The following is a 56094-nucleotide window of genomic DNA, read 5'->3' as shown; positions in this document are numbered from 1 at the left end:
GTCTGCCGAACTGTTCGACATGGACGCTGGACTGGCCGGGCCGGAAGAACCCGACGCCCGGGAACCCCGCCGCCTTCCCCGTACCGCTCCCGCTCCCGTGCCCACCGCCACCGCCACCGACCGAGCCACCGCCGCCCCCACCGGCGGAGCCGCCGGGGCGCCCGCCCGCGTCCCCGGCCGGGATGTTCCTGCCCAGGCCCTTCACCAGCAGGTGCCAGGTCCCGGGCCCTGGCCGGCCGTCCGCCTCCGCGCCGCGCCAGCCCTGCGCGAGCTGGAACGCCTGCGTGGCCCGCCGGTCCGCCTCGCCCCACTCGGGTCCCGGGCCCTGGCTGTAGAACCGCTTGCCGCCCCGCTGGATCAGCAGCCGGCCGAGCCGGGCCACGTGCGCGTTGCGGGCGCCCGGCCCGAAGGAGCGCGCCCCCGGGTACGCCATCGACGCCGCGGCCCCGCTGCCCGTGGCCGAGTTCGGCCCCTTGCCTTCCGAGACCTCGGTCAGCCCCTTGTAGCGGTACGGCACATAGCGGTCGGGGTTGCTCCAGTACCCCACCGGCGTGGATTCCGTACGCGCGTGCGGCTTGGTCTGCTCGTAGGCCACGTAGTAGGAGTGCGTGTAGTCGGTCCAGCCGCCGAAGAGCGTGACGTGCGAGCCCTTGTTGGGGTCGGCCGGATTGTGGAAGAGCAGCATGTCCCCGGGCTCCAGCTCGTCCCGCGAGATCCGGACGCCGAAATCCGCCAGGCTGCCCGTCCACTCGTTGTCGGAGAGGTTCCAGGCCATCGACACATAGCCGGAGCAGTCCTGGCGGTACCCGTCCGACCAGTACTTCTCCATGCTGTACGGCACCTGCGCCTGCACCCACCGCTTGGCGCGGTTGATGATGTCGGCCCGGGTGGTCGCGCGCAGTTCGCCCGGCGGCTTGCTCGACTGTGGCCGCCCGTGCAGGGGACCGCTGCCACCCTGAGGAGTGACCGGATGCGGATCGACGGAGGTTCTGGTAACCCGATCGACGGATGTGCCGCCGGCCGTACCGGGCGGCGCCGCGGCCCATGCCGTGCCGGCGCCCGCTCCCGGCAGACCCAGCGCCACGCCCGCGGCGGTCGCCAGCACCAGCGCACGCCGGGCGCCGTGCGCGGCCGGATGACCACCGGCCCGTACCGCCAGCCCTCTGGCCAGATCGCGCCGGCGCTCGGCGCATCCCGCACAGGGGCAGTCGGGAGCGGGCTCGTACTCCTCGAAGACCGGGACGGTCATGCGATCCCCTCCACACTCATCAAGATTTTTTGGGCGCGGCTGCACGAGCGCCAGTGTGTCAACTGTCTGAACAAATCGCATTTTGACGGATCAAAGGTAAGAAAAGACAATCCGACAGGCCGCAACACCCATCAAATGGTCGGGGCCACCCCAGCCGATCGGGTAGAGTTGGCCAGGTCAGCAGGCGCCGCTAGCTCAGTTGGTTAGAGCAGCTGACTCTTAATCAGCGGGTCCGGGGTTCGAGTCCCTGGCGGCGCACGCACAGTCGAGGCCCCCTCACTTCACGTGAGGGGGCCTCGCTCGTTGTGTTTCACCACCCGTTGACGCGCCCGCTCACGCGCCCCCTCATACACCCGCGCACACACCCGCTCGCGCATGGGCGAATTCAGACAGGTGGCCGGTCAACTACACAGCGTCTTCACGTCACGCACCGTTGCGTCTCCATAGCCCCCGGCGCCTCGCGCACCAGTGGAGAAGTCGGTGAAGTACCGCCTGAGCTGCGACGTTTCCCGAAAGAACACGGTGACACCCCGCACCGCGTCGCTCACGATACGATTCCCCCGGGGCGGATGCCCCAAGGTTCTTCACACGATCAGACTGAGCTTGTGAACGCCAATGGGGCGTGCGGTCCGAACAGTTGGACGCGGTACGAGGGGATGCCCCAGCGGTGGATCCGGCGGGGGCGGGGGCCCCGTCCGCGCGGGGTGGCCGTATCCGGCGTCATGCAACCGGACAGCCGCCGTTTCCTCTCTATAGGGACGGGGACCGCACATTCACGCGTCCGGGGCGATGGTCGAGGGGGACCATTCCGGATGAATCGATCGACCGATCACGCCGAGCGAGCGTGCGGGGGGATGACTCATGACGTCGACGCCAGACGGCGGCCAGCGGGACAACGACGTTTCCCGGACCACCCAGCTCCGGATTCCCTCGCATCTCAGAAGGGGCGGGGGCCGGCAACGGCCGAAGCAGGACGTCCTGCCGAAGTACGACTACGAGCACTACAGCCGGCTCGCCGGACCCCTCACCAGGCCCGACCCGGCCAAGCCGTACCGCGTCCAGTACCGTTCGCTGCTCTCCCAGGAGCCGCACCGCATCCGTGCCGCCCTGCTGCTCGGCGCGGCGCCGCTGCTCTCGCTCGGTCTCTTCGTCTGGCTGATGCAGCCGCAGCACTGGACGGAGCGTGACCCGAACCTCAAGAACGATCTCCTGCTCGTCCTCGACATCGTGATGCTCGTCTCGATCGGACTGATCGAGCTGTTCCGTACGATGAATGTCCTCTCGAACGCGCACGCGACGCTGGTGGCGCGCGACCCGGTCCCGGTCGTGCCCGAGCCCCATACCCGCGTGGCCTTCCTCACCTCCTTCGTACCGGGCAAGGAGCCCCTGGAGATGGTGACGAAGACGCTGGAGGCCGCCGTACGGATCCGGCACCGCGGGCCGATGCACGTATGGCTGCTGGACGAGGGCGACGACCCGGCCGTCAAGGAGGTCTGCGCCCGCCTCGGCGTGTACCACTTCTCCCGCAAGGGCGTGGCGAAGTGGAACCAGGCCAAGGGCGCGCACCGCGCGAAGACCAAGCACGGCAACTACAACGCCTGGCTGGACGCGCACGGCGACGACTACGAGTTCTTCGCGTCCGTCGACACCGATCACGTACCGATGCCCAACTATCTGGAGCGGATGCTCGGTTACTTCCGCGACCCGGACGTCGGCTTCGTCATCGGCCCGCAGGTCTACGGCAACTACGACTCGTTCGTCACCAAGGCCGCCGAGTCGCAGCAGTTCCTCTTCCACGCGCTGATCCAGCGCGCGGGCAACCGCTACGGCGCACCCATGTTCGTCGGGACGAGCAACGCCGTCCGGATCAGGGCGCTCAAGCAGATCGGCGGCCTGTACGACTCGATCACCGAGGACATGGCGACGGGCTTCGAGATGCACCGCGCCAGGAATCCGCGGACCGGCAGGAAGTGGCGCTCCGTCTACACCCCGGACGTCCTGGCCGTGGGCGAGGGCCCGACCGCCTGGACCGACTTCTTCACCCAGCAGCTGCGCTGGTCGCGGGGCACGTACGAGACGATCCTCAAGCAGTACTGGCGCGGGTACGGCACGCTGCCGCCCGGCAAGCTCTTCAACTACACGATGATGATCATCTTCTACCCGATGTCGGCGCTCAACTGGATCCTGGCGGCGCTGAGTTGCGCGCTGTTCCTGGGGATGGGCGCCTCGGGTGTGCAGATCGACCCGGCGATCTGGATGATGCTGTACGGCAACGCCTCGGCCCTCCAGATCGGTCTCTACGTCTGGAACCGCCGGCACAATGTCTCGCCGCACGAGCCCGAGGGCTCCGGCGGGCTGGCCGGTATGGCGATGTCCGCGATGTCCGCGCCGCTGTACGCGCGGTCCCTGATGGACGCGGTCCTGCGGCGCAAGAGCAGCTTCGTGGTGACGCCCAAGGGCGACTCGTCCAGCCCGGACACGCTCTTCGGCACGTTCCGGATCCATCTCTTCTTCATCCTGGTCTTCGGCGGATCGCTGGTCTCCTCCTTCTTCTTCGGGCACGACCATCCGGCGATGATCACCTGGGCGACCCTGGCCATGCTGATCACGGCGGCGCCGATCATCGCCTGGCGCTGGGGGATGCGGTCGGCGGGTCAGGCGCCACCGGCCGTGCCGCGGCCCGCCGTTACGTACCCGGCCGCTCCCGGCCCGACGGCCCAGGACCCGGCGCTCCCGCGGACCGCGCCCACCGATCAGACCGTACGGATTTCCCTTGGGGGACATAAGAAATGAGCGCGATTCCCGTCCGGCACAATCACCGCAAGAACCGTGCCCGTCGCATAGCGATAGGCGCCGCGGTGATCGTCGCGGTGGCCGGCTTCAACGGACCCGCGCTCTACCGTTTCGGCTCCGAGCAGTACCACGACTACACGATCAACCGCCCCGCGTACAAGGCGGAGAACGGCCACTGGGACTTCCTGGACGTACCGGCCGACTTCACGATCAACTCGATCCACGCCTCCCTGCTGCACACGGGCAAGGTGCTGCTGATAGCGGGCTCCGGGAACAACCAGAAGAACTTCGACGCGGGCAAGTTCGAGTCGGTGCTCTGGGATCCGGAGACCAACAAGTACACGATGATCCCGACACCCAAGGACATGTTCTGCTCCGGGCACACCCAGCTGCCCGACGGGAACCTGCTGGTGGCGGGCGGCACGAAGCGCTACGAGAAGCTCAAGGGCGATGTCACCAAGGCCGGCGGCCTGATGATCGTCCACAACGAGGACCCGGACAAGCCGATCACGCTGCCCGCCGGCACGGTCTTCACCGGCAAGGGGAACGGCAAGACGTTCGTCTCCAAGGATCCCGTCCTGGTCGAGAAGGCGACGAAGGTCTTCGACAAGGTGACCGGCGCGTTCCTGCGGACCGAGCCGGGTCTGGGCCGTATCTACGTCGAGGCGCGTGAGGCCGGCAAGACGTACGAGACCGGCACCGAGGACAACTACCGCGTGCACGGCATGAAGGGCTCCGACGCCCGCAATGTCTACGGCATCGCGCAGAAGCTCGCGCTCGACAAGAAGGACTTCCAGGGCATCAGGGAGGCATTCGAGTTCGACCCGGTCGCGGAGAAGTACATCAAGGTCGACCCGATGAACGAGGCCCGCTGGTACCCGACGCTGACCACGCTCAGGGACGGCAAGGTCCTGGCGATGTCCGGTCTTGACGAGATCGGCCAGATCGTCCCGGGCAAGGACGAGATCTACGACCCGGAGACCAGGAGCTGGGAGTACACCGGGATCATCAGGAAGTTCCCCACCTACCCCGCGGTCTTCCTGATGGACAACGGCAAGCTCTTCTACAGCGGCTCCAACGCCGGTTACGGTCCGGCCGATGTCGGCCGCGACCCCGGGATCTGGGATCTGGACACGAACACGTTCGAGAAGATCCCCGGGCTGGGCGACCCGGACCGGATGGAGACCTCGGCGACGGTCATGCTGCCGCCCGCGCAGGACCAGAAGTTCATGGTCATCGGCGGCGGCGGGGTCGGTGAGTCCGACAAGTCCAGTGACAAGTCCCGGCTGGTCGATCTGAAGGACCCCGATCCCCGCTTCACGGACGGCCCGACACTGGAGAAGGGCACCCGCTACCCGAGCGCCTCGCTGCTGCCCGACGACAGCGTGCTGGTCACCGGCGGCTCGGAGGACTACCGGGGGCGCGGCGGCTCCGATGTGCTCCAGGCCCGGATGTACGACCCGGTCTCGTCCACGTACAAGCGGGTGGCCGACCCGGCGGTGGGCCGCAACTACCACTCGGGCTCGGTGCTGCTGCCCGACGGCCGCGTCATGATCTTCGGCTCGGACGCGCTCTTCGCCGACAAGGCCAACACCAAGCCGGGCGTCTTCGAGCAGCGGATCGAGATCTACACCCCGCCGTACCTCTTCCGCGACGCACGGCCCACGCTCTCGGGCGGCCCGAAGCGTGTCGAGCGCGGCGGCACGGCGGCCTTCAAGACGAAGGACCCGGCGTCGGTCAGGACGGCGAAGCTGATGCGACCGAGCGCGGTCACCCATGTCACCGACGTCGAACAGCGGTCGGTGGCCCTGGACATGAAGAAGACGGCGGACGGTATCGAGGTCACGGTCCCGAAGAACAGCGCGCTGGTCCCGCCGGGCTGGTACATGCTGTTCGTCACGGACGAGGAGGGAACGCCGTCGGAGGGCGTGTGGGTGGAGATCCCGTAGCGGGAGCGCTGTTGAGGGTCTCCTGTTGAGGGCTCCTGTTGAGGGACTCCCGTAGGGGCGGGTGGAGCCCGCCCCTACGCCTCCGGGATTCCCCGGCTATCCGCCGCTGTCGCGCGCCAGGTCCAGGGCGTAGTCCGGGTACCAGTCCCCCGCCTTGGGGCCGCCCTTGCAGTCGCCGTCCGACTCTCCCGGGCGCTTGATCCAGAGATACGCCTTGACCAGCGGGTCGCCGGTTTTCGTCGTCGGGTGTTCGCCGAGCGCCCGGCCCGGCGGGTTGCACCAGTTCTCGGCCGGATCGCCCTTCGTGTAGGGGCCGTTGCCGTTGCGGCTGGTGTCGATGACGAAGGGCTTGCCGCCGACCTTCGCGGAGAGCCGCTTGCCGAAGTCCGCGCTCGCCGCGGTCGGGTAGAAGTTGGACACGTTGACCGAGAAGCCGTCCGCGTCGGCGATGCCCGCCCGCTGGAGCGGTTCGAAGAGCGCGTCCGGTGTCTGCCAGCCGGCGTTGCCCGCGTCCAGGTAGACCGAGGTCGCCGGCTGCCGCTTGAGCCGCTGGACGGCGCCCTTGAGCAGGTCGTACCGCTCCTCGTGGAACTGGCCGGGCGTGCAGCCGTCCACCAGGTGCAGGACCGCGTCGGGCTCCAGGATCACGGTCGCCCGGCGGTCGCCGATGCCCTTCGCGACCTGGTCGACCCACGCGCGGTACGCGTTGCCGTCCGCGGCGCCGCCCTTGGAGAACTGGCCGCAGTCGCGGTGCGGGATGTTGTAGAGGACGAGCAGCGCGTCGCGGTCGGCCTTCGTCGCCGCTTCCGTGAAGCCCTTGGTCTGCGTCTCGGGGGTGTCGGGGCCGATCCACTCGGCGACCGGCTGTTCGGCGATCTTCCGGATCAGCGCGGCGTTCCCGGAGTCGCCCGCGCTGTCGTACGCCGCGACCTGACGGGCCGCCCTGCCGTCGGGGTTGACCCAGTACGGCGCGTCCGCCTTGGGCCGCTGGCCGATCGGCGCCGACTTCGTACCGCCGCCGTCGCCTCCGTCACCGCCGTCACCGTCGCCGTCGGACGAACAGCCCGCGAGCAGCAGCACCGCCCCGGCCGCCGCCACACCGGCCCGTACGCGTCCGGCCCCGGCGCCACGGCCGCGACCGGAATAACTGCCGTACATCCACTCCCCCTTGGTGCACCGTCACTGCGTCGCCGTCACTGCGTCCGGGATCCGGAGCCCGGAGCCCGAGGTCCTGGGCAGCCCTCCCCCGGCCCCACGGCCGGGCCCGCCCGGTCGTCGCCAATCCTGGCATACCGGTCCCTGGCCGGGCCGGGCCGCATCAGCTGTCACGCGGCTCGCTCACTCCTGTCAGATACGCCGAGACCACCACATTCGCCGTGTAGGAGTCCGTCGCGCGGTCGAAGGTTCCGCCGCAGGTGATCAGCCGCAGCTCCGCGCGGGACTTCTTGTGCGGCCCGTAGACCTTGTGCGCGTCGAAGCGGTCCCTGCCGAAGACCCGCACCTCGTCGATGGTGAACTCGGCGGTCCTCCCGTCGGCCCTGGCCACCCGGATCTTCGCGCCGGGCCGGGCCGCGCTCAGCCCGTGGAACACGGCCGGTTTCGTCTCGGTGTCGGCGTGGCCCACGAACAGCGCGGCGCCCTCCGCGCCCGGCTGGACCCCGCCGCCGTACCAGCCGACGGCGCGCGGTGTCGCGTACGGCGGCGGATCGATCGCCCCGGTGCCATCGAGCCCCCGGGGCACGACCGGCGCGTCGATCCCCATCGACGGCACCTCCACCCGCCGTGGCTCCGCCGGGTCCAGCGGGGCACGGGCCGGTGGCCGCACCACCCCCTGCGGACGGCCGACCGCCGCCACATCGCCGGTGGTGAGCGCGGACCACCCGCCGGGTTCCTCACCGGCGTCGCGGCCCCAGAGCCAGAGCACCAGCAGCAGGACGGCCCAGGTCACTCCGGCCAGCAGTCTGCCGACGCCCGGGGTGGCGCTCCGGCCGGCCATGTCAGTCCGAGTCCCGGTCGGAGTGGCGCGAGCGCCGTGCGCTCCTGAGGGCCACGGCGACCGCCGCGACGCCCGCCAGGACCAGGCCGATCACCGCGTGCGGGGTCCCGGGCCCGGTCGCCTCGGCGGCCGTCCGCGTATCCGTCCGTACGTCCGTCTGTACGTCCGTCCGTACGTCGCCCGCGCCCCGTACCTCGTGTACGTCACGTACGTCACCCACGTCCGTGGCCCTGTCCGCGGCCGCGGACAGGGGCGCCGTACCGCCGCCGCCCGCCCGGACCGGTGCGACGGGACTGGCGTGCTGCTCGGGCCGGTCCTGCCTGGCGTGGGCGACGACCTCGAAGCGGCCCGCGCCCGCGTGACCATGACCGTCGCAGCGCACGTCGATCTCGTATCCGCCCTCCTTGACGGAGGATCCGATCACGGTGGATCCGGTCAGCGCGCCGCCCGCGCGGTCTCTCAGCTCCGCACCGGCGACGAAGACCCGCGACACGGCGGCTGCCGAGCCGCTCCGGCAGCCCTCGGCCCTGATCTCGATCTCGCCGCCCGGGGCGACGGCGGACGGGGTGACCGTGACCCGTACGGAATCATGGGCCTGCGCGGTGGCGGCGCCGAGGACGGGCGTGGCCACCAGCATGGCGACCGCCCCCGCGCCACGGAGAGCGAGCAACCCTGAACGCATCGTGTACCTCCTGGTACACGACAGACTCACGCGCGCCGGGGGTTTTCGCATCCTCAGCGCGCGGTCACTCGCTCATACGCCGCACGGACACACTCAGACGCCCCGCCGACGCGCCCTCAGACGCGGTCGATCAGATCGGCGATCGAGTCGACGATCGTCGACGGGCGGAACGGGTAGCGGTCCACATCGCCGGGGGTCGTCACGCCGGTCAGCACCAGGAAGGTCTCCATCCCGGCCTCCAGTCCGGCCAGCACATCGGTGTCCATCCGGTCACCGATCATCGCGCTGGTCTCGGAGTGCGCGCCGATGGCGTTGAGCCCGGTCCGCATCATCAGGGGATTGGGCTTGCCCGCGAAGTACGGCTCCTTGCCGGTGGCCTTGGTGATCAGCGCGGCGACGGCGCCGGTCGCGGGCAGCGGTCCCTCGGTCGAGGGGCCGGTCTCGTCGGGGTTGGTGCAGATGAACCGCGCTCCGCCGTTGATCAGCCGGATCGCCCTGGTCAGCGCCTCGAAGCTGTAGGTACGGGTCTCGCCGAGCACCACGTAGTCCGGCTCGTGGTCGGTGAGGATATAGCCGATGTCATGCAGGGCCGTGGTCATCCCGGCCTCGCCGATGACATACGCCGTACCGCCGGGCCGCTGGTCCTCCAGGAACTTGGCGGTGGCGAGCGCGGAGGTCCAGATGTTGTCCACGGGCACATCCAGCCCCATCCGGGCCAGCCGGGCCTGGAGATCGCGCGGGGTGTAGATGGAGTTGTTGGTGAGGACGAGGAACGGCCTGCCCGACTCCCGCAGTCGCTTGATGAACTCGGCGGCGCCGGGGATCGGGACGCCCTCATGGATGAGGACGCCGTCCATGTCGGTGAGCCAGGACTCGATCGGCTTGCGCTCTGCCACTGGACTGTTCTCCGCTCTGCGGTGGCCAATAATGCACGGTCCGACACGCCCAGCCTAACCAGGGCGTGCGGTGGACGGCACAGGGTCCCGTCCACCGCACGCGGGCCGCCGCCGGGGCCGGCCGGTCAGCTGCCGGTGGCCGACTTCCAGGCGTCTATGTACACGTCGAGGTTCTTCTCGATGTCCTTCCAGTCCGGCTCGAAGATCTCGACTCCGTCGATCAGTTTCGTGAGCGCGACGGCGTTGGCGTCGGTGGGCTTGATGTCCGTACGGGCCGGGAAGCCGCCGCCGATCTCGCTGACCTGCCGCTGCGCCCGCTCGGCCAGCATGAAGTCGAGGAGCTTCTTGCCGTTGGCGCTGTGCGGGGCCTCGCTGACCAGACCGGCCGCGTAGGGCAGTGCGAAGGTGGTGGGCCCGCCGCCGTCCTTCGCCGGGAACCAGATGCCGAGGTTCGGCATGGACCTGGCCTGCGCGAAGTTCATCTGGACGTCTCCGTTGGCCACCAGGATCTCGCCCTTGTCGACCTTGGGCGCGAGCTTGGAGGTGGAGGACGACGGGCCGACGTTGTTGGCCTGGAGCTTCTTGAGATAGGCCATCGCCGGCTCCTTTCCGCCGAAGTCGTGCATGGCCTTGATGACCACGGCCGTACCGTCGCCCGCGACACCGGGCGTCGAGTACTGGAGCTTGTTCTTGTACGCCGGGTCGAGCAGGTCCTCCCAGGTCGTGGGCGCCTGCTTCAGTTCCTTGGTGTTCCGGATGAAGCCGAAGTAGTTGTTGACGACCGCGGTCCAGGTGGAGTCGGCCGATCTACCGGCCGCGTCGAGGTGCTCGGCGCCGCGCGGATCGTACGACTGGAGCAGCCCCTTGGCGTCGGCCTGCTGGATGAACGGCGGGAGGGTGACGAGGACATCGGCCTGGGTGTTGGACTTCTCGCGGACGGCGCGCTGTACGACCTCGCCGGAGCCGCCCTCGACGTAGTCGACCTTGATGCCGGTCTCCTTCTCGAAGTCCTTGAAGACCTGGTCGTACCAGCCGTCGCCGTTCTCGCCCTTGAGTCCGTCGGCGCTGTAGACGGTCACGGACTTCTCGTCCGAGGCGGTGGAGGAGGAGCCGCAGCCGGTGAGGGAGAGGGCGAGGACGAGACCGCCCGCGAGCAACGGCACGGCGGGGAACGGCACGGCGGGGAACGGCTGGTGGGTGAAGGCGCGCATAACGTGGTCTTCTCCTAGCGGAAAGTGGCTTGGGTGCGGATACGGGACAGGGCGAGCAGCACCAGCAGCGTCGTGCCCATCAGGACAACGGCGACGGCCGAGCCGGTGAAGAGGGAGCCGCGGTCGGTGGCGGTGAAGATCCGCACCGGCAGGGGCATCCAGTCGGGCGGGTAGAGCATCATCGTGGCGCTCAGCTCGCCCATGGAGAGGGCGAAGCAGAGGCCGGCGGCCGCGTTGAGCGACGGCAGCAGGAGCGGGATCCGCACCCGCCACAGCACGTACGCGGGACGGGCGCCGAGCGACGCGGCGGCCTGTTCGTACATCGGGTCGAGCCGCCGGACGGCCGCCGACACCGACTGCTGGGCGAACGCCGTGACCAGCACGGTGTGCGCCAGGATCACGATCCAGCGCGTGCCGTTCAGCAGCAGGGGCGGCCGGCTGAACGCGACCAGTACGGCGAGCCCCACGACGACCGACGGCACGGCGACGGGCAGCATGAACAGCGCGTCGAGGAGGCGGCGTCCGCGCCTTTCGAGCGCGGCTCCGGCCAGCGCGGCCCAGGTTCCGATGGTCAGCGCCAGCAGGCTCGCGGTGACGGCCGTGATCAGGCTGGTCGCCAGGGCCTGGAGGGATTCGCCGCGCACGGCGGCGCTGTAGTGCCCGGCGGTCGGCCCGGAGGGCAGCGCGCCCGACCAGTTGGTGGAGAACGACGCGGCGACCACGACGAGCAGCGGCAGCGCGAAGAGCGGAAGGAAGAGGACGAGGAAGCCGCCCCAGGCGGCCCACCGTCCCGTACGGCTATGCACCAGCACGGCGAGCCACCATTCGGTAGACGGCGTACAGCCCGACGGAGAGCGCGACATTGACGACGGCGACCACGCAGGCGGCCGGATAGTCGGATTCGAGGATCGCCTTGCTGTAGACGAGCGTCGGCAGGGTCGTGACGCCCTTGGCGCCCGTGAAGAGCACGATGCCGAACTCGTTGAGGCAGAGGACGAGGACGAGACTGCCGCCGGCGGCGAGCGCGGGCAGCGCCTCGGGCAGGATGACCCGCCGCACGATCCTGGCCGGCCGGGCACCGAGCGAGGACGCCACTTCGAGCTGCGCGGTGTCGAGTTGGGAGAAGGCGGCGAGCAGCGGGCGTATCACGAAGGGCGTGAAGTACGTGATCTCCGCGAGGAGCACGCCCCAGGGGGTGGTCAGGAACTGGACCGGCCCGGACGCGGCGCCCGTGAGGTCCGTCCAGGCGCCGTTGACCATGCCGACCGTGCCGTAGATGAACAGCAGCGCGAGCGTGATCAGGAAGGACGGGAAGGAGAGGAAGACATCGATGAAGCGGGCGACGGCCCGGCTGCCGGGGAACGGTACGAAGGCGATGACCAGGGCGAGGGCGAAGCCGAGGACCAGACAGCCGGCGGTCGAGCCGACGGCCAGCCAGACCGTGGTGGTGAGCGCCTCCCGGAAGGCCGCTGAGGCGAAGACCTCGGTGTACGGCTCGATGGAGGTGCCGCCCTCGTCGGGGGAGAAGGACTGCCGGACGACCAGGGCGAGCGGATAGAGGAAGAAGAGACCGAGGACGGCGACGGGAGGCAGAACCCAGAGAAGCCTCCGGCCGCGCCGGGCTCCACGGGGCCCACGGGTCTTCGGCGTCTCACGGTCCTTGCGCGCCTCGCGGTCCTTGCGCGCCTCGCGTTCTTTGCGCGTCTCGCGTTCTTTGTACGTCTCGCGTTCTTTGCGCGTCTCGCCTTCTTTGCGCGTCTCGCCTTCTTTGCGCGTCTCGCCTTCTTTGCGCGTCTCGTTACGGTTCTCCCGCGTTTCGTCGCGGTCCTTCCGCGTCCCGGGCCGCCGTACGGACTCCCGCTCCGCCCTCTCCCCGGACACGGCACTAGACATCGGGGCCACCGGTCCCCGCGCCCGCGGGCAGCAGCACCGCGTCCTCGGGCGCGAAGTGCACGGTCACCTCGTCGCCGAGGGCGGGGGGCTCGCGCAGTTCCCGAACGTCCGCCTTGAGCCGGTGGCCGGCCACCTCCACGTACAGCCGGTGGGTGGAGCCGCGCCACTGCACCTCGGCGACCGTGCCGCGCAGGGCGTTGGGCCCGGCGCCGAGCCCGACGAGGTGCGGGCGTACGCAGAGGGTCGCCGTGGCGCCCCGCGCCGCGTCGCCGGTCGCGACCTCGATCTCCGTACCCGCGAAGCCGACCCCGGCCGCGCCGACCGTGACGGGCAGCAGATTCGCGTTGCCGACGAAGGACGCCGTGAACTCGGAACGGGGGTTGCGGTACAGCTCGCGCGGGGTGCCGCAGTCCATCAGCCGCGCCCGGTCCATGACGGCGATCCGGTCCGCCAGGGTGAGCGCCTCGACCTGGTCGTGGGTGACGTACAGGATGGAGACGTCGGGCAACTCGCGGTGCAGCCGGGCCAGTTCGGTGAGCATTCCGGAGCGCAACCGCGCGTCGAGCGCGGAGAGCGGCTCGTCGAGGAGCAGCACCCGGGGGCGGATGGCGAGCGCGCGGGCGATGGCGACGCGCTGCTGCTGACCGCCGGAGAGTTCGCGCGGATAGCGCCGGGCGTACGCGGCCATGCCGGTCAATCCGAGGGCCTCGGCGACCCGGCCGGGGATCTCGCCCCTGGGGACCTTCGGGTCCCGCTGCGCCTTGAGCCCGAAGGCGACGTTCTCCTCGACCCGCAGATGCGGGAAGAGCGCGTACTGCTGGACGACCATGCCGATGCCGCGCCGGTACGGCGGCAGGTCGGTGACGTCCCGGCCGCCGATGAACACCCGCCCGGCGGCGGGACGTACGAATCCGGCGACGGCACGCAGCGCGGTCGTCTTGCCGGAGCCGGAGGGGCCGAGGAGCGCCATGAACTCCCCCGGCTCGACGGTCAGATCGAGGGAGTCGAGGACGGTGGTCCCGCCGTACGCGACGGAGACGCCGTCGAAGCGGATCCCGCCGCGCGAGGAAAGGGACGCGGACGAGGACACGGACGGGGACGCGGGGGTGGGCGAGGGCGTGGGCGTGCGTGTGGGCGTGCGTGTGGGCGTGGGCGAGGGACCGGCATCGGGCGTGGTGTCGAGGACGGCTTCGGAGGTGGCGTCCCCGACCACGGGGTCGGTGGTCATCACTCCGCCTCCGCCGCGGCGAGGGCGGCCGGCAGACCGGCGACCGACGTCAGGACATGCGTCGCGCCGTTCGCCTCCAGCGCGTCCCGGTCATGAGCACCGGTGAGCACGCCCGCGACGATCCGCGCGCCGGACCGTACCCCGCTGAGCATGTCGTACGACGTGTCACCGGCGACCGCGATCTCCCGGACCCCGTCGGCCACGCCGGTGCGCAGGAAGGCCGCCAGCACCATGTCCGGGTACGGGCGCCCGCGCCCGCCCGCGTCGGCCGGGCAGAGGGTGAGCTCCACCAGGTCCCGCCAGCCCAGGGCGTCGAGGATCGCGTCCTGGGTGACGCGGGCGAAGCCCGTGGTCAGCACCACCGTCCGGCCGTCGGCGCGCAGCTCCTCGATGGCCTCGCGCGCACCGGCGACGGGCACGATGTGCCCGGCGGCGACCAGCTCCCCGTACGCCGTCTCGAAGGCGGTGTTGGCCTGCTGGGCCCTCGCCTCGTCGCCGAAGAGATGCCGGAAGACGGAGATCTTGGACTCGCCCATGGTGGCGCGCACATGACCGAGCATCGACTCCGGCTCGGCGCCCATCCGGCGCACCGCCGCCAAGAACGCGCGCTCGACGAGTCCGCCGTCGGCGACCGTGGTGCCCGCCATGTCCAGCACGACGAGCTTGATCGCGCCCTTGGTGCTGTCGGTCGGCTTCCCCGTCCCGTCCGGCCTGTCCTCCTTGTTCGGCCTGTGCTCCTTGTTCGGCCTGTCCTCCTTGTTCGGCCTGTCCACCCTGTTCACCTCGTTCGCCTCACTCACCCTGGTCGCCTCGTTCACGCTGCTCACCTCACTCACGCTGCTCACCTTGCTCACGCTGCTCACCAGTCCAGTTCGTTCGCGGTCGTCTCGGCGATGGCGGGCGAGCACGTCATGCCGCGCCCGCCCGGCCCCGTCACCAGCCACACCCCGTCCCGCACCCGCTGCCGGTGCACGACCCGGCTGGTGTCGGTGCACTGCGCGTACACCCCGGCCCAGCGACGCCGGATCCTCGGCAGCGGCCAGCCGAGGAACGACTCGACGACGGCGGTGAGATGCGCGTACGGGTCGTCCAGCAGATCGAAGGCGAAGGGGTGCGCGTACTCATGGGTGTCGCCGATGGTCAGCCCGCCGTCCTTGCGCTGCACCATCAGCAGTTGCATCCGGTGCTCGGCGGCCACGGGAGCCTGTGCCTGCCCGGAGTTGAGCGCGTCCAGCGCCACGCTCGCGTAGGCCGGGTAGTAGCGGAAGCTGTCGGCGTCGGCGACAGAGGTCGTGAGGTCCTCGCCGAGCGGATCGGTCTGCATCATCTGGAGGCGCACGCGGCGCACGGGCAGATCGGGCACCAGCTCGCAGACGAGCCCGCTCAGCGCGGCGCCCGTACAGAGGATGACGGCGTCGCCGGAGTGCGTCTCGCCGTGGTCGTCACGGACGGCGTGCTCCCCGACGACCTCACGGACCTCCCGCCCGCCGAGGTACGTGTACCGCCCGGAGGCCAGCAGCTCCCGCTTGAGGGCGAGCTGGGCCGTACGCGGCTCGACCGCCGCGTCCCGTTCGCACCACAGCGCGGCCGTGAAGTCACCCCGGAGCGCCGGGTTGATCTCCCGCGCCTCGGCGGCGGTGAGCAGTCGGTAGCCGCGGGCGGCGGCGTCGGGGCGGGAGACCGCCGACTCGGCGACGGCGAACTCCAGTTCGGTACGTACCGGCGTCAGCGAACCATTGGCCCGGAAGCCCAGCTCAGGGACGCGGCGGCCGATGTCCTCCCACAGCTCGCGGGCCCGCAGCGCCGTCTCCAGCTCCTCGCCGCCCGCCCGGCCGCTCACCCAAATCTGTCCGAAATTACGGAGAGAGGCCCCTCGCGCCTCGGTCTCACGCTCGATCTGTACGACCTCGTGGCCGCGGTTCACTGCGTGCCAGGCGTGCATGGTTCCCACCACGCCGGCTCCTACGACGATGACTCTCACGACGGCAACGCTCCTCGCGGGTGGTGGCCCGGAGCCGTCCAGTTGGCGATCGGACGGTGAACGGGCGCTCAAGTTCGGACTAGACCCGTTACCTATCCGTGATCGCGCGAGATATTCACCGCCGCCGTGGCGACTGGTCGCCAGTCAGTCGCGGGCCGTCAGTCACAGGCCGTCAGTCGCGGACCGTCAGTCGCGGACCGCGCCGAGGTGGGTGGTGAAGCTGAAGCGGTCGCCGCGGAAGAGAGTGCGTACGCGCTCCAGCGGGGTGCCCTCCGTATCGCGGGACACCCGGTGGATCAGCAGCATGGGCAGCGCCGGCGGAGTGCCGATCAGCAGCGCCTCGCGCGGGGTGGCGAGGACGGTCTCGATCCGTTCGTCCGCGTCGCCGAAGGAGATACCGAGCCCGTCGCGGAGATACGCGTAGAAGGACGAGTCGGGGTCGAACTCCGTACCCAGGGAAGGCGCTCGGGCGACGGAGACATACGTGCTCTCCAGGCCGACCCGCTCGTCGTCGGCCAGCAGCACCCGTTCCATGTGCCAGACCGGCTCACCACGCTCCACCCCGGTTTCGGCGGCCAGCGCGGGCGGGCAGGGGAAGCGGTCGAGCGAGATGAGGCTACGGCCCGGCCTGCGGCCCTGCCTGCGCACGCCCTCGGTATAGCTGGCGAGCGAGAGCGGCTGCTCCAGCTTGGGGCCCGCGACGACCGTCCCCCGGCCCTGTCTGCGCAGTCGGCCCTCCAGCAGCAGTTCGCGCAGGGCCTGGCGCACGGTCTCGCGGGAGACCTCGTACCGTACGGCGAGATCGCGTTCGGTGGGGAGCAGCCCTCCCTCGCCCAACTCCTCGATCAGGACGGCGACCCGCGCCTTGACCGCGTAGTACTTGGGGATGCGGCCGTGCTCCGGAATACCGGAGCGGACGGGGGCGCCAGGTGCCTGATCGTTCGGGTAGTCCACTGGGGGATGTTCGCATGGGGCGGGCGAGCCCCGCAGGTCAGGGGCGCCCGGCCCGCAGCCGCCGCACGCCGACGACCAGCACGACGCCGGCCGTGAGCAGGGCCGCGGAGGCGGCGATACGGCCGATGAGGTCGCCGCCGGTTCCGGTGCGGGCGAGCGCGGGCGGCTCGGGGGGCGCGGAGGGGCCGGACGGGCGCGTCATGCCGATGTCGGAGTCCGGGACCGAGTCCGGGGCCGGATCCGGGACCGAGTCCGGGACCGAGTCCGGGGCCGTGCTCGCCTCCGTACGCGCTCCCGCGTCCGCGTCCGTCCTCTTCTCCTTGCTCTCGCTCTTCCCCCTGCTCTCCCTGCTGCTCTCCCTGTTCTCCTTGGTCTCCTTGTTCTCCCTGCTCTCCTTGTTCTCCTTGTCGCCGTTCCCTCCGCTCGCGCCGATGGCGAAGTCGTACGCGTTGGACTCCCCCACCCAGTCCCCGTCACGCCCCCGGCGCTGCACGGTCGCGGCGCTCATCAGGACCCTGTTGGGGCGCGTGTCCGCGGCGAACGCGAGCCGCGCGCTGACGGTCACCGTCCGGCCCCCGGGGACGACGAAGCCCGGGAAACCGTCGTTGAGGACACCGACGATCTCGTCCTCGTCGGTCTTCTCCAGCGACAGCGTGCGCCACCGCCCCCCGTCGCCGGACGTCGCCGGCCTGATCTGGAGCGTGACCTGGGAGACGGCGAGCGTCCGGTCCCGGTCGGCGAGGACGACCACGGGATGGATGAACCGGCAGTCCGCGTCGGTGGTGTTCGTCAGATCGAGATACCAGGCCCCGGGACCGGCGCCGGGCCGGAAACCGGCGGGACCGCCATGGATACGGGCCTCGATCGGGAACTCGCGGTCGAACACATCGCCGCAACGGGGCTCACGCGCACCGGCCGTGGCAGCCGGGACGACCGGGACAGCCGGGGCAGCCGGGACGGCCGTAGCCTGCGCTGCCCGTGCTTCCGGTGTGAGCACGGGCAGCACGGGCAGCGTGGACAGGGCGGTGGGCGTGATCGCGGTGGCCGCGGTGACGCCGAGGGTGAGGACGCGCCGGAGCCGCGCGGTTCGGGCGGGACGGCTGGATCGCGAGGAGAACGAGGTGAACGAGGAGAACGAGGATCGTATGGATCGCATGGGTCGCACGGCCTTTGCTGATCGCGTGACGGTCGAGAGGTCCGGGCAGTTGCCTCGCAGGCCGGTCGGCCGCCCTGGGATGGGGCCCGCATCCACGACGCTGTCATGTACCGGAGGCCCGGCCCGAGCGCTGTACCCCCAAATGGATGACCGATCGAACAGATGAACTCGATCAGCCCAGTTCCGCACCTCGGCGGTGCCGGAACACCGGCGCCAGGACCAGCTGCGCGGCCCCCTCCGCGACCGGGTGCGCGCCTCCTTCGGCCGCTGCCACGGGAATGCCCGCGCCCCGGGCACGTTCGGCGACGACGGCGGCCACTCCCCGTACGAAGCGCTCCTCGTGCGCGGCGATCGTCCGGCCGCCGAGCAGGACGCGGTCGATGTCGAGCAGCCCCACCAGGTTCGCCGCCCCGGCGCCGAGCACCCGCGCGGCCTCCGCCAGATCGCCGCGGGCGACCGCCGCCAGACAGAGGGCCTCGATACAGCCGCGGTTTCCGCACTCGCACAGGGGCCCGTCGAGCTGGATGACCTGGTGGCCGAACTCGCCCGCGCCGGTGCGCGCCCCGCGGTGGAGCGTGCCGCCGAGGACGAGTCCGGCCCCCAGGCCCGTACCGAGATGGAGATACACGAACGAGTCGCCGGGCCCGCGCAGCGCGAGTCCGAGGGCGGCGGCGTTGGTGTCCTTGTCGAGGACGACGGGGAGCTGGAGCCGGGCGGCGAGGGCGTCGCGCAGCGGGAAGCCGTCCCACTGCGGAAAGCCGGTGACGCGCCGGGGTACGCCGGTGACGTGATCGAGCGGACCGGGCATCGCGACTCCCACGCCGAGCGGTTCCCCGACGCCGGGCCCGGCGTTGGGGAGTACGGAATCCACGCGCGTGCGCCCGGCCTCGCCCCGTACCGCCTCGCCCCGTACCGTCTCGCCCCCTGCCGTCTCCGCGCGTGCCGCGTCGGCCCGTACCGCCTCCGCGCGTACCGCGTCCACCTGTACCGCCGCCGCCTCGATCACCTGCTCCGCCCCCGCGCCGAGGTCGAGCGGGACCCTCCGTACCGCCACCGGCGTGCCGGCCAGATCGACCAGGACCGCCGTCAGTTCGTCGCGGTCCAGATGCAGGCCGACGGCGTGCGCGGCCGAGGGGACGAGCCGCAGTACGGTCCGGGGCTTGCCGCCCGTGGAGGCCCGGCGCCCGGCCTCCGCCGCCATGCCCTCCGTACGCAGCCTGGCCGTGATCTTGCTGACCGCCTGCGGGGTGAGGCCGGTGCGCTCGGCCAGTTCCAGCCGGCTGATCCCGCCTTCGCCCGCCGTACGCAGCAGGTCGAGGACCAGCGCCGCGTTGTGCCCGCGCAGCACCGGAAGATTGGCTCCCGCGCTCCCTCTGTTCACGGCTGTGTTCCCGCCTGTGTTCACGCCTGTGTTCACGCCTCCGCCCACGCCTCTGTTCACGCCCCTGTTCACATCCGTCACGTCTGCCATTGTCTCTCGTGCTTGCACTTTGGAAACACCGTTGCTTAAGTGGGACGCATGACTGGTACCGGCACCCCTCTGCGCGTCGGGCTCGTGGGCTACGGCCTCGCGGGCTCCGTCTTCCACGCCCCGCTGATCGCCGCCACCGACGGGCTCGTACTCGACACGGTCGTCACCTCCAGCCCGGAGCGCAGGGAGCAGGCGCACGCCGAGTTCCCCGACGTACGGTTCGCGGCCTCGCCGGACGAACTGTGGCAGCGGGCGGACAGCCTCGACCTCATCGTCATCGCCTCCCCCAACAAGACCCATGTCCCGATCGCGACGGCCGCGCTCAAGGCCGGTCTGCCGGTCGTCGTGGACAAGCCGATCGCGGGCAGCGCGGCCGAGGCACGCGAGCTGGCCGCGCTCGCCGAGGAACGCGGACTGCTGCTCTCCGTCTTCCAGAACCGCCGCTGGGACAACGACTTCCTCACGCTCGCCCGTCTCGTCGCCGCCGGCGAGCTGGGCGACGTACAGCGCTTCGAGTCCCGTTTCGAGCGGTGGCGCCCGCAGCTCAAGGGCGGCTGGCGCGAGTCGGGCGCGCCGGAGGAGATCGGAGGTCTGCTGTACGACCTCGGGAGCCATGTCGTCGATCAGGCGCTGGTGCTGTTCGGCCCGGCGGTACGGGTGTACGCGGAGGCGGACGTACGCCGTCCCGGCGCCGAGACCGACGACGACACCTTCATCGCGATCACGCACGCGAACGGCGTGCGCTCGCATCTCTACGCCAGTGCCACCACCGCCCAACTGGGCCCGCGCTTCCGCGTGCTGGGCTCGGTGGCCGGCTACGTGAAGCATGGACTCGACCCCCAGGAGGCGGATCTGCGCGAGGGCAGGCGGCCGGGCAGGGGTCCCGGCTGGGGCCTGGAGCCCGAGTCGCTGTGGGGCCGGATCGGGGCCGGGGAGTCGCCGCTGACGGGCGGCGGCCACCCCGTGGAGACCGAACCGGGCGACTATCCGGCGTACTACGCGGGGATCGCCACCGCGCTGCGCGAGGGCACCGCGCCGCCGGTGACGGCGCACGAGGCCGCGGCGGCGCTCGACGTACTGGAAGCGGCGCGGCGCTCGGCCCGCGAGGGCATCGTGGTCACGCTGGAGGTCCGGTCATGAGCGACGCTGTTCCCGCCACCGACGTTCCCGTACCCACGGCCCCCACCGTGGCCGAACTCGAAGCGCAGGAAGCCCGGTTGGTCCTGCCCCACTTCACCCACGACGACGCGTGGACGCTGGGCGGTCTGCTGGTCGGGCTGGCGCGCGAGCAGAGCGCGCCGGTGGCGATCGACATCCGCCGGGGCACGCAGCAGTTGTTCCACTGCGCGCTGCCGGGCTCGACGGCGGACAACGACGCGTGGATCGACCGCAAGCGCCGGGTCGTGGAGCGGTACGGCGCCAGCTCGTTCCTCGTGGGCACGCGGTTCCGGGCCAAGGGCACGACCTTCGAGGACTCCTCCCGCCTCGACCCGGACCTGTACGCGGCGCACGGCGGCTCGTTCCCGATCGCGGTGGAGGGCGCGGGCGTCATCGGCAGCGTGACGGTCTCGGGTCTGCCGCAGGTGGAGGACCACGCCATGGTGGTGCGGGCGCTGGAGCGACTGCGCGGCTGAGGAGTGGGGCGGGTACGGGGCGAGGGCGGGGCGGCCCGGGGGCACGGGACGGGACGAGGGCGGGGCGGCCCGCGGGTACGGAACGGGCGGACCGCCCCGTACCCCGGACCGCCCCGTACCCCGGGCCGTTCCGTACCCCGGGCCGTTCCGTACCCCGGGCCGTTCCGTACCCCGGGCCGTTCCGTACCCCGGGCCGTTCCGTACCCCGCCCCGCCCCCGGGCCGTTCCGTATCCCGGCCAGGGCTACGCCCGGGGTACGGGGCGACCGCCTCGCGTCACGCGTCCTTGAACTCCTGGCGCTGCCGCCCCAGTCCCTCGATCTCCAGCTCCACCACATCACCCGCGCGCAGATACGGCTTGGGCTCCGGCTTGCCCAGCGCCACCCCGGCCGGCGTCCCGGTGTTGATGACATCGCCCGGGTAGAGCGTCATGAACTGGCTGACGTACCGCACGACTTCGCCCACTCCGAAGATCTGCTCGGCGGTCGTCCCGTCCTGCTTCAGCTCGCCGTTCACCCGGAGCCTGAGCGCCAGCGCCTGCGGATCGGGCACCTCGTCCGCGGTCACCAGCCAGGGGCCCAGCGGATTGAACGTCTCGCAGTTCTTGCCCTTGTCCCAGGTGCCGCCGCGCTCGATCTGGAACTCGCGCTCGGAGACATCGTGCGAGACGGCGTACCCGGCGACATGCGCCAGCCCGTCCGCCGCCGAGTCCAGATAGCGGGCGGTGCGGCCGATGACGACCGCGAGTTCGACCTCCCAGTCGGTCTTGACGCTCCCCCGGGGCACGAGGACGGTGTCGTCGGGACCGACCACGGTGTCCGGCGCCTTGAAGAAGATGATCGGCTCGGCCGGAATCTCCGCTCCGGTCTCCGCCGCATGGTCGTGGTAGTTCAGCCCGATGCACACGATTTTGCCGATCCGGGCGAGCGGCGGTCCGACGCGCGGCCCGGCTCCGTCGAGTACGGGCAGTTCGCCCGACGCGGCGGCGGCCCGGATCCGGTCGAGCGCCGCGTCATCGGCGAGCAGCGCGCCGTCGATGTCCGTGACCAGCCCGGACAGGTCCCTGAGGGTCGTCCCGTCCTGGTCAAGCAGCGCGGGGCGCTCGGCCCCGGCCGTACCGACACGCAGCAGCTTCATGTCTGTCTCCTCTGGTCGAACATGACCCGGCCGATGGATGCGGCCACCGGAGGGGATTGGCCGATCCTCCAAGACATCCGATCACACGGCAAGACCCTGTTCACAGCCTGGACCACGTTCACAGCCTGGAACACATGGAACACATGCACCACCCCGTCAGGCCCGGCCTGTCAGGGGGTGGCGGCGGCCAGTGCGCCCGCCGGATACATGTCCCGGTAGAGGAAGTAGCGTTCCGCCGCCGTCCACGTCGTACTCGTCACCACGTACAGCGCGGCGGCCAGCGGCACGACGGCGACGGTGAACAGCGTCGCGAAGGACAGCAGGGGCATCATCTTCGTCATCGCGCCCATGCCGGGGACCTGCTGCCCGTCCGGCCCCGCGGGCATCGCGGGGGCGTGCGCCATCTGGATCTTCATCCGGCGGAAGTTGAAGGTGGCGACCCCGGCGACGATCGCGAAGAGGCCCAGATACACGAGCCCCGCGCCGCCCAGTACCCCGCCGTGCGCGAGCGCGTCCGTCCAGCGGTCACCGAGCGGCGCGGCGAAGAGGGAGTGGCCGAGCAGTTCGTTCCGCTCGCCGCCGATCGTCCGGTTGGAGAAGAGGTGGTACATGAGGAAGAACGCGGGCATCTGGAGCAGGCTCGGCAGGCAGCCCGAGAGCGGCGAGACCTTCTCCTTGGCGTGCAGCTCCATGAGCGCCTTCTGCATGCGCTCGGGGTTCTTGCCGTGCTTCTTGCGCAGTTCGGCGATCTGCGGAGCGAGTTTGGTACGTGCCTTCTGGCCGCGGGCGGCGGCGCGGGAGAGGGGGTGGATCGCCAGCCGTACGCAGGCGGTGAAGAGGATGATCGCCGCGGCGGCGGCGCCCGCGCTGAAGAGCGGCTGGAGCAGATTGGCGAGATGTCCGACCAGATTGGCGAAAACGGACATGGTGAGCCCTCCGTGGGTCTCGTCGTGCCGGATGAGATGCGACTCGGCATGACGACCCGCGTGGGGGTGTGTGGAGAGGGTGCGTACGTGCGAAGGGTGCCGTACGTACGGGGCTGCTCGCCCGCCGGAGGGCGCATGCCCTGACGGAGCGCTTGCCCTGACGGGGGGCTTAGCCCTGCCCGGAGGCGGTTGCCCTTGCCCGGGGGGCGGTTGCCCTGCCGGGGGCGGTTGCCCTTGCCCGCGGGGCGGTTGCCCCTGCCGGGGGCGGTTGCCCCGCGTATCCGTATCCCTGCTCTGCGTACCCCTGCTACGCGGCCGTCGGGAGAAGACGGCCGGGTGCTCGGGGCCGGGTGCGGCCCGAGGCGTCGGGGTCCCGTTGAGGCAGGAAGGCGGTACGTTGCTCGCGATCGCGGATGGCCGTACGTACCCGGTGTCGCGGGTGGGCGGGCACGGTGCGCGCGCTGATCAGGGCGCAGACGACGAGGGCGGAGCCCGCGGCGGCCGTGGCGGTGGCGGCGAGCGCGACGGCGGCGGAGAGGCCGCCGGCGTCGAGGAGCAGGACTTCGGCGACGAGGAAGAGCAGCAGCCCGGCGGGGCGCAGCAGCCGCAGCGCGCTGCGGACCATGGCCTGCCCCTCTCGTTCGGTCGTGCTTCCGGGTGCCGGAGTGCTTCGTACGACACACACCGCTTCAGCCGTTATACACGATCGGCCGACAGGGGCTGAAGCGGTCGGCGGGGCCGGAGCGGGGTCCGGCGTACCGGCGGCGGCCGGTCAGTCGGCGCTCGCGGCGCCGCGGGGAGCACCGTCCGAAGAGGCGGATATGACATCGACCCCATGAGGGGAATCGCGCGCATCGCCGGATGCGCGGGAGCCGAGGGATTCACCGGAATCACCGGAATCACCGGAATCGGATTCGAGGGAATCCGACTCGCGGGATTCGGACTCGCGGAACTCGGACTCACTGGATTCGAGGGAGTCGCGCGCGAGCACGTCCGCGTCGGCCCGCTGGTCGGCGTCGGGCTTCGTCGCGAAGGTCACCGCCAGCGCGACGGCGAGATTGGCGGCGAGCGCGACGATCCCCGCGTTCACCCCCCACACCGGATCGTGGCCGGTGAAGACCAGCGCGCACACGGTCCCCACCCCCACCGCGAGCCCGCTCAGCCCGCCCGTCAACGTCAGTCGCCGCCACACCAGCCCCAGCAGCACCATGGGAAGCAGCTGCGCCATCCCCTCGTACGAGATGAGGGAGAGCCGTACGAGCGTGTTGGGCGCGGCGTACGTCAGCACCAGCGCGCCCGCGCCCGCCACCACGACGACCACCTGTGCCGCGCCCTTCTGCCTGGCCCGCCAGCGCGGTACGAGCGAGAGCACGCTGCGCCCCCACATCGTCCCGATCACCAGCATGAACACGGCCATCGGCACGATCGAGGAGAGGGCCGCGGCGACTCCGATGATCCCGACCGCCCAGGCGGGCAGCGAGTCGACGACGAGCCGGAAGAGCGCGAGGTTGGAGCCGGCGCCGGTGAGCCCGGGGACGACGAAGAGCGCGGCCATGCCGAGCAGCATCGGGATGAAGAGCAGCACGTTGTAGGCGGGCAGCCAGATCGCGTTGCGCCGCAGCGCGTCGGCGCTGCGGGCGCCCAGATAGCCGGCGACGGTGGTGGGGAAGATGACGACGGTCAGCGCGTTGAGCAGGGAGGTCGTGATGAACCAGGCCGTGCCCAGCCCGCTGCCGCCCGCTCCGCCGCCCCCGTGTCCCGGCAGGGTCAGCCACTCCTCCTTCTGCGCCACCAGCCGGTCGAGGAGTGGCCCGTACCCGTCGAAGTAGTGCAGCGGCACATAGACGGCGAGGAACCCCAGGGTGCCGATCACCAGTACGTCCTTGAGCACCGAGACCCAGGCGCTCCCCCGCAGCCCGCTCACCACCACAAATCCGGTGGTCACCGCGAAGGCGATGAAATAGCCCCAGTCGAGGCTGATCGCCCCGTACGAGATGGTCGAGACGACGACGCCCATGCCGGTGATCTGGAGCTGGATGTACGGCAGGAGGAAGACGGTCGCGAGCACCGCCGTCAGGGCGCCGAGCCAGGGCCGCCCGAAGCGGTGGGCGAGTATGTCCGTGATCCCCACAAGATCATGGCGGCGTGCATAGCCCCACAACATAGGGCCGACGACATAGCCGACCGCGTAGCCGCAGGACATATAGGCGACCACATAGAGGACGGGTGCGCCGTAGTTGTAGCCCCAGCCCGCGGCGCCCAGATAGCTGAAACTCGTATAGCTCTCGCCGGCCATCAGCACCCAGATGAAGACGGCGCCGAGGCTGCGTCCCCCGACGGACCACTCGGCGATCCCGCCGCCCGTACGCCGGCGGACGGCGAGCAGCCCGAGACCGACCGTCCCGACCATGAAGACGGCGAAGATCGTGGTGGCGACGACGGCGTTCACTCCGCCCCCTCCCGGCGGCGAAGCCGCTGATCCCCGCGCCAGGCCAGCGCGACGGCGACGGGCGTCAGCACCGTGGCGCCGAGCAGCCACAGCGACAGGAACGGCAGCCCGAGGATCACGGGCTCCACCCGGTTCACCCAGGGCAGCGCTGCCAGGAACAGCACGAACGGAACCAGCAGCCAGAGCAGATGAGGACGGTGTCGAAGCACGTCAGGACCTTAGACGAGGCACGACCAGCGGCCCCCCTCCGCTCCCGCCCCGCACGGCAGTACGGTGTCCGTCATGCGCCCCGACATGCCTGCCGACCACACCACGGAAGCCGAGCGCCTGCTGCGCACCGCTGCCCAGTACCCCGAGGATCACGAACCTCTGCTCCTCCGGGCCGCGGCCCATCTGGAACTGGCCGGCGACCGCGACCGCGCGACCGGGCTCTACGACACCCTCCTCGCGGCCTCCCCCGACCACCCCCAGCTCGTCAAGGCGCTCCAGGCCGCCAACCTCTGGGAGTACGGCCACGAGGCGGAGGCCCGCGCGATCATCGACGGCCTGCGCACCGCGGCCCCGCTGGACCCGGGCCCCTGGGAGATCGTCGCCGAGACGCTGGAGTCCCACGACGAACTCGAAGCGGCCCACGACACCTTCACGACCGCGCTCAACACACTGCTCACCCCGGGCGAAGAGGTCCCCTACCCGGTCCACAACCTGCTGATCGGCCGCCACCGCGTCCGCCGTCTGCTGGCCCTGGACCACGACGACTGGGACGGCCTCGCGGACCGCGTCAACCCCGCCTCGGTCACCCTCGACGAACTCCACGACCCCAAGCGCCTCTGGTCCCTCGGCTCGGACAACCCCGCCGAACTCCAGGCCGAGATCACCCGCCTCCGCGCCGAACTCGGCTCGTACCGCTCGGCCCTGTCCCGCCCGTTCCCGGTGGCGATGCTCCACTGGCCGGCCCCGGAACTGGCCGAACTCCTCACCGCGTACCCGACCCTGACCACCGAGTACCCCTCGCACGAGACCCACCTGTCCCACCTCGAATCCTCCCTCCGCGACCTCGCCGCCACCGGCACCCCCAACCTGGGCATCGTCACGGCGACGGTCCCGTCGTACGAGGCGTTCGCGGCCTCGGAACAGTCGTCCCCCTCCAACACGGACCTGCTCCCCCAATACGCCACCACCCTCGCGGCCCGAGGCCGAGCCACCCCCTGGCCCCCAGCCCGCAACGCCCCGTGCTGGTGCGGATCAACAAACCCCTACAGGGCCTGCCACGGCGCAAATTAGCGCGAGATGTCAGTGGTTGCTGCCAAAATCAAAGTCGAACGTGCGACTTCGATGAGGGGAACCCTGCATGACGGACGCGCTCGACAGCAGGTCTCCGGCAACCGGACTCTACGAGCAGCTGATTACCTTGCGGCTCGAAGACCGCCTCAAGCAGCTGGACAGCACAGGGTGGCGGACGATCGATGTTGAAGTAGGCACCGAATCCACGCCACATGTCCTCGCTCGATATGTCGCGGAGACCGTCCGGCACGTGCTTCGAGGCTTGCCTGCTGCCGAGCGTGTCCATGCCGCGAACCACATCCTCGAATCGGTCAGCACGTTGGCTGGCGCGCAAGAGTGGGTCGATATGGTCGCCGATGGCCCACGACAGCTCATGTCGATAGCAGAGCAGACAGCTCCCGGTGTCTACGCCATCCGGCCAGCCACGCCGCTGTCCGATACCGCCCTGCTCACCAACTCGCCTGACGACCCCAACCTCGGCTTCGAGCTTCGCGCTGAACTGGCCACAGCCGACCGCGTCGACTTGTTGTGCGCCTTTGTGAAGTGGCACGGACTCCGTGTCCTTGAGGGCGCGCTGAGCGCTGCACGCGAGCGTGGAGTGCCCATCCGAGTCATCACCACGACCTATATCGGCGCGACCGAGCGACGAGCACTGGATCGACTGGTCCGGGAGTTTGGCGCCGAGGTGAAGGTGAACTATGAGCTTCGCTCCACCCGTCTCCATGCGAAGGCGTGGCTCTTTCGACGGAGTTCCGGATACGACACGGCATACGTCGGTAGTTCGAACCTCTCCAAGGCGGCGCTCCTCGATGGCCTTGAGTGGAACGTACGCCTCTCCTCCGTCGCAACCCCGGACGTTATGAAGAAGTTTGAAGCCACCTTTGACTCCTACTGGAGCGAGGCGGCTTTCGAGCCGTACGACCCTGATGTCCACGGGGAGCGCCTGGACGCGGCTCTCCGAGAAGCCAGCGGAGGAAGCAACGGCACCACTGGTCGGAGCATCACTCTCTCCGGGCTGGAAGTACGCCCCTATCCTCACCAACAAGACATGCTGGAGCGCCTTGAGGTGGAACGGGCGGTTCATGATCGGCACCGCAATCTTCTTGTTGCCGCCACGGGTACGGGCAAGACAGTCATGGCTGCTCTCGACTACAAGGCGCTTCGCAGGAAGCTCGGCCGAGATCTGCGGATTCTCTTCATCGCTCACCGCAAGGAAATCCTGGAACAGTCACTCCGTACCTACCAAGGCGTCCTCAACGACGGAAACTTCGGCGAGCTGCTAGTCGGCGGCGAGATCCCGGACGCCTGGAAGCACGTCTTCGCGAGTGTTCAGTCACTCAATGCTCGTGCGTTGGATAGGCTCGCTCCCGATCACTTCGATGTCGTTGTCATCGACGAGTTCCACCACGGCACAGCACCGACCTACCGCAAGATTGTCGACCACTTCACACCGACAGAACTCCTTGGCTTGACAGCGACACCGGAGCGCATGGACGGGCTCAACATCCAAGACGAGTTCTTCGACGGTCGAATCGCCGCAGAGATGCGCTTGTGGGAAGCCTTGGAGAATGATCTCCTCTCCCCCTTCCACTACTTCGGAATCACCGATAGCACCAATCTCACAGCCATCCAGTGGAAGCGTGGATCTTATGACTCTGCCGCACTCAGCAATCTCTTCACTGGCAACGAAGCCCGCGCCCGACTGATCGTCAAAGCCGTAGAGGAAAAGATCACCGATCCGGGGCGCATGCGCGCGCTGGGATTTTGCGTATCCGTAGCACATGCTCACTTTATGGCGAATTTTTTCCAGCAGGCAGGACTCAACGCCACTGCACTGTCTGGTGAGACACCAAGCGAACAACGCAAGGCCGCGCTCGATGCACTGCGGTCCGGAGAGCTGCAAGTCATCTTCTCAGTCGACCTCTTCAATGAAGGTCTCGATATTCCCGACGTAGACACCCTGCTCCTGCTTCGTCCAACGTCAAGTGCCACTGTCTTTCTACAGCAGCTCGGACGAGGTCTGCGCCGCTGCGAAGGAAAGGCTGTCCTCACAGTGTTGGACTTCATCGGTCAGCATCGCAAGGAGTTCCGCTTCGAAGAACAGTTCCGATCGCTCACGAACCTCACGCGGAACCGTCTCGTCTCCGCGATCGAGCATGATTTCCCCCAACTGCCTTCAGGTTGCCAGATCATCCTTGAGTCAAAGGCCAAGGACCTGATCATTAATAATATTCGCCAGCAGATCAGTGTGAACGTCAAGCAACTGGCTGACGAAGTCCGCCACATCGGCGAATCTCGCCTTTCTGCCTATCTAATGGAGAGTGGACGGGAGATCAAGGAGCTCTACCGAGGATCCGATCACTCCTGGACTTCCTTGCTCCGCCGCGCCAAGCTTCTCACTACCCCGGCACCTGATGCGGAAGCAGCCTTGTTGAAGCGAGCGTCTGCCTTCCTCCACGTAGACGACACAGCTCGCGCCTCTGCCTATACCCGCCTTCTAGAAGACGACGCTCCTTCATACGACGAGCTATCCGAACTCGAACGCGCCTACGCACGCATGCTCTTCTTCACCCTTTGGCCATCGGGTGGATTCGAAACCTACCAAACCGGCCTCACATCTCTGCGCCACCAACATTCGGTACGCGGCGAGTTGCGTCAGATCCTTGCGCACGTCCTCAACCACCTGGAACACGTCACACCGACCTTGCCTGGTGCACACAGCAACCTACCCCTACGATTGCATGCTTCATACAGTCGTGAAGAAATCCTCACCGCGCTCGGCCAGTCCACCATCGGCGGCCTATTGCCAGGAAATTTCAGGGAAGGCGTCCGGTGGTGTGAGCAATCGAAGATCGATGCCCTGTTGATCACCCGCGAGAAAGACGAGAAGGACTTCTCTCCCCAAACGCGCTACAAGGACTACGCGATGAGCGACACTCTCTTCCACTGGGAGTCGCAAAACCAGACATCCGAGTCTTCACCGACGGGGATTCGCTATCGATCTCACCGAGACATGGGTACACATGTGATGCTCTTCGTTCGTCGCTACAAGAAGACAGACATCGGCGGCCCCCAACCATGGATGCTGTTGGGCCCGGCAGACTATGTCTCCCACGAAGGCAACAAGCCGATGGGAATCATCTGGAAGCTTCACTTCCCGCTCCCTGCTGACGTCTTCACCTACTCCGCCATCGCCGCGGGCTAAGCGCCTTCGGGACGAGACGCACATTTCCCTGCCCCGATCTTCACTGCCCTGAATGCTGTATCCGCCAGAGACGGCGATGGGCTCGCACAAATCGCTGCTCGATGCGGTGCTGAGCTACAGTCCTCAGTGGCACTGAACGAGGAATGGAGCCTTCTGCGTATCGGTCAACCACCCTTAGGTCATCGGTCAAGTAGAGGGCCCCACGGTCCAGTCGAACGTGGCAGTTGGGGCACAGGCTAAGAACGTTTCCCTCAACGTCAGGCCCACCATCCGACCCTCCCAAAGGCTGGATGTGTGCCCCTTCCACGTAGCTGGCTCCATCGACTCCCACCGTCAGGGACAGCGCGCAGATTTGGCATGTGTATCCGTGCCATTGTTTAACCCTTCGGACAACCTCGGTGTCTCGCACGATGCGCTCAACTGTAGTAGTTCTCCTGCGCGGAGCACCGTGCAGTACTTCCTGTACCTGCTGTTCGAGGGGCGTGAGTTCCTGCGCATCAGCCCTCTGGCGGTGCAGCTTGAATCGGCAGATCTGAAATCCTGCCTTACCCTCCTCAGTCCAGCAGTCCACGATCCTGTATAGCCCGTCGTACCTGTATCCACTGGCAGGTGAGAGGCTTCGCTCGCCGCTGGAGCCGCGAATGACACGCACTAGGTAGCCCTTAACCTGGCTGCGCCGAAGGCCCGAGTTCCCGCGGTTCTCCCACGTCTGATCTTCTACCTGTCGCCCAGTATTCCTGTCCCTGCCTCCGGCCCCCGTGTAAAGAACCTCATCCCATAGATCGCGATCATCCTCGTAGCCATTGTTGAGCACGATCGCGTCAGCTGCCCGTTCCCCCGCGCCATCAAGCCCCCACGAGATACCGGCTTCACGCTCTTTGTGGAGCCTGGCCGCTTTGACCTCTTGTCGAGATGCAAAGAGCGAGCCAGGGAGGATGTCGTCGATGTGTCCGAAGTCAGCTCTATACGCAGCCATGTGAACATGCTGCCCATGGACTGATCGATTTTGATCAGTCCCGGCGCACAGCTAGAGCGAGTGGCTAAAATTGGCCCCTGTTTGACTTGATTAGGCCCAGTTGGCTTCCCCAGACCCTCCCGCTGACGCGACTTGAGGGTTTCGCGGGAACAGTAGAGGGCCAGGAGCCCTTCCGCTTGAGCCGTTCGAGGCCCATGCCCGTGCCGCGGCCGGTCGAGGTCGCCGAGTTGGCCGAGTTGGCCGATGGTTCGGTCGTACGGGACTCGAAGGATCCTGGTGGGGCCTTGATCACCTTCCGGGGTGCGGTGTGGAGGCGGTTCGTTTTGGGGGTGCGGGAGGGGCGGTTGGGGGCTAGAGGTACGGGCGGATGATGATGTTCGGGCGGTCCGGGCGGGATTTGGCCAGGTGGAGTTTGGTGCGGATCGCCGCCACCAGTTCCTGGGGGTGGTCGCGGATCAGGGCTGGGGCCGCGCTCGTGACGTCGATGCCGTGGGACTCCATGAGCAGGCGGCGGCGGAGGGTGGTGCGGTAGTCGGCTGCGCCCAGGTGGTACTCCTCCGAGTCGACCTCCAGGGCCACCCCCGCGAACGGCCAGTAGGCGTCCGGGCGGGCCAGGAAGGTGCCCGTCGATGTGAAGAGGGCCGGGTTCCAGAGGGCGTCCGGGAGGCCGGCGGCGTGGAGGGTGGTGCGCGCCTGGCCCTCGGCGAGGGAGCGGATGCCGGCGCGGAGTTCGTCCAGGGCGGTGCGTACCGCCGGGTTGCGGAGGGCGTGGGAGGCGTGGAGTTCGGCGCGGAGGTCTTCCGGGTGGCAGCTGCACCGCTGGACCGTCGTCGCCAGGATCGCGCGGATCCGTTCCGGCGAGGGCTCGTGGGCCGCGAAGTCGGAGGCCGCGCGGACCGGGCGTACGCAGGGGATGCCGTCGACCAGCAGCGTCGGTGGCCAGCGGCTGGTGCGGCGCAGGTGTACGTACGCGCTGTCGCGCAGGCCGCGGCGCGCGGCGACCAGTACATCGGCGCGGTCCGTGCCCGCGTCCCGTACCCCGTACAGCGCGAGCGCCGCCTCGCCGGTCAGGACGGCCTTCGTGCCCGAGAGGGCGGCCGTCTCCGTGTCCGCGTAGAGAACGGCGGCGAGGAGCCGTTGGCGTACGTCCGGAGCGCCGGTCTGTATCAGGACGACGCCGGGCAGCGGGCGCTGCCAGGGGCCGGACGGTGCGCAGCGGGCGCGGGCGGTGCCGGCGGCGAGGCCGGTGGCGCGGAGTTGGCGGGTGGTCGCCAGGCGCCGCTGCGTACGGGACAGCTGGGCGATGGCCGCGTCGGCGGGGGTGGTTCGAGGCATGGGGGTTCCGTGCCCACACCCGGCCCGGAGTGGACACGCGTCGGCGGACTGTGACGATCTCTTGCGTCCTCCGTAGCGTTCAAGGCAGATGGTCACACCGGCCCACCCTGGCCCAGGAACGCTGCGATCGCCTCGTGCAGCGCTCCCGGCTGGTCCAGATGGACATCGTGGGCCGCGGACGGGATGACGCGTACCTCCGTCCCCGGACGGCGGACCCGCATCTCCGTGGCTTCCGCCTCCGGCATCGAGCCCGACGCGCCGCGTACGACGAGCGTCGGGCAGCGCACCCGGGACCACTCCTCCCAGAAGGAGCGACGGGCGTTCTCCGCGACGCAGGCGACCATCACGTCCCGGTCGACGCGCGGGCGCAGGCCGTCCGGGTGTTCCGCCAGGCCCGCCGCCCACGCCCGGCCGGCCGGACCGCCGCCGAAGAACGCGGTCGCCGCCTCGGTGGACGCGAACGGAACCGGCCAGGAGTCCAGCCAGCCGCCGATCCGCGCGGGCAGTTCAGGACTGGGGCCCTTGGGGCCCGCCTCGATCAGTACCAGGGCACTGAAAAGGTGCGGATGAGCGGCGGCGGCGAGCATGACCGTATGGCCGCCCAGGGACTGGCCGACGAGGACGGGCCGGTTCAGCGCGAGGTGTTCGGCCACCGCCACCACGTCCCGTACGTGCGCCGCGCGCGAGACGTCCGCGGGGCGGAGTTCGCTCGCGCCGTGGCCGCGCGCGTCGTACGCGACCACGCGGTGCGCGGGCCGGAGCAGCCGTACGAGCGGGTCCCATTCGGCGGCGTGGCCCGCCAGGCCGTGGAGCAGGAGTACGGGCCGCCGCCCCGGGCCGGCCCCGTCGTCACCGCCGTCGTCCCTTCGGCGGTCACCGCCGTGGTCCACACATGTCAGCCGTACGCCGTCGTCGCTCCGCACCGTTCTCGTCGTGCGTGCCATGGCGTCGAAGGTCCCGTCGAAGGTTCCATGGAGACGCTTTCCGGTTCCGTTGAACGGTCCTGTCCCGCCCTCCGTACTCAACAGCAACTCCCCCATGGTGGCTGGGCGCGTGAACGGACGACATGGTCCGGATCACGCGCCCAGCGCTTCGTCACGCGCCCAGCGCTTCGTCACGCGCCCAGCGCTTCGTCACGCGCTCAGCGCCCCGTCACGCGCCCAGCGCCCCGTCACGCGCCCAGCAGGTGGGACACCGTATAGATCAGCAGGCCCGCCAGCGCGCCCACCACCGTTCCGTTGATCCGGATGAACTGGAGGTCGCGGCCGATGTGCGCCTCGATCTTCTTCGAGGTGTCGGCGGCGTCCCAGCTCGCGACCGTGTCCGAGATCAGGGAGGTGATCTCACCGCGGTACGTGGAGACGACATACGCCGCCGCGTCCTCGATCCATCCGTCCAGCTTCGCCTGGAGCCGCGCGTCCGTCGCCAGCCGTGACCCCAGGGAGAGCAGCGAGGCGCGCGCCCGCAGGCGCAGTTCGCTCCGGTCGTCCTCCGCCGCCGACATGATCATGGCCCGTACGGAGGCCCAGGCCGAGGCGATGATGTCCTGCACCTCGGGGCGCGCCAGCAGTTCCGACTTCAGCCGCTCGACCCGGGCCCGGGTGTCCGTGTCCGACTGGAGGTCCGCCGCGAAGTCCCGCAGGAAGCGGTCGATGGCGCCGCGCGCCGGGTGGGCCGGCATGTCGCGCATCTCGGTGATGAAGCGCAGCAGTTCCTTGTAGACGCGGTCGCCGATCCTGCGGTCCACGAAGCGCGGCGTCCAGCCCGGCGCCCCGCCCTGGACCGCGTCCATGACCGAGTCCCCGTGCTCCACCAGCCAGTCGTGCGCGCGGGCGCAGATCAGATCGACCGCGCGGTGGTGGGCGCCGTCGGCGACGACCGTGTCGAGGGTCTTGCCGAGCCCCGGCGCGATCTCGACCGCGTCCGCCCGCCGGGTGATCGCCTCGCCGACGACCGCCTGTACGTCGGAGTCCCGCAGGACGGTCAGCGCGCCGCGCAGCGCCGTGGACAGTTCGGCGGTGACCCGGTCGGCGTGGTCCGGTTCCGCGAGCCAGGTGCCGAGCCTGCGGCCGATACCGAGAGCCCTCAGCCGGTTCCGTACGACCTCGGCCGAGAGGAAGTTCTCGCCGACGAACGCGCCGAGCGAGGTGCCCAGTTGGTCCTTCTTGTTCGGGATGATCGCGGTGTGCGGGATGGGCAGACCGAGCGGGTGCCGGAACAGCGCCGTCACCGCGAACCAGTCGGCCAGCGCGCCCACCATGCCCGCCTCGGCCGCCGCGGCGACGTAGCCGGCCCAGCCGCCCATGCCGGAGTTCTTCGCCCACGTGGCGAGCACGTAGACCAGGGCCACCAGCAGCAGCAGACCGGTGGCGGTGGTCTTCATCCGGCGGACGCCGCGCAGCTTCTCCTCGTCGGCGGCCGTATACGTGAAGGCGGGGAGCGCCGAACGCCTCCCGGACCCGGACGGCCGGGGTGCGCCCGGCAGCCCTGACCTGCCGGGGACGCCTGACGTGCCCGACCCACCGGACCTACCCGACCCGCCTGGCTCGTCGAACCCACCAAGCCCACCGGACCCGCCTGGCTCGTCGAACCCACCAGGCCCACCGGCCCCCTCGGACCCACCGGACCCACCGGACCCGCCAGGCCCACCAGGCCCGCCGCTACCGCCGCCGCCCTCCACCGCTCTCTCCGGATCTGTACGTTCCATCCGCTCCACCCGCTCCACCCGTCCGCGCAAGCGCCGTGCTCAGCGCACTCTGCTCAACGCTCCATGCTCCCGTTCTCGTGCCCGGCACAAGGGCCGTGCCCACCGCCACACCCCAGCCCTTACCGCATTGTCCCTGCCTGAGGTACTCCCGGGGCGCACGTCGAGTTCCCGCGCGATGTCGGATGATGTGATTCTGCAGATAGGGATTCGGGGAGACACGGGGGACACGGGGGCTATGACCAGACATCACGGATACGCCCTGCTCGGGGCGCTGGTCGCGGTGGTGGCGATGGTGTGCGGCGTCATCATCACCGGGTACGGGCTACTGGACGGCGCCGGCGGCTCGCGCGCGGACGGCTCGCGCGCGGACACGGACGGCTCCGGGGACCGCCCCCAGGGCCGTACCCCCGTGGGGACGGCCGCGCCCGCCTTCGCCGGCAACTGGACCGGCACCTGGGCCGCCGCTCCGTCGGGCGCCGAGCCGGGGGCGCCGGTCGGCCATCCCGGGCGCTCCATCCGTAACGTCGTGCACACCAGCATCGGCGGCACCAGCGTGCGGATCACCTTCTCCAACCTCTACAGCCCCGCCCCGCTGCTGATAGGCGGCGCCTCGGTCGCGGTCGGCGAGGGCGGTGGCGGCCCCGAGGCGGTCGCCGGGACCATGCGGCAGCTGACCTTCGGCCGCCGGGCGGCCGTGACCGTACCGCCCGGCGGGCAGATCGTCAGCGATCCCGTGGCGCTGCGGGTTCCCTACGCCGGCGATCTGCTGGTCACGCTCCACACCCCGCGCGGCGGCGGGCCCGTCACGTACCACCGGCACGCGCTCCAGACCTCGTATCTCGCCGACGGCGACCGTACGCGGGACCTCGACGCGACCGCGTACACCCCGTCGCGCAGGGTCTGGCGCTATCTCACCGCCGTCGATGTCCTCAATCGCGAGGCGCGGGGCGCGGTCGTCGCCTTCGGTGACTCGATCACCGACGGGGTCGGCTCCGGCTACGACGCGAACCGCCGCTGGCCCGATGTGCTCGCCGCGCGCCTGCGCGACCGGCACATCGGCGTGCTCAACGAGGGCATCGGCGGGAACCGCGTCCTGAGTGACGCGTCGGTGCTGCGCAACGGCGCGAGCGGGCTCGACCGCTTCCAGCGTGACGTACTCGACCGGGCCGGTGCCAAGACCGTCGTCATCGACCTCGGTATCAACGACATCCTGCGGGGCGGCGAGACCGACCCGGCCAGGATCACCGCCGGGCTGCGCGAACTCGCCCAGCGGGCGAAGGCTCGCGGGCTGCGCGTGATCGGATCGACGCTGACACCGTTCGGCGCGCACCGGGGGTACAACGCCACCACCGAGTCCGTACGCGACCGGGTCAACGAGGAGATCCGCTCGGGCCGGGTCTTCGACGAGGTCGTGGACTTCGACAAGGCGGTACGCGATCCGTACGCGCCCGACCGGATCAGGCCGGTGTACGACTCGGGCGACGGGCTGCACCCGAGCGAGGCCGGGTACCGGGTGATGGGCCGTTACCTGAGCGTGCGGCTGCTGGAGGACCGGACCCCGGCCCAGCTATGAGCGTGTGACACAGGAGCGCGGCAGGGCGGCGTGGCGGCGAGGACGGCAGGTGGGCCGGGGCAACGGTGACCGTGGCACCGGCGCCCACCACGGAGGTACGGGCCCGAGCAGCGCAGGACCCAGCAGCGCAGGCCACAGCGGTACGGACCCCAGCAGCGCAGGCCCAGCAGTACGGCCGCAGCGGTACAGACCCCAGCAGTACAGGCCCCAGCAGTACGGGCCGCAGCGGTGACAGTCGCCCCGACCGTCAGTCCAGTTCCTTGCGGTCCGCCTTCTTCTCCAGCTTCTGGCGCCTGCGCTCCTCCTTGAGCCGGCGCTTCTCCGACTCCCGCACCTTGCGCTCCACCCCGACCCCGCCCATCAGCGCGAAGCCCGAGATGATCACCCGGGGCGACCCCGGGCTCGCCTCGCCCTCGCCCGACTCGCCGAAGCCGCCCATCAGCCCGAAGCCCCTGACCTCGACATCCAGATCCGGCGGTACGGTGACATGCACCCCGCCCATGATCGTGAAGCAGCGGATCACCACATCGCGGTCCTCGAACCGCGCCTCGCGCAGGTCGATCTCACCGCCCCCCATGACGACGGCGGTCGTGAACCTGCGGGCCACCGTCCATGTCCCCCTGCGGCGGAAGCCGCCCCAGAACGCGAAGGCGCCCTTCGAGGTGGCCGGCTCCCCGCCGATCCGGCTCTGCCAGTTGCTCACCTCACCGGCACCGCCCGCGCCGCCCGCACCGTCCACACCACCCGCGCCGCTCACACCGCGGGCGCCGACGGACGTGCCGGGTGCGAGTGCCACGTCCGTCGTCGTCCCCGGCACGGGGAGGTCCCGTACCAGCGGCGCCAACTCGCCATGGGTGCGCGCCTTGAAGGCCGCCTCCAGGCGCTCGTCGAACTCCTCCATATCGAGCCGGCCCTCGGCCACGGCCTCGCGCAGCCGCTCCGCGACCCGCTCCCGCTCGGCGTCGGAGGCGCGCGTATCGGGGCTGGGGTAGGGCGGCGTGTCAGGCCGGTCACTCGTCATGCGAGCAGACTAGTCAACGGTGCGGCTCACGTCACACAGCTGATCGATCGGCATACATCTTGGCGATGACCGCCTCGATATCCGGCTCCCGCACCGAAAGATCCACCAGCGGATACTCCGCCGCGATCCGCGCGACGAGCGGCGCCGCGGACTCGGCGGCGGGGAAGGCCAGCCACTGCCGCGGGCCGTCCACCCGCACCGCCCGCGCCCCGGCCACCTCGATCGGCGGAAGCTCGCGCTCCAGGTCCACGACGAGCGTGCGCTCGCTCTCCCCCACTTCGTGCAGTCCGGCCAGCCCGCCGTCATAGAGCAGCCGGCCGTGGTCGATGACCATCACCCGCTTGCAGAGCTGCTCGATATCGGTCAGATCGTGGGTGGTCAGCAGCACGGTGGTACCGCGCTCCGCGTTCAGGTCCCGCAGGAACTCCCTGACCTTGGCCTTGGAGATCACATCGAGACCGATCGTCGGCTCGTCCAGATACAGGACCTCCGGGTCGTGCAGCAGCGCCGCCGCGATGTCGCCGCGCATGCGCTGGCCGAGCGAGAGCTGCCGTACGGGTACGTCGAGCAGTTCGGCCAGATCGAGGAGTTCGACGCAGCGCTCCAGATTCACCCGGAACCGCGCGTCCGGCACCCGGTACATCCGGTGCATCAGCCGGTACGAGTCGATCAGCGGCAGATCCCACCACAGCGTCGTCCGCTGGCCGAAGACCACACCGATGCGCTGCGCCAGCCTCGTACGCTCCCGGGACGGATCGATGCCCGCGACCCGCAGCCGGCCGCCGCTCGGGGTCAGAATGCCCGTCAGCATCTTGATGGTCGTGGACTTGCCGGCGCCGTTCGGGCCGATGTAGCCGACCATCTCGCCGCGCGGCACGCGGAAGCTGATGCCGTCGACCGCCCGCACCTGATGCTTCTCGCGGCGCAGCAGACCGGCCTTGCGGCGTACGTCGAAGACCTTCTCGACGCCGTCCAGCTCGATGAAGCCCGTGTCTTCAGTGCCCATCAGTGCCACCCGTGCGATCCGTGCCACCCGTAGCACCCGTAGCACCCGTGTGATCCGTGCTGTCCGTACTCATGAACGCTCCGCCCCGACTCTCTCTGTACGCCACGTACAACCCGTACGACTTCCCCACCCCGGTACGGCCCCCGCCGACCCCGACCCCGTACGGCCTGTCCACCCCCGCACGACATGCCCCCCGTACGCTCCGACCGGTTCCCCGCCGGCCGCTCAGCTCCCCGTACTCCGGTACGCCCGCAGCCCCGCCCGCCATGCCACCCCCGCCAGCGCACAGCACGCCACCGCCACCAGCGGCGGCAGGAACGCGGCCAGATCCGGCAGCCCCAACGGGTCCTCCCTGCCCAGGACATACAGCGCCGGGATCCAGTTGACGAAGGCCAGCGGCACCACGAACGTCACCCCGCGCACCAGGTCCTTCGCGAAGACCGTCGGCGGGTACTGCAACAGCGTCGTCCCGCCGTACGTGAACGAGTTCTGCACCTCGGAGGCGTCCTGCGCCCAGAACTGGAACGCGCCGCCCGCCACGAACACCGCCGCGAAGATCGCCGCCCCGCTCAGCACCATCATCGGAAGCATCAGCGCCCGCGTCACCGTCCAGTCGATGTCGACCGTCAGCAGGGCGTAGCCCAGTACCAGCAGCCCCTGGGCGACCCGGCCGAGCCGGCGCAGCGCGAACCGGTCGGCCGCCACCTGCGCCAGTACGGGCACGGGCCGCAGCAGCAGCGTGTCGAGCGTGCCGTCCCGCACCCGGCGGCCCAGCCGGTCCATGGAGCCCAGCACCAGGTCCGAGAGGCCGAAGGCCGTGGCGGACGTCCCGTACAGGAAGGCCACCTCGGACAGCGAGTAGCCGCCCAGCGCGTCCACGTGAGTGAACATCAGCAGGATCGTGACGAAGTCGAAGGCGGTCGCCGCGAAGTTCCCGAACGCCGTCATCACGAAGGACGCGCGGTACGCCATCGTGGACCGCACCCACATCGCCACGACCAGGCCGTACACCCGGAGCCCGTCCCGCAGGGCGGCCCGCCGCGACAGCCGCGGAATCCACGCCTCCGCGGAAGCGTCCGCGCCCCCGACCGAACCCCCGGCCGCCTCCGCGAACGTACCCGCCCCCGAATTCGCACCAACCCCCGCACCAACCCCCGCACCCGCACCCACCGTCCCGCTCGCGGCGATCTCCTCAGCCACCCTGGACCACCACCCTCCGCGTCGCGACGCTCTGGAGCAGCCGCCCCGTCGCCAGCAGGGCCAGCGCCCAGCCGGCCTGGAACGCGTACGCCCCGGCCAGGTCCCACCCGGTGTGCTTGCCGAGGAAGACATCCGCCGGGACCTGGAGCAGCGACGACCAGGGCAGCGCCCGCGCCACCTCCCCCAGTACCCCCGGGAAGAGATTGAGCGGCAGCAGCAGCCCGGAGAAGAACATCCCGGCCAGCATCGCCATCTGCGCCGCGCCCGCGCCGTCCATCAGCCAGAACGCGGAGAGCGCGACCAGGAAGCGGATCGCGAAGCTGACGACCACCCCGAGCGCCACGGCGAACAGGAACGCCAGCCAGGTCAGCGGATCCGCCGGCAGCGCCAGTTCGAAGGCGAACGCACCGAGCACCATGGGGACGATCCCGCGCCCCAGCAGATGGAACGCCGCCCGGCCCAGATCCCCGGCCAGCCACCACAGCTGGAGATCGGCCGGCCGGTAGAGGTCGACGGCGATGTCACCCGTGCGGATGCGCTCGACCAGTTCGTCCTCGAAACCGCCGCCCATCATGGCGCAGGTCATCAACAGCGCTTGGCCGAGCCACACATAGGTGACGGCCTGGGAGAGGTCGTAGCCACCGAGGTGCGGTCGCTCGTCCCAGAGGGCCGTATAGGTGTACGCCATGATGAAGCCGAAGACGGTGTTGGTGAACACGCCCGCGAAGGTGGCCACCCGGTACGTCGCATAGCGGCGGAACCCACCTGCGGCCACTACTGCGTACAGCCGCACTACAGCCCCCTCCCCCATGCCATTTCCCCCACACCCTCAGCGCGTCGTCGGCCTCCTGGCACCAAAGCGAACGACCCTAGCCCACGGGACCGGCCACCGCGACCGGTTATCCGGCTGTCGTTACTCCCTCGTTCTGTCCGCGTTTCATAGGAGTAGGCAGCGTTTCCCGGAAATGCACAGCTTTTCCTGGGATTGCACCGCGAATCGCCTGATACGACACCGTGAGGCCGGTAAGTGAACCGCCGGCCGCGGCCGAGGAGTCACCACTGATATGAGCGACGAGCCACGGCAGTACGGCTGGGCCCCCCGGGACCCCTCGGCCCCCCGTTCCCTCCCCGGCCGGCCGGGGAAGCGGGGCGGCCCTCCCGCGCGTCCCCGCACCGGCCGGCGCAGAGCCCTCCCGACCCGGCGCACGCTGTTCGCCGGGCTCCTGATCTTCGCGCTCGTCCTCATGGGCGGCTTCGTCCTGGGCTACAAGCTCGTCAGCATCCCGCCCGCCAACGCCGCCGCCACCGCCCAGTCCAATGTCTACCTGTACGCGGACGGCACCCAGCTCGCCCGTGACGGCGAGGTCAACCGAGAGAACGTCAGGCTCACGCAGGTGCCCAAGCACGTGCGGCTGGCCGTACTGGCGGCCGAGGACCGGGGCTTCTACAACGAGCCCGCCGTCGACCCGCAGGGCATGGTCCGCGCCGCCTGGAACACCCTCACCGGCAAGGGCACCCAGGGCGGCTCCACCATCACCCAGCAGTACGTCAAGAACTACTACCTCGGCCAGGAACAGACGATCGTCCGCAAGGCCAAGGAGTTCTTCATCGCGATCAAGCTCAACCGCGAGGCGACCAAGGCACAGATCCTCCGGGGCTATCTCAACACCAGCTACTTCGGCCGCAACGCGTACGGCGTCCAGGCCGCGGCCCAGGCGTACTACGGCAAGGACGTGGAGGACATCAACACGGCGGAGGGCGCCTATCTGGCCTCCCTGCTCAACGCCCCCAGCGAGTTCGACGTCGTCGTCCACCCCGAGAACAAACCGGCCGCGCTCGCCCGCTGGAACTATGTCCTCGACGGCATGGTCAAGGAGGACTGGCTCAGCCCCGCCGACCGCCGCGCGATGAAGTTCCCGAAGCCCGGCCAGGTCAGACACTCCAGCAGCGGGCTCGCCGGACAGCGCGGCTATACCGTCCAGGCCGTCGAGGAGCATCTCACCAGCAACAAGATCATCGACGAGAAGACCCTGGCCGCCGGCGGCTACCGGATCACCACGACGCTCGACCGCGAGAAGCAGGACGTCTTCGTCGCCACCGTCAGGAAGCAGGTCACCTCGCGGCTCGACGCCGACCGCAAGCCCGACCGCAACGTCCGGGTCGGCGGTGTCTCCATCGACCCGCGGACCGGCAAGGTCGTCGCCATGTACGGCGGCATCGACTACACCAAGCAGTACGTCAACAACGCGACCCGCCGCGACTACCAGGTCGGCTCCACCTTCAAGCCGTTCGTCTTCGCCGCCGCCGTCGAGAACGGCTCCGAGACCCTGTACGGCGAGCCGATCACCCCGTACACCGTCTACGACGGCGACAACCAGCACATGGTCGAGGGCCCCGACGGCTCCACCGGCTACTCCCCGGCGAACGAGGACGACACCGACTACGGGCCCGTCTCCGTGCGGACCGCCACCGGCTACTCCGTCAACGCCGTCTACGCGCAGATGGCCCAGGACGTCGGCCCCGGCACGGTCAGGAAGACCGCCGTCGCCCTCGGCCTCCCCGAGCACACCCCCGACCTGACCGCGACCCCCTCCATCGCGCTCGGCCCGGCCACCGCCTCCGTACTGGACATGGCGAAGGCGTACGCGACCCTCGCGAACCACGGCAAGCGCGGCATGTACACGCTGGTCGACAAGATCACGAAGAACGGTACGGAGGTCACCCTGCCGAAGCCCGACATCAAACAGGTCATCAGCCGCCAGGCGGCCGACACCACCACCTCCGTGCTCCAGAGCGTCGTCGACGAAGGCACCGGCACCGCCGCCCAGTCCGCGGGCCGCCCCGCCGCGGGCAAGACCGGCACGGCGGAGGAGGACAAGGCGGCCTGGTTCGCCGGCTACACGCCGGAGCTGGCGACGGTCGTCGCGGTCATGGGCGCCGACCCGGTGACCGCCGCGCAGAAACCGCTGTACGGGGCCCTCGGCTGGGATCGCGTCAACGGCGGCGGGGTGCCGGCCGAGATCTGGGGCCGGTTCACGGCCGCCGCTCTCCGGAACACCGAAGTGCGGGAGTTCGATCTGCGGCTGGAGGACAGCTCCGACGAGGACTCGTCCAGCGACGAGGAGCAGGCGGGCCCGCCCGGCAAGCCGAACGGATCGCACCGGCCGGGCCCCCAAGGCACGGAGAAGGGCCAGGCCCCGGGGCGGGTCGACGCCCGGCCCGGTGCGGGCGCGCATGATGGCCCGGCCCCCGACCGGACGCGAGGCTCCGAGCACGGCGAGAGCAAGAAGCCGGCGGGACAGCCGGCCGGCCGGTCACCCGGACAGTCCGAGGACGGCGCGGCCACAAGTGGCAGCGGCACCGGTGGAAAGCCGGCCGCCGGCGGTACGGGCGGCGGGGGCCGGGGCGGGAAGGGAGACGCGGACGACGATCAGGGCGCCCGCACCTCCCTGTCCGACGCGCCCGACAGCTGACGCATCTGACACCGGCGGGCCGGCCCGGCCGCCGGTGTCAGGGGCGGGCCCGGCAGCAGCGGCCTGGACAGCGGCGAGCCCGCCGGCACCCGTCAGTGACCCGAGGTCGCCTTCAGCCCCACCACGGCGACGAGCAGCAGACAGACGAAGAAGATCCGGGCGGCGGTCGCCGGCTCACCGAGCACCACCATGCCGAGCACCGCCGCACCGGCCGCGCCGATACCGACCCACACGCCGTACGCCGTACCGATCGGCAGCGTCTTCGCCGCATGCGACAGCAACAGCATGCTCGCGACGATCCCGGCGCCCGTGAAGACGCTCGGCCACAGCCGGGTGAACCCCTCGGTGTACTTCATCCCGATCGACCAGCCGACTTCGAGCAGACCGGCCACAATCAACAGAACCCACGCCATGACGGCACCTCCGGCACGAAAGAACACGGACAACAGGTGCGTCGTCTTTCGTTTGACCCGGTACGGCGCGTCTCGTCGGGGTCTCCCCAAGGTAGCAAAGAGGCGAAGACCTCTGCCGGAGGCCCTTGCCCGAGACCCCTGCCCGAGACCTCTGCCGGAGACCCCTGCCGGGGACGGCTACAGATAGAGCCCGGTGGAGTCCTCGGAGCCCTCGAAACGGTCCGCGGCGACGGCGTGCAGATCACGCTCACGCATCAGTACGTACGCCACCCCGCGCACCTCGACCTCGGCGCGGTCCTCGGGGTCGTACAGCACCCGGTCGCCGGGCGTCACCGTCCGTACGTTCTGCCCCACGGCCACCACCTCGGCCCAGGCCAGCCGCCGGCCGACCTCCGCCGTCGCGGGGATGAGGATGCCGCCGGACGAACGCCGCTCGCCCTCCGGGATGTCCGTCCTGACCAGCACGCGGTCATGGAGCATCCGGATGGGCAGTTTGTCGTGCTGGTCGTGTTGGCTGCGGGAGTTGTCGCTCACGACGCAGAACCTACCTGCCCACGCCGCCGGCGCACGCCACAGGGGCGGATCAAAGCCTGCGGCGCCGCGTCGACACCACCAGCAGTCCCACCAGCCCGACCGCCACCAGCGCCACCGGCACCAGCCGCTCCAGCCTCGGCGCGCCGTCGTCCCTGACGAACGGCGCCCGTACGCCCGTCAGCGTCACTCTCACGGTCTCGAACGCGCGCCCGGCCGTCTGATCCACCGTGGAGACCATCCTGGCCTTGGCGTCGCCGACGATCGTCTTCGGGTGCACCCGCACGCCGATCTCGTCGAGCGTCTCGGCGAGCTGCCCGCGCCTGCGGACGATGTCCGCCTCGATCTGCGCCGGGGTCCTGGAATCCGACACCGCGCTGCCTCCGTCGTCGTGTCCGGTAGTCCTTCGCGGACAGTCTGTCAGCTCCGTCGTCACCGCACCCGGCGGCACCCCCGATTACGCTCGGCGGCGTACAGCACGACGTCCACCCCGCTCCACCGAGGAGAACCATGAGCGAGCGCCTCCAGCCCGGCGACACCGCCCCCGCCTTCACCCTGCCCGACGCCGACGGCAACGACGTATCGCTCGCCGACCACAAGGGCCGCAAGGTCATCGTCTACTTCTACCCGGCGGCGCTCACCCCGGGCTGCACCAAGCAGGCGTGCGACTTCACGGACAACCTCGACCTGCTGGCCGGCGCGGGCTACGACGTCATCGGCGTGTCCCCCGACAAGCCGGAGAAGCTCGCGAAGTTCCGCGACAAGGAGAACCTCAAGGTCACCCTGGTCGGCGACCCCTCCAAGGCCGTCCTGGAGACATACGGGGCCTTCGGCGAGAAGAAGATGTACGGCAAGACCGTGACCGGCGTGATCCGCTCGACGATCATCGTGGACGAGGACGGCAAGGTCGAGCAGGCCCTCTACAACGTGCGGGCCACCGGCCATGTGGCGAAGATCATCAAGGACCTCGGCATCTGAGGATCCCGGCGTACGACGATTCGCTGTGACCGAGGTCCCACTTGGGTGGGACTTCGGTTTGCGATCGCCATGACCGCGCAGAAGGTTCCCTTGGACTGACTCACCCGAGGAAAGGACCACGCCATGGCCGGCCAGGAGCACGAGCAGCAGGCCGACCCCGCCGCGGTCAAGCGCCACCCGGCCCTCTTCCGCACCATCAGACAGCGCAAGAACCCCAAGCTGCGGCGGTCCGACATCACCGTCACCGACGAGGCGGCGGTCAAGCGGGCGGTGAAGGCGGCCTCCCTGGGCAACGCCATGGAGTGGTTCGACTTCGGCATCTACAGCTATCTCGCCGTCACCATCGGGCATGTGTTCTTCCCGTCGGGGAACTCCACGGTCGAGCTGCTGTCCTCCTTCGCGACCTTCGCCGTGGCCTTTCTCGTACGCCCGCTCGGCGGCATGTTCTTCGGCCCGATGGGTGACAGGCTCGGCCGCAAGAAGGTCCTCGCGCTGACGATGATCATGATGGCGATCGGCACCTTCGCCATCGGGCTGATCCCCTCGTTCGCCTCGATCGGGTTCTGGGCCCCGGTCCTGCTGATCTTCTTCCGGCTGGTCCAGGGCTTCTCCACCGGCGGCGAGTACGGCGGCGCGTCCACGTTCATCGCGGAGTACGCCCCCGACAAGCGCCGGGGATTCTTCGGCAGCTTCCTGGAGTTCGGCACCCTCGCCGGATACATCGGCGCGGCGGGCCTGGTCACCGCGCTGACCGCGGCGCTCGGCCCGGACGGCATGGAGGCATGGGGCTGGCGCGTCCCGTTCCTGATCGCGGGGCCGCTGGGACTGGTCGGTCTGTATCTGCGACTGCGGCTCGACGAGACGCCCGCGTTCCAGAAACTGGAGTCGGACACCGCGCACGCCTCCGAGGCGGCGGACTCGGTGGAGATCACCACGAAGGACGACCTGGCCAAGATCTTCCGGCAGTACTGGCCCACGCTGATCCTGTGCATCGCGCTGGTCGGCGCGTACAACGTCACGGACTACATGCTGCTGTCGTACATGCCGACGTATCTCTCGGACGAGCTGGGCTACAGCGAGACGCACGGGCTGCTCATCCTGCTGGCCGTGATGGCCTTCCTCATGCTGATCATCAACCAGGTCGGCAAGCTCAACGACCGCTTCGGCCGCAAGCCGCTGCTGATGGCGGGCATGCTCGGCTTCTTCTTCCTCTCGCTGCCCTCGTTCCTCCTGATCAAGCAGGGCGGCATCCTGGCGATCACGGCGGGCGTGCTGATGCTGGGGCTGTCCCTGGTCTGCCTCCTGGGCACCATGTCGGCCGCGCTCCCGGCGCTGTTCCCGACGGAGGTCAGGTACGGCTCGCTCTCCGTGGGCTACAACCTCTCGGCCTCCCTCTTCGGCGGCACGACCCCTCTGGTGATCACCGGCCTGATCAGCCTGACCGGCAACAACCTGATGCCGGCGTACTACTCGATGGCGGCGGCGCTGGTGGGCGTGATCGCGGTGGCCTGCATGAAGGAGACCGCCCAGCGCCCGCTGGCGGGCTCGCCACCGTCGGTCGCGACGGAGGCGGAAGCGGTGCGACTGGTGGAATCGCAGTCCCCCGAGCCCAAGTTCTGACGCCCTCGCCCCGCACGGCCCGCGCCCGCTGCCCAGGAGGCCGGTGCGGGCCGTTCCGTTTCTCGTACGTGACCCTCCGACGCGCGTTTCGTTACTCAGTGCGATGCCGCGAACAGGTGGCCGGACGGGGGAGAGACGCAGATGGCGGACGGGTGTCCCGCACAGACCGCTGACACCGGGGAATACGACGGGGGTCGCCTTGCCGACGCCGTCGCCGAGGCACGGACATGGGCCGACCTGATGCGGCGCCTGGGATTCAAGGAGAGCGGCGGCAGGCGCCGCGCCCTCCAGCGGGAAGTCGCCGCCCTCGGGCTCGCGACCGACCACTTCGAGCGGCGCGGCGTGTGGCGGAAGTATTCGGACGAGGCGATAGCCACCGCCGTCTCGACATCCACGACGCTGCGTGACGTCGTCACCGCACTGGGCGCTCCGCCTGCCACGGGCACCCTGTCTCATATCGCCCGCCGCATCGCGGCCGCGGGCATCGACGTCAGCCACTTTCCCGGTATGAACCGCGCGCGGGTCGATCTGCCGTTCACGACGGAGGAACTGGCGGTGGCCGCGGCCTCCGCCGACAGCGTCCGTGGTGTGGCCCGCTCACTCGGTGTTCCCGACGACGGACGTTCGCGCGCGGCACTGGGCCGGCTGCTCCGGGAAAGGGCGATCGACACCGGCCACTTTCGCAACGCGCGGCTGACGATTCCGGAAGCGGCCCTGCGCGAGGCCGTGCCCGGAGCTTTGAGCTACGCCGACGTCATGCGCTCCCTCGGGCTTCCGGTAAACGACACGAATCATCGGCGGGTGCGACGGAAGACCGCCCAACTCGGCCTCGACACGAGTCACTTCAGGCGACGCGGCTGGGGTTCGGTGCGCACACGCGCGCCGAAGTCCGTCGCCGTGGAAACGCTCGCCGTCCTGCCCGAGGGGTCTCCCCGTACGAACCGGCTCCGGCTGCACCGTGCACTTCAGGAGATCGGCGTCCCCTACCGCTGTGTGTCCTGCGGAAACACCGGCGAGTGGCTGAACCGCCCGGTCACCCTCCACATCGATCACATCAGCGGCGACCGGCTCGACAACCGTGCCCGGAATCTGCGCTATCTCTGCCCCAACTGCCATGCCATCACCAGCACCTGGTGCCGGGGCGGCGACCGCCGGGAGAAGGGCAGCACCGGGGCGTAGGGCCTGTCCGGCCGGCACTCACATGCTCGCCCCGCCCACCGGCCCGCTACTATGGCAGGCGGCTGGCGGCCGTTGCTGAACGGTATAAGCGGGGGCTTTAGGTGCCTCTGGGTTCGCCCATGTGGGTTCGACTCCCACCGGCCGCACATGGCGGAGGGGCCGCTCACCACCGGTGAGCGGCCCCTCTGTGACGTCAGCCCAGGAGTTCGCGTACCTCCGGGATCAGCGCGCGGAACGCCTTGCCCCGGTGGCTGATCGCGTTCTTCTCGGCCGGGGACAGCTCCGCGCAGGTGCGGGTTTCGCCGGAGGGCTGGAGGATCGGGTCGTAGCCGAAGCCGCCCGTGCCGGAGGGGGATTCCCGGAGGGTGCCCAGGAGGCGGCCTTCGACCACGCGTTCCGTGCCGTCCGGGAGGGCCAGGGCCGCGGCGCAGGCGAAGTGGGCGCCGCGGTGCGGTGGGGCGATGTCGGAGAGCTGGGCCAGGAGCAGGTTCAGGTTGGCGGTGTCGTCGCCGTGGGTACCGGCCCAGCGGGCGGAGAAGATGCCGGGGGCGCCGCCGAGGACGTCGACGCACAGGCCGGAGTCGTCGGCCACGGCGGGGAGGCCGGTGGCGTCGGCGAGGGCGTGGGCCTTCAGGAGCGCGTTCTCGGCGAAGGTGACGCCGGTCTCCTTGACGTCGGGGATGTCGGGGTAGGCGTCCGCGCCGACGAGGTCGTGGGGCAGACCTGCGTCGGCGAGGATGGCCTGGAGTTCGGTGAGCTTCCCGGCGTTCCGGGTGGCGAGGATCAGGCGGGTCATGCCCCCCAGTATCGGACGGGGGTGCCTGACCGGGCCGGGAGGGGCCCGGTCAGGGTGTGCAGATCTTGCCTATCTCGGACGCGGCGTCGGTGAGGGGGGTGAGGTCGGGGGTGTTGTCGCCGTTCTCGACGGACGTACGGACGTTGTCGACTCCCTTGCCCAGGTCGTCGACCGCCTTGCCGAGGTCCGCGTTGTCGGTCTGGTCGCCGAGGGTGTCGAGCTTGTTGTCGATGTCGTTGAGCGTCTCGTCGATCTGGAGCGGGTTGTCCCCGGCGTTGGAGATGGCCTGCTGGAGGTCGTTGACGCTGCCGGCGATGGCGTCGGCGGTCTTGACGCAGTCCAGGGCCTTGTCGAGGGCGCCGCAGCCTGTCAGGGGCAGGGCGAGTACGGCGGTGGCGGCGAGTGCCAGGGTGATGCGGCGTCGGCGTGTCGGCACGGCGGACATGGCGCGATTCCTCCCCGAGGTGTGGACGGGCGCACGGTTCGGTCCGTGCGCCCGTGCGTGTGGAGACGCCCCGGGGGGTCTTCTTGGTTGCTTCTTTACCCAGCGGGCCTGATCAGCGGGTCCGGCTCAGGGTCCGGTTCAGAGGGGCCGGCTCAGAGGGTCTGGTCGAGCGCCGTGCGCTGGAGCGCGGCGAGGTCGGCGCAGCCGCCGGTGGCGAGGTCGAGGAGCGCGTTCAGTTCCTTGCGGTCGAAGGGCTCGGCCTCGGCGGTGCCCTGGACCTCGACGAAGCGGCCGTCGCCGGTGCAGACGACGTTCATGTCGGTCTCGGCGCGGACGTCCTCCTCGTAGCAGAGGTCGAGGAGGGGGGTGCCGTCGACGATGCCGACGCTGACGGCGGCGACGGTGCCGGTCAGCGGGCGGCGGCCGGCCTTGACGATCTTCTTGCCCTGCGCCCAGGCGACGGCGTCGGCGAGGGCGACATAGGCGCCGGTGATGGCGGCGGTGCGGGTGCCGCCGTCGGCCTGGAGGACGTCGCAGTCGAGGACGATGGTGTTCTCGCCGAGCGCCTTGTAGTCGATGACGGCGCGCAGGGACCGGCCGATGAGGCGGCTGATCTCGTGGGTGCGGCCGCCGATCTTGCCGCGTACGGATTCGCGGTCGCCGCGGGTGTTGGTGGAGCGCGGCAGCATCGAGTATTCGGCGGTGACCCAGCCTTCGCCGCTGCCCTTGCGCCAGCGGGGGACGCCTTCGGTGACGGAGGCGGTGCAGAAGACCTTGGTGTCGCCGAAGGAGATGAGGACGGAGCCCTCGGCGTGCTTGCTCCATCCGCGTTCGATGGTGACGGGACGGAGCTGTTCGGGGGTTCGGCCGTCGATACGAGACATGGGCTTGAGCCTATAGGGCCTGCGCGAAGGGCCTGTTCCGGTGGTCCGGATCAGGCCCTGTGGTGTGGTTCCGCCGAGTGTCAGCGCTTCACATCATGTCTTCGATCTCGCTGGCGATGGGGTCGGCGTCGGTGCCGATGACGACCTGGATCGCGGTGCCCATCTTCACGACGCCGTGGGCACCGGCGGCCTTCAGGGCGGTCTCGTCGACGAGGTCCGGGTTGACGACCTCGGTGCGCAGGCGGGTGATGCAGCCCTCGACCTCTTCGATGTTGTCGAGTCCGCCGAGCCCGGCGACGATCTTCTCAGCCTTGGTGGCCATGTCTTTCTCCCTGACTGTCGAAAAGCGCTGTACCGGCCCGGCGCGGGCCTGTTCCGTCTGACCTTTTGAACCGTTTCGCCACGGTAACGCACGGTTGGACCATCTTCACGGGCGCGCGTTCACCACGTACCCAATGATGACGATCAACGGCGCCCCGCCCGCGACCGGCCCCCGGGAGCCTATCGCAACTGGTCTACACCAGTCGGGAAGGACGGGAGAGCGCCGATGACCTCCGACAGCACGGCAGCGCCGCGGCGGGGGCCGGCGAGGCCGGGGAAGCGCTGGTGGAACGGGCTGTTCCAGGGGCTTCAGAAGACCGGGCGCAGCCTCCAGCTCCCGGTGGCCGTACTGCCCGCGGCGGGGCTGCTGGTCAGCCTCGGGAACCTCTTCGCCGCTTACCTGCACGGTCCCTTCTGGGACAGGACGGCGAAGGTGCTCAGTCTTGGCGGCGGCGCCGTTCTGGACGGCGCGTTCGGGCTGCCGCTGCTCTTCTGCATCGGGGTCGCGATCGGCTTCGCCAAGAAGGCGGACGGCTCCACCGCGCTCGCCGCGGTCGTCGGCTTCCTCGTCTACCACGGCGTGCTGGCCGCCTTCCCGGTCGGCGGTTCGGTGACGAAGGCGACGCCCGACGGCACCCCGCAGAACCCCGGCGTGCTGGGCGGCATTCTGATCGGGCTGCTCACGGCGGTCGTCTGGCAGCGGTTCCACCGCACGAGACTGGTCGACTGGCTGGGCTTCTTCAACGGCCGCCGTCTGGTGCCGATCCTGATGGCGTTCATCTGCACCCTCCTCGGCGTGGCCTTCGGGCTGCTGTGGCAGCCGGTCGGGGACGCGCTGACCGCGTTCGCCAAGCAGCTGATCGATCTGGGCGCGTGGGGTGCGGGCATCTTCGGGGTCGCCAACCGGCTGCTCATCCCCGTCGGCCTGCACCAGTTCCTGAACACGTTCTTCTGGTTCCAGGCCGGTGAGTACACCGAGCCGGACGGGACCGTCGTGATGGGCGACCTGACCCGGTTCTTCGCCGGGGACCCCTCGGCGGGCCAGTTCATGTCCGGGTTCTTCCCGATCATGATGTTCGGCCTGCCGGCCGCCGCGCTCGCCATCGCGCACAGCGCGCGCCCCGAGCACCGCAAGAGGGTGACGGGCCTGATGGCCTCCCTCGCGCTGACCTCGTTCGTCACGGGCGTGACCGAGCCGCTGGAGTTCTCCTTCATGTTCGCGGCGCCCCTGCTGTACGGTGCTCACGCGCTGCTGACCGGCGCCTCGATGGCGATCACCTGGGCGCTGGGCGTGCACGCGGGCTTCAGCTTCTCGGCCGGCTTGATCGACTACGTGGTCAACTGGCACCTTGACACCAAGCCCTGGCTGATCATTCCGATCGGCCTCTGCTTCGCGGTCGTCTACTACGTGGTGTTCCGCGTGGCGATCAGGGCGTTCGACATCCCGACCCCGGGGCGCGAGCCCGAGGAGCTGGAAGAGGCCGTCGAGAAGCAGAACACCCAGCCGTAGAAGGGACCCGGCGGCCCGGCGCGGACTATGGCCCAGGCCACAGATTTCGCAGGTTCCTTATATGAATCACACCGTGCTACAACTGGTCTACACCACTGATGGTGTAGACCACACGGCCGTGTGCCGTGTTCCCCCTGGAGGAAGTTGATGTCCACGGCCAGCGCCGCCGCCTCGGCGGACAAGAAGCCCCCGGCGGGCACGAGCAAGGGCAGCGGCGCGATGGCCGTGATGCAGCGTATCGGCCGCAGCCTGATGCTCCCCGTCGCCGTCCTGCCCGCCGGCGCCCTGCTGGTGCGCCTCGGCAACACCGACATGCTCGGCCGTGACTCGTTCCCGGCGTTCATCACCAAGATCGCCTCGTTCATGGCCGCGGGCGGCAACGCCATCCTCGACAACATGGCGCTGCTGTTCGCCGTCGGCATCGCGATCGGCTTCGCCAAGAAGGCGGACGGCTCCACCGCGCTCGCCGCCGTCACCGGCTACCTGGTCTTCAAGAACGTGCTGGCCACCTTCACCGACTCGAACCTGCCCAAGGTCGCGACGGTCGTCGACGGCAAGATAGTCATGAACAGCGCGCCCGTCGACGCGAAGGTACTCGGCGGTGTCGTCATGGGCATCGTGGTCGCGCTGCTCTACCAGAAGTTCTACCGGACGAAGCTGCCGGACTGGGCGGGCTTCTTCGGCGGCCGTCGCCTCGTACCGATCCTCTCCGCGTTCGCGGGCCTGATCATCGGCATCGTCTTCGGCTACATCTGGCCGGTCCTGGGCGCGGGTCTGCACAACCTCGGCGAGTGGCTGGTCGGCTCCGGCGCCGTGGGCGCGGGCATCTTCGGTGTCGCCAACCGCGCGCTGATCCCCGTGGGCATGCACCACCTGCTGAACTCGTTCCCGTGGTTCCAGGCCGGTACGTTCGAGGGCAAGAGCGGCGACATCAACCGCTTCCTGGCGGGCGACCCGACGGCCGGACAGTTCATGACCGGCTTCTTCCCGATCATGATGTTCGCCCTCCCCGCGGCCTGTCTGGCGATCGTCCACTGCGCCCGGCCCGAGCGCCGCAAGGTCGTCGGCGGCATGATGCTGTCGCTCGCGCTCACCGCGTTCGTCACGGGCGTGACGGAGCCGATCGAGTTCACCTTCATGTTCATCGCCCCGGCCCTGTACGCGGTGCACGCCGTGCTGACCGGTGTCTCCATGGCGCTGACCTGGGCCCTCGGCATGAAGGACGGCTTCGGCTTCTCGGCCGGCGCGGTGGACTTCGCGCTCAACCTGGGCATCGCGACCAATCCATGGGGGCTGGCGCTGGTCGGCCTCTGCTTCGCGGCGCTCTACTACGTGATCTTCCGCTTCGCGATCACCAAGTTCAATATCCCGACGCCGGGCCGCGAGAGCGACGAGGAACTCGCCGAGTTGCAGAAGGCGGAGGCGAAGTAGCCTCTCCGCACGCTCCGTGGGCCCGGCCGTCGTCAGGAACGGCCGGGCCCACGGCTGTACGTGGTTCCGCGGCCGGTCAGATCTCGTACACCGTGCCGGGAACGGCCAGCTCCGCCGGGCCCGCGTACACATCGCGCGCGTCGGACAGGTTCCGCTCGGCGTCCGTCCAGGGCGGGATATGCGTGAGCACCAGCCTGCGCGCCCGCGCCCGCGCGGCATGGGCGCCGGCCTCACGGCCATTCAGGTGGAGCCCGACGACATCCTCCTTGCCGTGCGTGAAGGCCGCCTCGCAGAGGAACAGATCCGTGTCCTCCGCCAGTTCCACCAGCGGCTCGCAGACCCCGGTGTCCCCCGAGTACGTGAGCGACCGGCCGCCGTGCTCGACCCGGATACCGAAGGTGTCGACGGGGTGCGCGACCTTCTCCGTCCGTACCGAGAAGGGGCCGATGTCGAAGGAGCCCGGCTTGAGCGTGTGGAAGTCGAAGACCTCGCTCATGGACTTGTCCGAGGGGGTGTCCGCGTACGCCGTGGTGAGACGCTGCTCGGTGCCCTCGGGGCCGTAGACGGGGATGGCGTCACAGCGGCCGCCGTCGAACCGGTAGTAACGGGCGACGAAGTAGGCACACATGTCGATGCAGTGGTCGGCGTGGAGATGGCTCAGGAAGATGGCGTCGAGGTCGTAGAGACCAACGTGGCGCTGCAACTCGCCGAGGGCGCCGTTACCCATGTCGAGGAGCAGCCGGAAGCCGTCGGCCTCTACGAGGTAGCTGGAGCAGGCCGACCCCGCGGAGGGGAACGAGCCTGAACAGCCGACGACGGTGAGCTTCATGGAGCGGGAACCTCCGTGGCATGGAAGGGGGGCGACGGGGGTCGTGCGGTTCGTCGAGCGTAAGGCGCGAAAGGGCGGGTCGCTCCTCCACAGTGGGCCGTTGTGGGGGAACTCACCTGGCCTGTCACCGGTTCGGATGGGGTGTCGCCTGCCGGCGGGGGCGGGGTGCGGTGCGGTGCGCCTTCGGCGGGGGGTGCGGTGCGGTCGCCGGGTTGCGGTTGCGGTTGCGTTGTCGTGGGCCGGGGGCCGGGGCCTCCGGAGGCACATGTCCGGACGGCATGATTTACGGCGCGACTCCGGCAAGTCGATGGTTCGGGCGTCCGTGCGCCACAAATCACGCTTTAGTGTCCGGACACGCACCTCCTACGCCCCCGACCCCCTCCCGCCGGTGGTCCCCCCACAACCCGCCGACCTGGTGAGGGTGAGGGGGTGGGTGCGCCCCGGTGGTCACGACCGATCGCCGCCCCGGCGGGGGTGAGTGGGCCGGGTGCGGGAGAGGGCTGCCGCCTGTCTCAACCGCCTTCGCGCACGGCCGCGCCAGTCCGTGACGGGCGGTGAAGGGGGGCGCGCAGGGGTCGTGTCCGGGACGTAGAGCGTGATGTGTGGCGCGCGAACGCCCGAACCATCGTCTGGGCAGCTGCGCGCCGTACGGGGGTCCGGGGGTGTCCCCCGGAAAAGCACAGCATGCAGTCCCGGGCGCGAGCCCCGGAGCGCACCCCGGCGACAACCCGCACGCAGGCCACCGGCCCGAGCCGAAACGCACCCGTACCCACGGCCCCCCGCCGGGAGGCGCTACGCCCAGAGCTGGCCTTGCAGCCTTTCGATCGCCTCTTCCGTCGTCGCCGCCGTGTAGACGCCCGTCGACACGTACTTCCAGCCCCCGTCCGCCACCACGAACACGATGTCCGCGCTGTCGCCCGCCTTCACCGCCTTGCGGCCGACGCCGATCGCCGCGTGCAGTGCCGCGCCCGTCGAGATGCCCGCGAAGATACCTTCCTGCTGGAGCAGTTCACGGGTGCGCGTGACCGCGTCGGCGGAGCCGACGGAGAAGCGGGTCGTGAGGACGGACTCGTCGTACAGCTCCGGGACGAAGCCCTCGTCCAGGTTGCGCAGGCCGTAGACCAGGTCGTCGTAGCGCGGCTCCGCGGCGACGATCCGGATGCCCTCGACGTTCTCGCGCAGGTAGCGCCCCACGCCCATCAGCGTGCCCGTCGTGCCCAGGCCCGCCACGAAGTGCGTGATGGAGGGCAGGTCGGCCAGGATCTCCGGGCCGGTGGTGGCGTAGTGGGCGCCCGCGTTGTCCGGGTTGCCGTACTGGTAGAGCATCACCCAGGACGGGTTCTCGGCCGCCAGCTCCTTGGCGACCCGTACGGCCGTGTTGGAGCCGCCCGCCGCCGGGGACGAGACGATCTCCGCCCCCCACATGGCGAGCAGGTCGCGCCGCTCCTGGGAGGTGTTCTCCGGCATCACGCAGACGATGCGGTAGCCCTTGAGCCGGGCCGCCATGGCGAGCGAGATGCCGGTGTTGCCGCTGGTGGGCTCCAGGATCGTGCAGCCCGGGGTGAGCCGGCCGTCCTTCTCGGCCTGTTCGACCATGTGCAGGGCGGGCCGGTCCTTGATCGAGCCGGTCGGGTTGCGGTCCTCCAGCTTGGCCCAGATCCGGACGTCGTCCGACGGTGAGAGCCGTGGGAGCCGGACCAGGGGCGTGTTGCCGACCGCCGCCAGCGGGGAGTCGTACCGCATCAGACCGTGTACGTGTCGAGCGCGCCGCCGGCC

The 56094-nt window shown here is 69.9% G+C and carries 50 protein-coding genes, 2 tRNA genes, 1 pseudogene and 1 riboswitch (2 of these 54 running past the window's edge); of the genes and pseudogenes, 16 read left to right on the top strand and 37 right to left on the bottom strand.

Features of this window, described 5'->3' with window-relative positions; genetic code table 11:
• A protein-coding gene (locus ACIOGX_RS06130) for a peptidoglycan-binding protein (RefSeq protein ID WP_401910746.1) crosses the window boundary here: on the bottom strand, positions 1-1249 show its 5' portion. Its footprint begins 167 nt before the window's first position; 1249 of the gene's 1416 nt are visible here — the first part of the coding sequence; it begins with the start codon at positions 1247-1249; its stop codon lies beyond the left edge, outside the window.
• A gap of 184 nt (positions 1250-1433) precedes the next feature.
• Between ACIOGX_RS06130 and ACIOGX_RS06125 the strand changes: the two genes are divergently transcribed.
• The 3 genes from ACIOGX_RS06125 to ACIOGX_RS06115 all read left to right on the top strand — a co-directional run bounded on the left by ACIOGX_RS06125 (position 1434) and on the right by ACIOGX_RS06115 (position 5991).
• A tRNA-Lys gene (locus ACIOGX_RS06125) sits at positions 1434-1507 on the top strand.
• A gap of 603 nt (positions 1508-2110) precedes the next feature.
• Positions 2111-4042, top strand: a complete 1932-nt coding sequence (locus ACIOGX_RS06120) for a glycosyltransferase (RefSeq protein WP_401910743.1) — start codon at positions 2111-2113, stop codon at positions 4040-4042.
• Positions 4039-5991, top strand: a complete 1953-nt coding sequence (locus ACIOGX_RS06115) for a galactose oxidase-like domain-containing protein (protein ID WP_356508571.1) — start codon at positions 4039-4041, stop codon at positions 5989-5991. Before ACIOGX_RS06120 ends, ACIOGX_RS06115 begins: the two co-directional genes overlap by 4 nt.
• 96 nt (positions 5992-6087) lie before the next feature.
• Here the strand turns inward: ACIOGX_RS06115 and ACIOGX_RS06110 are convergent, their stop codons facing one another.
• The 13 genes from ACIOGX_RS06110 to ACIOGX_RS06050 form a co-directional block, all read right to left on the bottom strand.
• Positions 6088-7149 carry a glycoside hydrolase family 6 protein gene (locus ACIOGX_RS06110; protein ID WP_401767724.1) on the bottom strand — a complete coding sequence of 354 codons (1062 nt, stop codon included), beginning with the start codon at positions 7147-7149 and terminating at the stop codon, positions 6088-6090.
• Positions 7150-7309: 160 nt separating this feature from the next.
• Positions 7310-7987 (bottom strand): class F sortase, encoded by a 678-nt coding sequence (locus tag ACIOGX_RS06105; protein WP_401910739.1) that lies wholly within the window; start codon positions 7985-7987, stop codon positions 7310-7312.
• A 1-nt stretch (position 7988) separates the two neighbouring features.
• Complete coding sequence (locus ACIOGX_RS06100; RefSeq protein ID WP_401910736.1) at positions 7989-8669, bottom strand: hypothetical protein; 681 nt, start codon at positions 8667-8669, stop codon at positions 7989-7991.
• Positions 8670-8785: 116 nt separating this feature from the next.
• Positions 8786-9565 carry an HAD-IIA family hydrolase gene (locus ACIOGX_RS06095; protein ID WP_356508579.1) on the bottom strand — a complete coding sequence of 260 codons (780 nt, stop codon included), beginning with the start codon at positions 9563-9565 and terminating at the stop codon, positions 8786-8788.
• Positions 9566-9690: 125 nt separating this feature from the next.
• Positions 9691-10776: a 2-aminoethylphosphonate ABC transporter substrate-binding protein gene (locus tag ACIOGX_RS06090; RefSeq protein WP_401910734.1), complete on the bottom strand. Its 1086-nt coding sequence runs from the start codon at positions 10774-10776 to the stop codon at positions 9691-9693.
• A 14-nt stretch (positions 10777-10790) separates the two neighbouring features.
• Positions 10791-11588, bottom strand: coding sequence for an ABC transporter permease (locus ACIOGX_RS06085; RefSeq protein WP_401910732.1), 798 nt, complete (start codon positions 11586-11588; stop codon positions 10791-10793).
• Positions 11575-12369 (bottom strand): 2-aminoethylphosphonate ABC transporter permease subunit, encoded by a 795-nt coding sequence (locus ACIOGX_RS06080; RefSeq protein ID WP_401911985.1) that lies wholly within the window; start codon positions 12367-12369, stop codon positions 11575-11577. The genes ACIOGX_RS06085 and ACIOGX_RS06080 overlap by 14 nt, the downstream gene beginning before the upstream one ends.
• 292 nt (positions 12370-12661) lie before the next feature.
• A complete protein-coding gene (locus ACIOGX_RS06075; RefSeq protein WP_401910729.1) occupies positions 12662-13897 on the bottom strand; it encodes an ABC transporter ATP-binding protein in 1236 nt (411 codons plus the stop codon).
• Complete coding sequence (locus tag ACIOGX_RS06070; protein ID WP_401911982.1) at positions 13897-14565, bottom strand: phosphonatase-like hydrolase; 669 nt, start codon at positions 14563-14565, stop codon at positions 13897-13899. The genes ACIOGX_RS06075 and ACIOGX_RS06070 overlap by 1 nt, the downstream gene beginning before the upstream one ends.
• 191 nt (positions 14566-14756) lie before the next feature.
• Complete coding sequence (locus tag ACIOGX_RS06065) at positions 14757-15878, bottom strand: TIGR03364 family FAD-dependent oxidoreductase (protein WP_401910726.1); 1122 nt, start codon at positions 15876-15878, stop codon at positions 14757-14759.
• Positions 15879-16064: 186 nt separating this feature from the next.
• On the bottom strand, positions 16065-16832 hold the full coding sequence (locus tag ACIOGX_RS06060) for a GntR family transcriptional regulator (protein ID WP_356508591.1): 768 nt from the start codon (positions 16830-16832) through the stop codon (positions 16065-16067).
• A gap of 37 nt (positions 16833-16869) precedes the next feature.
• On the bottom strand, positions 16870-17988 hold the full coding sequence (locus ACIOGX_RS06055) for a hypothetical protein (protein ID WP_401910723.1): 1119 nt from the start codon (positions 17986-17988) through the stop codon (positions 16870-16872).
• Positions 17989-18160: 172 nt separating this feature from the next.
• Complete coding sequence (locus ACIOGX_RS06050) at positions 18161-19459, bottom strand: ROK family protein (RefSeq protein ID WP_401910720.1); 1299 nt, start codon at positions 19457-19459, stop codon at positions 18161-18163.
• Between the two features lie 48 nt (positions 19460-19507).
• Between ACIOGX_RS06050 and ACIOGX_RS06045 the strand changes: the two genes are divergently transcribed.
• Positions 19508-20599 carry a Gfo/Idh/MocA family oxidoreductase gene (locus ACIOGX_RS06045; RefSeq protein WP_401910717.1) on the top strand — a complete coding sequence of 364 codons (1092 nt, stop codon included), beginning with the start codon at positions 19508-19510 and terminating at the stop codon, positions 20597-20599.
• Positions 20596-21093 (top strand): heme-degrading domain-containing protein, encoded by a 498-nt coding sequence (locus tag ACIOGX_RS06040; protein WP_401910714.1) that lies wholly within the window; start codon positions 20596-20598, stop codon positions 21091-21093. The genes ACIOGX_RS06045 and ACIOGX_RS06040 overlap by 4 nt, the downstream gene beginning before the upstream one ends.
• A gap of 275 nt (positions 21094-21368) precedes the next feature.
• Here ACIOGX_RS06040 and ACIOGX_RS06035 read toward each other — a convergent pair whose 3' ends face one another.
• The 5 genes from ACIOGX_RS06035 to ACIOGX_RS06015 form a co-directional block, all read right to left on the bottom strand.
• Positions 21369-22229, bottom strand: coding sequence for a fumarylacetoacetate hydrolase family protein (locus ACIOGX_RS06035; protein WP_356508600.1), 861 nt, complete (start codon positions 22227-22229; stop codon positions 21369-21371).
• 170 nt (positions 22230-22399) lie between these two features.
• A complete protein-coding gene (locus ACIOGX_RS06030) occupies positions 22400-23155 on the bottom strand; it encodes a YidC/Oxa1 family membrane protein insertase (protein WP_383966423.1) in 756 nt (251 codons plus the stop codon).
• A gap of 307 nt (positions 23156-23462) precedes the next feature.
• A complete protein-coding gene (locus ACIOGX_RS06025) occupies positions 23463-23780 on the bottom strand; it encodes a DUF6412 domain-containing protein (protein ID WP_129769033.1) in 318 nt (105 codons plus the stop codon).
• A 147-nt stretch (positions 23781-23927) separates the two neighbouring features.
• A complete protein-coding gene (locus tag ACIOGX_RS06020; RefSeq protein ID WP_401910709.1) occupies positions 23928-25604 on the bottom strand; it encodes a sodium:solute symporter in 1677 nt (558 codons plus the stop codon).
• Positions 25601-25813 carry a DUF3311 domain-containing protein gene (locus ACIOGX_RS06015; RefSeq protein WP_356508606.1) on the bottom strand — a complete coding sequence of 71 codons (213 nt, stop codon included), beginning with the start codon at positions 25811-25813 and terminating at the stop codon, positions 25601-25603. The genes ACIOGX_RS06020 and ACIOGX_RS06015 overlap by 4 nt, the downstream gene beginning before the upstream one ends.
• 73 nt (positions 25814-25886) lie before the next feature.
• Between ACIOGX_RS06015 and ACIOGX_RS06010 the strand changes: the two genes are divergently transcribed.
• On the top strand, positions 25887-26885 hold the full coding sequence (locus ACIOGX_RS06010; RefSeq protein ID WP_387013464.1) for an SEC-C metal-binding domain-containing protein: 999 nt from the start codon (positions 25887-25889) through the stop codon (positions 26883-26885).
• Between the two features lie 67 nt (positions 26886-26952).
• Positions 26953-30090, top strand: coding sequence for a DUF3427 domain-containing protein (locus tag ACIOGX_RS06005; RefSeq protein ID WP_401910706.1), 3138 nt, complete (start codon positions 26953-26955; stop codon positions 30088-30090).
• A 40-nt stretch (positions 30091-30130) separates the two neighbouring features.
• On the opposite strand, the gene ACIOGX_RS06000 is transcribed toward ACIOGX_RS06005, so the two are convergent.
• Positions 30131-31066 (bottom strand): YDG/SRA domain-containing protein, encoded by a 936-nt coding sequence (locus ACIOGX_RS06000; protein ID WP_387013461.1) that lies wholly within the window; start codon positions 31064-31066, stop codon positions 30131-30133.
• Positions 31067-31260: 194 nt separating this feature from the next.
• Between ACIOGX_RS06000 and ACIOGX_RS05995 the strand changes: the two genes are divergently transcribed.
• Complete coding sequence (locus ACIOGX_RS05995; RefSeq protein WP_401911980.1) at positions 31261-31437, top strand: DUF397 domain-containing protein; 177 nt, start codon at positions 31261-31263, stop codon at positions 31435-31437.
• On the opposite strand, the gene ACIOGX_RS05990 is transcribed toward ACIOGX_RS05995, so the two are convergent.
• From ACIOGX_RS05990 to ACIOGX_RS05980, 3 genes are all read right to left on the bottom strand, one after another.
• Entirely contained in the window at positions 31418-32401 is a 984-nt protein-coding gene (locus tag ACIOGX_RS05990) for a hypothetical protein (RefSeq protein WP_401910703.1), read from the bottom strand. The genes ACIOGX_RS05995 and ACIOGX_RS05990 overlap by 20 nt on opposite strands.
• Before the next feature lie 92 nt (positions 32402-32493).
• The gene (locus ACIOGX_RS05985) at positions 32494-33345 is read right to left on the bottom strand and encodes an alpha/beta fold hydrolase (RefSeq protein WP_401910701.1); all 852 of its coding nucleotides are present in this window, start codon (positions 33343-33345) and stop codon (positions 32494-32496) included.
• Between the two features lie 227 nt (positions 33346-33572).
• Positions 33573-35108: a DUF445 domain-containing protein gene (locus ACIOGX_RS05980; RefSeq protein ID WP_401910699.1), complete on the bottom strand. Its 1536-nt coding sequence runs from the start codon at positions 35106-35108 to the stop codon at positions 33573-33575.
• Positions 35109-35343: 235 nt separating this feature from the next.
• Here ACIOGX_RS05980 and ACIOGX_RS05975 point away from each other — a divergent pair, with 235 nt between their 5' ends.
• Complete coding sequence (locus ACIOGX_RS05975; protein WP_401910696.1) at positions 35344-36681, top strand: SGNH/GDSL hydrolase family protein; 1338 nt, start codon at positions 35344-35346, stop codon at positions 36679-36681.
• A gap of 247 nt (positions 36682-36928) precedes the next feature.
• Here ACIOGX_RS05975 and ACIOGX_RS05970 read toward each other — a convergent pair whose 3' ends face one another.
• The 4 genes from ACIOGX_RS05970 to ACIOGX_RS05955 all read right to left on the bottom strand — a co-directional run bounded on the left by ACIOGX_RS05970 (position 36929) and on the right by ACIOGX_RS05955 (position 40701).
• The gene (locus ACIOGX_RS05970) at positions 36929-37702 is read right to left on the bottom strand and encodes a DUF1707 domain-containing protein (RefSeq protein WP_356508634.1); all 774 of its coding nucleotides are present in this window, start codon (positions 37700-37702) and stop codon (positions 36929-36931) included.
• 31 nt (positions 37703-37733) lie between these two features.
• On the bottom strand, positions 37734-38708 hold the full coding sequence (locus tag ACIOGX_RS05965) for an ATP-binding cassette domain-containing protein (RefSeq protein WP_383966467.1): 975 nt from the start codon (positions 38706-38708) through the stop codon (positions 37734-37736).
• Positions 38709-38933: 225 nt separating this feature from the next.
• Positions 38934-39764 (bottom strand): ABC transporter permease, encoded by an 831-nt coding sequence (locus tag ACIOGX_RS05960; protein WP_401911977.1) that lies wholly within the window; start codon positions 39762-39764, stop codon positions 38934-38936.
• Positions 39765-39900: 136 nt separating this feature from the next.
• Positions 39901-40701 (bottom strand): ABC-2 family transporter protein, encoded by an 801-nt coding sequence (locus ACIOGX_RS05955; protein WP_356508636.1) that lies wholly within the window; start codon positions 40699-40701, stop codon positions 39901-39903.
• Between the two features lie 271 nt (positions 40702-40972).
• On the opposite strand from ACIOGX_RS05955, the gene ACIOGX_RS05950 reads away from it, so the two are divergent.
• Positions 40973-43381: a transglycosylase domain-containing protein gene (locus ACIOGX_RS05950; protein WP_401910692.1), complete on the top strand. Its 2409-nt coding sequence runs from the start codon at positions 40973-40975 to the stop codon at positions 43379-43381.
• 92 nt (positions 43382-43473) lie between these two features.
• Here ACIOGX_RS05950 and ACIOGX_RS05945 read toward each other — a convergent pair whose 3' ends face one another.
• The 3 genes from ACIOGX_RS05945 to ACIOGX_RS05935 all read right to left on the bottom strand — a co-directional run bounded on the left by ACIOGX_RS05945 (position 43474) and on the right by ACIOGX_RS05935 (position 44698).
• The gene (locus ACIOGX_RS05945; RefSeq protein ID WP_129769047.1) at positions 43474-43794 is read right to left on the bottom strand and encodes a multidrug efflux SMR transporter; all 321 of its coding nucleotides are present in this window, start codon (positions 43792-43794) and stop codon (positions 43474-43476) included.
• A 35-nt stretch (positions 43795-43829) separates the two neighbouring features.
• A riboswitch (guanidine-III (ykkC-III) riboswitch) is annotated at positions 43830-43901 on the bottom strand.
• Between the two features lie 70 nt (positions 43902-43971).
• A complete protein-coding gene (locus tag ACIOGX_RS05940) occupies positions 43972-44274 on the bottom strand; it encodes a co-chaperone GroES (protein WP_051746386.1) in 303 nt (100 codons plus the stop codon).
• A 103-nt stretch (positions 44275-44377) separates the two neighbouring features.
• On the bottom strand, positions 44378-44698 hold the full coding sequence (locus ACIOGX_RS05935) for a DUF3618 domain-containing protein (RefSeq protein WP_356508640.1): 321 nt from the start codon (positions 44696-44698) through the stop codon (positions 44378-44380).
• Between the two features lie 137 nt (positions 44699-44835).
• On the opposite strand from ACIOGX_RS05935, the gene bcp reads away from it, so the two are divergent.
• The 4 genes from bcp to ACIOGX_RS05915 all read left to right on the top strand — a co-directional run bounded on the left by bcp (position 44836) and on the right by ACIOGX_RS05915 (position 48248).
• Positions 44836-45303: a thioredoxin-dependent thiol peroxidase gene (gene bcp, locus ACIOGX_RS05930; protein ID WP_129769049.1), complete on the top strand. Its 468-nt coding sequence runs from the start codon at positions 44836-44838 to the stop codon at positions 45301-45303.
• A 123-nt stretch (positions 45304-45426) separates the two neighbouring features.
• Positions 45427-46923, top strand: a complete 1497-nt coding sequence (proP, locus tag ACIOGX_RS05925) for a glycine betaine/L-proline transporter ProP (protein ID WP_356508642.1) — start codon at positions 45427-45429, stop codon at positions 46921-46923.
• A 141-nt stretch (positions 46924-47064) separates the two neighbouring features.
• On the top strand, positions 47065-48102 hold the full coding sequence (locus tag ACIOGX_RS05920) for an HNH endonuclease (protein WP_401910687.1): 1038 nt from the start codon (positions 47065-47067) through the stop codon (positions 48100-48102).
• A gap of 65 nt (positions 48103-48167) precedes the next feature.
• Positions 48168-48248: transfer RNA gene (locus tag ACIOGX_RS05915), tRNA-Leu, on the top strand.
• A 47-nt stretch (positions 48249-48295) separates the two neighbouring features.
• Here the strand turns inward: ACIOGX_RS05915 and rdgB are convergent.
• From rdgB to ACIOGX_RS05895, 4 genes and pseudogenes are all read right to left on the bottom strand, one after another.
• Complete coding sequence (gene rdgB, locus ACIOGX_RS05910) at positions 48296-48898, bottom strand: RdgB/HAM1 family non-canonical purine NTP pyrophosphatase (protein WP_356508646.1); 603 nt, start codon at positions 48896-48898, stop codon at positions 48296-48298.
• Positions 48899-48947: 49 nt separating this feature from the next.
• Positions 48948-49343 carry a hypothetical protein gene (locus ACIOGX_RS05905; protein WP_356508648.1) on the bottom strand — a complete coding sequence of 132 codons (396 nt, stop codon included), beginning with the start codon at positions 49341-49343 and terminating at the stop codon, positions 48948-48950.
• 152 nt (positions 49344-49495) lie between these two features.
• Complete coding sequence (gene rph, locus ACIOGX_RS05900) at positions 49496-50227, bottom strand: ribonuclease PH (RefSeq protein ID WP_030355077.1); 732 nt, start codon at positions 50225-50227, stop codon at positions 49496-49498.
• Between the two features lie 88 nt (positions 50228-50315).
• Positions 50316-50558, bottom strand: a pseudogene (locus ACIOGX_RS05895) (glucose PTS transporter subunit EIIB); the annotation flags it as partial.
• Between the two features lie 216 nt (positions 50559-50774).
• Here ACIOGX_RS05895 and ACIOGX_RS05890 point away from each other — a divergent pair.
• Both ACIOGX_RS05890 and ACIOGX_RS05885 read left to right on the top strand, forming a co-directional pair.
• Positions 50775-52058: a PTS transporter subunit EIIC gene (locus tag ACIOGX_RS05890; protein WP_356508652.1), complete on the top strand. Its 1284-nt coding sequence runs from the start codon at positions 50775-50777 to the stop codon at positions 52056-52058.
• Positions 52059-52205: 147 nt separating this feature from the next.
• The gene (locus tag ACIOGX_RS05885) at positions 52206-53489 is read left to right on the top strand and encodes a PTS transporter subunit EIIC (protein ID WP_129769055.1); all 1284 of its coding nucleotides are present in this window, start codon (positions 52206-52208) and stop codon (positions 53487-53489) included.
• 76 nt (positions 53490-53565) lie between these two features.
• Here the strand turns inward: ACIOGX_RS05885 and ACIOGX_RS05880 are convergent, their stop codons facing one another.
• The 3 genes from ACIOGX_RS05880 to ACIOGX_RS05870 all read right to left on the bottom strand — a co-directional run.
• Positions 53566-54318 carry an MBL fold metallo-hydrolase gene (locus ACIOGX_RS05880; RefSeq protein WP_356508654.1) on the bottom strand — a complete coding sequence of 251 codons (753 nt, stop codon included), beginning with the start codon at positions 54316-54318 and terminating at the stop codon, positions 53566-53568.
• A 792-nt stretch (positions 54319-55110) separates the two neighbouring features.
• Positions 55111-56061, bottom strand: coding sequence for a PLP-dependent cysteine synthase family protein (locus ACIOGX_RS05875; RefSeq protein ID WP_129769057.1), 951 nt, complete (start codon positions 56059-56061; stop codon positions 55111-55113).
• A protein-coding gene (locus ACIOGX_RS05870; protein ID WP_356508656.1) for a MoaD/ThiS family protein crosses the window boundary here: on the bottom strand, positions 56061-56094 show its 3' portion. It continues 269 nt past the right edge of the window; the window shows 34 of its 303 coding nt (coding positions 270-303); its start codon lies beyond the right edge, outside the window — the gene reads right to left on this strand; its stop codon occupies positions 56061-56063. The genes ACIOGX_RS05875 and ACIOGX_RS05870 overlap by 1 nt, the downstream gene beginning before the upstream one ends.

The organism is Streptomyces sp. NPDC088147, from assembly GCF_044741565.1.
Classification (GTDB): Bacteria; Actinomycetota; Actinomycetes; order Streptomycetales; family Streptomycetaceae; genus Streptomyces.
This window is presented reverse-complemented; position numbering and strand designations above follow the sequence as displayed.

Excerpts from the sequence above, each read along its gene's own strand:
- ACIOGX_RS06120 (WP_401910743.1), top strand. The coding sequence starts at position 2,111 with ATGACGTCGACGCCAGACGGCGGCCAGCGGGACAACGACGTTTCCCGG.
- ACIOGX_RS06115 (WP_356508571.1), top strand. The coding sequence starts at position 4,039 with ATGAGCGCGATTCCCGTCCGGCACAATCACCGCAAGAACCGTGCCCGT.
- ACIOGX_RS06110 (WP_401767724.1), bottom strand. The coding sequence starts at position 7,149 with ATGTACGGCAGTTATTCCGGTCGCGGCCGTGGCGCCGGGGCCGGACGC.
- ACIOGX_RS06105 (WP_401910739.1), bottom strand. The coding sequence starts at position 7,987 with ATGGCCGGCCGGAGCGCCACCCCGGGCGTCGGCAGACTGCTGGCCGGA.
- ACIOGX_RS06100 (WP_401910736.1), bottom strand. The coding sequence starts at position 8,669 with ATGCGTTCAGGGTTGCTCGCTCTCCGTGGCGCGGGGGCGGTCGCCATG.
- ACIOGX_RS06090 (WP_401910734.1), bottom strand. The coding sequence starts at position 10,776 with ATGCGCGCCTTCACCCACCAGCCGTTCCCCGCCGTGCCGTTCCCCGCC.
- ACIOGX_RS06075 (WP_401910729.1), bottom strand. The coding sequence starts at position 13,897 with ATGACCACCGACCCCGTGGTCGGGGACGCCACCTCCGAAGCCGTCCTC.
- ACIOGX_RS06055 (WP_401910723.1), bottom strand. The coding sequence starts at position 17,988 with ATGCGATCCATACGATCCTCGTTCTCCTCGTTCACCTCGTTCTCCTCG.
- ACIOGX_RS06050 (WP_401910720.1), bottom strand. The coding sequence starts at position 19,459 with ATGGCAGACGTGACGGATGTGAACAGGGGCGTGAACAGAGGCGTGGGC.
- ACIOGX_RS06045 (WP_401910717.1), top strand. The coding sequence starts at position 19,508 with ATGACTGGTACCGGCACCCCTCTGCGCGTCGGGCTCGTGGGCTACGGC.
- ACIOGX_RS06040 (WP_401910714.1), top strand. The coding sequence starts at position 20,596 with ATGAGCGACGCTGTTCCCGCCACCGACGTTCCCGTACCCACGGCCCCC.
- ACIOGX_RS06035 (WP_356508600.1), bottom strand. The coding sequence starts at position 22,229 with ATGAAGCTGCTGCGTGTCGGTACGGCCGGGGCCGAGCGCCCCGCGCTG.
- ACIOGX_RS06030 (WP_383966423.1), bottom strand. The coding sequence starts at position 23,155 with ATGTCCGTTTTCGCCAATCTGGTCGGACATCTCGCCAATCTGCTCCAG.
- ACIOGX_RS06025 (WP_129769033.1), bottom strand. The coding sequence starts at position 23,780 with ATGGTCCGCAGCGCGCTGCGGCTGCTGCGCCCCGCCGGGCTGCTGCTC.
- ACIOGX_RS06010 (WP_387013464.1), top strand. The coding sequence starts at position 25,887 with ATGCGCCCCGACATGCCTGCCGACCACACCACGGAAGCCGAGCGCCTG.
- ACIOGX_RS06005 (WP_401910706.1), top strand. The coding sequence starts at position 26,953 with ATGACGGACGCGCTCGACAGCAGGTCTCCGGCAACCGGACTCTACGAG.
- ACIOGX_RS06000 (WP_387013461.1), bottom strand. The coding sequence starts at position 31,066 with ATGGCTGCGTATAGAGCTGACTTCGGACACATCGACGACATCCTCCCT.
- ACIOGX_RS05995 (WP_401911980.1), top strand. The coding sequence starts at position 31,261 with ATGCCCGTGCCGCGGCCGGTCGAGGTCGCCGAGTTGGCCGAGTTGGCC.
- ACIOGX_RS05990 (WP_401910703.1), bottom strand. The coding sequence starts at position 32,401 with ATGCCTCGAACCACCCCCGCCGACGCGGCCATCGCCCAGCTGTCCCGT.
- ACIOGX_RS05985 (WP_401910701.1), bottom strand. The coding sequence starts at position 33,345 with ATGGCACGCACGACGAGAACGGTGCGGAGCGACGACGGCGTACGGCTG.
- ACIOGX_RS05980 (WP_401910699.1), bottom strand. The coding sequence starts at position 35,108 with ATGGAACGTACAGATCCGGAGAGAGCGGTGGAGGGCGGCGGCGGTAGC.
- ACIOGX_RS05975 (WP_401910696.1), top strand. The coding sequence starts at position 35,344 with ATGACCAGACATCACGGATACGCCCTGCTCGGGGCGCTGGTCGCGGTG.
- ACIOGX_RS05970 (WP_356508634.1), bottom strand. The coding sequence starts at position 37,702 with ATGACGAGTGACCGGCCTGACACGCCGCCCTACCCCAGCCCCGATACG.
- ACIOGX_RS05965 (WP_383966467.1), bottom strand. The coding sequence starts at position 38,708 with ATGGGCACTGAAGACACGGGCTTCATCGAGCTGGACGGCGTCGAGAAG.
- ACIOGX_RS05950 (WP_401910692.1), top strand. The coding sequence starts at position 40,973 with ATGAGCGACGAGCCACGGCAGTACGGCTGGGCCCCCCGGGACCCCTCG.
- ACIOGX_RS05945 (WP_129769047.1), bottom strand. The coding sequence starts at position 43,794 with ATGGCGTGGGTTCTGTTGATTGTGGCCGGTCTGCTCGAAGTCGGCTGG.
- ACIOGX_RS05940 (WP_051746386.1), bottom strand. The coding sequence starts at position 44,274 with ATGCTCCATGACCGCGTGCTGGTCAGGACGGACATCCCGGAGGGCGAG.
- bcp (WP_129769049.1), top strand. The coding sequence starts at position 44,836 with ATGAGCGAGCGCCTCCAGCCCGGCGACACCGCCCCCGCCTTCACCCTG.
- proP (WP_356508642.1), top strand. The coding sequence starts at position 45,427 with ATGGCCGGCCAGGAGCACGAGCAGCAGGCCGACCCCGCCGCGGTCAAG.
- ACIOGX_RS05920 (WP_401910687.1), top strand. The coding sequence starts at position 47,065 with ATGGCGGACGGGTGTCCCGCACAGACCGCTGACACCGGGGAATACGAC.
- rdgB (WP_356508646.1), bottom strand. The coding sequence starts at position 48,898 with ATGACCCGCCTGATCCTCGCCACCCGGAACGCCGGGAAGCTCACCGAA.
- ACIOGX_RS05905 (WP_356508648.1), bottom strand. The coding sequence starts at position 49,343 with ATGTCCGCCGTGCCGACACGCCGACGCCGCATCACCCTGGCACTCGCC.
- rph (WP_030355077.1), bottom strand. The coding sequence starts at position 50,227 with ATGTCTCGTATCGACGGCCGAACCCCCGAACAGCTCCGTCCCGTCACC.
- ACIOGX_RS05890 (WP_356508652.1), top strand. The coding sequence starts at position 50,775 with ATGACCTCCGACAGCACGGCAGCGCCGCGGCGGGGGCCGGCGAGGCCG.
- ACIOGX_RS05885 (WP_129769055.1), top strand. The coding sequence starts at position 52,206 with ATGTCCACGGCCAGCGCCGCCGCCTCGGCGGACAAGAAGCCCCCGGCG.
- ACIOGX_RS05880 (WP_356508654.1), bottom strand. The coding sequence starts at position 54,318 with ATGAAGCTCACCGTCGTCGGCTGTTCAGGCTCGTTCCCCTCCGCGGGG.
- ACIOGX_RS05875 (WP_129769057.1), bottom strand. The coding sequence starts at position 56,061 with ATGCGGTACGACTCCCCGCTGGCGGCGGTCGGCAACACGCCCCTGGTC.